The 57,671-nt window shown below is 64.0% G+C and carries 48 protein-coding genes (1 of these 48 running past the window's edge); 23 read left to right on the top strand and 25 right to left on the bottom strand.

The features are described 5' to 3' along the window. Window positions 1-1,648: the 5' portion of an AMP-binding protein gene (locus BWR02_RS18610; RefSeq protein ID WP_236102416.1), read on the bottom strand. It extends 587 nt beyond the left edge of the window; the window shows 1,648 of its 2,235 coding nt (coding positions 1-1,648); the start codon lies at window positions 1,646-1,648; its stop codon lies off the left edge, out of view. Between the two features lie 148 nt (window positions 1,649-1,796). Here BWR02_RS18610 and BWR02_RS18605 point away from each other — a divergent pair, with 148 nt between their 5' ends. The 4 genes from BWR02_RS18605 (at window position 1,797) to BWR02_RS18590 (ending at window position 6,661) form a co-directional block, all read left to right on the top strand. Next, window positions 1,797-2,252, top strand: coding sequence for a gamma-glutamylcyclotransferase family protein (locus BWR02_RS18605; RefSeq protein ID WP_162560234.1), 456 nt, complete (start codon window positions 1,797-1,799; stop codon window positions 2,250-2,252). A 165-nt stretch (window positions 2,253-2,417) separates the two neighbouring features. Then, window positions 2,418-2,753, top strand: coding sequence for an STAS domain-containing protein (locus tag BWR02_RS18600; RefSeq protein ID WP_139559413.1), 336 nt, complete (start codon window positions 2,418-2,420; stop codon window positions 2,751-2,753). A gap of 9 nt (window positions 2,754-2,762) precedes the next feature. After that, complete coding sequence (locus BWR02_RS18595) at window positions 2,763-3,188, top strand: ATP-binding protein (RefSeq protein ID WP_139559412.1); 426 nt, start codon at window positions 2,763-2,765, stop codon at window positions 3,186-3,188. A 101-nt stretch (window positions 3,189-3,289) separates the two neighbouring features. After that, window positions 3,290-6,661, top strand: a complete 3,372-nt coding sequence (locus BWR02_RS18590; protein WP_139559411.1) for an NAD-glutamate dehydrogenase domain-containing protein — start codon at window positions 3,290-3,292, stop codon at window positions 6,659-6,661. Here the strand turns inward: BWR02_RS18590 and BWR02_RS18585 are convergent. The 5 genes from BWR02_RS18585 to BWR02_RS18565 form a co-directional block, all read right to left on the bottom strand. After that, entirely contained in the window at window positions 6,655-8,910 is a 2,256-nt protein-coding gene (locus BWR02_RS18585; protein WP_139559410.1) for a SpoIIE family protein phosphatase, read from the bottom strand. The genes BWR02_RS18590 and BWR02_RS18585 overlap by 7 nt on opposite strands. 196 nt (window positions 8,911-9,106) lie before the next feature. Further along, window positions 9,107-9,505: an exosortase system-associated protein, TIGR04073 family gene (locus BWR02_RS18580; RefSeq protein WP_236102414.1), complete on the bottom strand. Its 399-nt coding sequence runs from the start codon at window positions 9,503-9,505 to the stop codon at window positions 9,107-9,109. Beyond that, window positions 9,499-10,194 carry an SDR family oxidoreductase gene (locus BWR02_RS18575; protein ID WP_139559409.1) on the bottom strand — a complete coding sequence of 232 codons (696 nt, stop codon included), beginning with the start codon at window positions 10,192-10,194 and terminating at the stop codon, window positions 9,499-9,501. Before BWR02_RS18575 ends, BWR02_RS18580 begins: the two co-directional genes overlap by 7 nt. A gap of 132 nt (window positions 10,195-10,326) precedes the next feature. Continuing rightward, a complete protein-coding gene (locus BWR02_RS18570) occupies window positions 10,327-10,911 on the bottom strand; it encodes a superoxide dismutase (RefSeq protein WP_139559408.1) in 585 nt (194 codons plus the stop codon). A gap of 202 nt (window positions 10,912-11,113) precedes the next feature. Then, the gene (locus tag BWR02_RS18565) at window positions 11,114-11,569 is read right to left on the bottom strand and encodes a YybH family protein (protein WP_139559407.1); all 456 of its coding nucleotides are present in this window, start codon (window positions 11,567-11,569) and stop codon (window positions 11,114-11,116) included. Between the two features lie 119 nt (window positions 11,570-11,688). Between BWR02_RS18565 and BWR02_RS18560 the strand changes: the two genes are divergently transcribed. From BWR02_RS18560 to BWR02_RS21125, 6 genes are all read left to right on the top strand, one after another. Further along, window positions 11,689-12,615 carry a LysR family transcriptional regulator gene (locus tag BWR02_RS18560; protein ID WP_139559406.1) on the top strand — a complete coding sequence of 309 codons (927 nt, stop codon included), beginning with the start codon at window positions 11,689-11,691 and terminating at the stop codon, window positions 12,613-12,615. 157 nt (window positions 12,616-12,772) lie between these two features. Further along, on the top strand, window positions 12,773-12,964 hold the full coding sequence (locus BWR02_RS18555; protein WP_139559405.1) for a hypothetical protein: 192 nt from the start codon (window positions 12,773-12,775) through the stop codon (window positions 12,962-12,964). A gap of 8 nt (window positions 12,965-12,972) precedes the next feature. Then, on the top strand, window positions 12,973-13,449 hold the full coding sequence (locus BWR02_RS18550) for a CYTH domain-containing protein (RefSeq protein ID WP_139559404.1): 477 nt from the start codon (window positions 12,973-12,975) through the stop codon (window positions 13,447-13,449). A gap of 64 nt (window positions 13,450-13,513) precedes the next feature. Next, the gene (locus BWR02_RS18545) at window positions 13,514-14,074 is read left to right on the top strand and encodes an SRPBCC family protein (protein ID WP_139559403.1); all 561 of its coding nucleotides are present in this window, start codon (window positions 13,514-13,516) and stop codon (window positions 14,072-14,074) included. A gap of 97 nt (window positions 14,075-14,171) precedes the next feature. Further along, window positions 14,172-14,780: a CPBP family intramembrane glutamic endopeptidase gene (locus BWR02_RS18540; RefSeq protein WP_139559402.1), complete on the top strand. Its 609-nt coding sequence runs from the start codon at window positions 14,172-14,174 to the stop codon at window positions 14,778-14,780. Between the two features lie 135 nt (window positions 14,781-14,915). Next, window positions 14,916-15,506, top strand: a complete 591-nt coding sequence (locus BWR02_RS21125; RefSeq protein ID WP_201276324.1) for a hypothetical protein — start codon at window positions 14,916-14,918, stop codon at window positions 15,504-15,506. A 545-nt stretch (window positions 15,507-16,051) separates the two neighbouring features. On the opposite strand, the gene BWR02_RS18530 is transcribed toward BWR02_RS21125, so the two are convergent. The 8 genes from BWR02_RS18530 to BWR02_RS18495 form a co-directional block, all read right to left on the bottom strand. Beyond that, the gene (locus tag BWR02_RS18530; RefSeq protein WP_139559401.1) at window positions 16,052-18,136 is read right to left on the bottom strand and encodes a cation:proton antiporter; all 2,085 of its coding nucleotides are present in this window, start codon (window positions 18,134-18,136) and stop codon (window positions 16,052-16,054) included. A gap of 253 nt (window positions 18,137-18,389) precedes the next feature. Then, the gene (locus tag BWR02_RS18525) at window positions 18,390-19,199 is read right to left on the bottom strand and encodes a phosphodiesterase (RefSeq protein ID WP_139559400.1); all 810 of its coding nucleotides are present in this window, start codon (window positions 19,197-19,199) and stop codon (window positions 18,390-18,392) included. 46 nt (window positions 19,200-19,245) lie between these two features. Next, window positions 19,246-20,586 (bottom strand): amino-acid N-acetyltransferase, encoded by a 1,341-nt coding sequence (argA, locus tag BWR02_RS18520; protein WP_201276323.1) that lies wholly within the window; start codon window positions 20,584-20,586, stop codon window positions 19,246-19,248. A 17-nt stretch (window positions 20,587-20,603) separates the two neighbouring features. Next, on the bottom strand, window positions 20,604-21,761 hold the full coding sequence (gene argE, locus BWR02_RS18515; protein WP_139559398.1) for an acetylornithine deacetylase: 1,158 nt from the start codon (window positions 21,759-21,761) through the stop codon (window positions 20,604-20,606). A gap of 5 nt (window positions 21,762-21,766) precedes the next feature. After that, window positions 21,767-23,464, bottom strand: coding sequence for a dihydroxy-acid dehydratase (gene ilvD / locus BWR02_RS18510; protein WP_139559397.1), 1,698 nt, complete (start codon window positions 23,462-23,464; stop codon window positions 21,767-21,769). A 48-nt stretch (window positions 23,465-23,512) separates the two neighbouring features. Then, window positions 23,513-24,049: a TIGR04211 family SH3 domain-containing protein gene (locus BWR02_RS18505; RefSeq protein ID WP_236102420.1), complete on the bottom strand. Its 537-nt coding sequence runs from the start codon at window positions 24,047-24,049 to the stop codon at window positions 23,513-23,515. 158 nt (window positions 24,050-24,207) lie between these two features. Then, window positions 24,208-25,107 carry an ornithine carbamoyltransferase gene (gene argF / locus BWR02_RS18500; protein ID WP_139559395.1) on the bottom strand — a complete coding sequence of 300 codons (900 nt, stop codon included), beginning with the start codon at window positions 25,105-25,107 and terminating at the stop codon, window positions 24,208-24,210. A gap of 7 nt (window positions 25,108-25,114) precedes the next feature. Continuing rightward, window positions 25,115-26,290, bottom strand: coding sequence for an aspartate aminotransferase family protein (locus BWR02_RS18495; protein WP_139559394.1), 1,176 nt, complete (start codon window positions 26,288-26,290; stop codon window positions 25,115-25,117). A gap of 240 nt (window positions 26,291-26,530) precedes the next feature. Between BWR02_RS18495 and grxD the strand changes: the two genes are divergently transcribed. After that, complete coding sequence (grxD, locus tag BWR02_RS18490) at window positions 26,531-26,842, top strand: Grx4 family monothiol glutaredoxin (protein WP_139559393.1); 312 nt, start codon at window positions 26,531-26,533, stop codon at window positions 26,840-26,842. On the opposite strand, the gene rnt is transcribed toward grxD, so the two are convergent. Further along, on the bottom strand, window positions 26,839-27,492 hold the full coding sequence (gene rnt, locus BWR02_RS18485) for a ribonuclease T (RefSeq protein ID WP_139559392.1): 654 nt from the start codon (window positions 27,490-27,492) through the stop codon (window positions 26,839-26,841). The genes grxD and rnt overlap by 4 nt on opposite strands. A 253-nt stretch (window positions 27,493-27,745) precedes the next feature. On the opposite strand from rnt, the gene BWR02_RS18480 reads away from it, so the two are divergent. Then, a complete protein-coding gene (locus tag BWR02_RS18480; RefSeq protein ID WP_139559391.1) occupies window positions 27,746-28,558 on the top strand; it encodes an MlaA family lipoprotein in 813 nt (270 codons plus the stop codon). Window positions 28,559-28,576: 18 nt separating this feature from the next. On the opposite strand, the gene pyrC is transcribed toward BWR02_RS18480, so the two are convergent. Further along, complete coding sequence (gene pyrC, locus BWR02_RS18475; protein ID WP_139559390.1) at window positions 28,577-29,638, bottom strand: dihydroorotase; 1,062 nt, start codon at window positions 29,636-29,638, stop codon at window positions 28,577-28,579. A 147-nt stretch (window positions 29,639-29,785) separates the two neighbouring features. On the opposite strand from pyrC, the gene BWR02_RS18470 reads away from it, so the two are divergent. The 3 genes from BWR02_RS18470 (at window position 29,786) to BWR02_RS18460 (ending at window position 36,354) form a co-directional block, all read left to right on the top strand. After that, window positions 29,786-30,088 (top strand): FmdB family zinc ribbon protein, encoded by a 303-nt coding sequence (locus BWR02_RS18470; RefSeq protein WP_139559389.1) that lies wholly within the window; start codon window positions 29,786-29,788, stop codon window positions 30,086-30,088. 93 nt (window positions 30,089-30,181) lie between these two features. After that, window positions 30,182-31,972 (top strand): aspartate--tRNA ligase, encoded by a 1,791-nt coding sequence (gene aspS, locus BWR02_RS18465; RefSeq protein ID WP_139559388.1) that lies wholly within the window; start codon window positions 30,182-30,184, stop codon window positions 31,970-31,972. Window positions 31,973-32,109: 137 nt separating this feature from the next. Further along, window positions 32,110-36,354, top strand: coding sequence for a DEAD/DEAH box helicase (locus tag BWR02_RS18460; protein ID WP_139559387.1), 4,245 nt, complete (start codon window positions 32,110-32,112; stop codon window positions 36,352-36,354). A gap of 22 nt (window positions 36,355-36,376) precedes the next feature. Here BWR02_RS18460 and BWR02_RS18455 read toward each other — a convergent pair whose 3' ends face one another. Continuing rightward, a complete protein-coding gene (locus BWR02_RS18455; protein WP_201276322.1) occupies window positions 36,377-37,279 on the bottom strand; it encodes a cation diffusion facilitator family transporter in 903 nt (300 codons plus the stop codon). A 142-nt stretch (window positions 37,280-37,421) separates the two neighbouring features. After that, the gene (locus BWR02_RS18450) at window positions 37,422-39,986 is read right to left on the bottom strand and encodes an EAL domain-containing protein (RefSeq protein WP_139559385.1); all 2,565 of its coding nucleotides are present in this window, start codon (window positions 39,984-39,986) and stop codon (window positions 37,422-37,424) included. Between the two features lie 379 nt (window positions 39,987-40,365). Between BWR02_RS18450 and BWR02_RS18445 the strand changes: the two genes are divergently transcribed. The 7 genes from BWR02_RS18445 to BWR02_RS18415 all read left to right on the top strand — a co-directional run bounded on the left by BWR02_RS18445 (window position 40,366) and on the right by BWR02_RS18415 (window position 49,330). Further along, window positions 40,366-41,736, top strand: coding sequence for a GH1 family beta-glucosidase (locus tag BWR02_RS18445; RefSeq protein ID WP_139559384.1), 1,371 nt, complete (start codon window positions 40,366-40,368; stop codon window positions 41,734-41,736). Window positions 41,737-42,057: 321 nt separating this feature from the next. Beyond that, window positions 42,058-42,942, top strand: coding sequence for a DMT family transporter (locus BWR02_RS18440; RefSeq protein ID WP_139559383.1), 885 nt, complete (start codon window positions 42,058-42,060; stop codon window positions 42,940-42,942). Window positions 42,943-43,177: 235 nt separating this feature from the next. Beyond that, window positions 43,178-43,879, top strand: a complete 702-nt coding sequence (locus tag BWR02_RS18435; protein WP_236102412.1) for a carbonic anhydrase — start codon at window positions 43,178-43,180, stop codon at window positions 43,877-43,879. Between the two features lie 12 nt (window positions 43,880-43,891). Next, window positions 43,892-45,619: a uracil-xanthine permease family protein gene (locus BWR02_RS18430; protein WP_139559382.1), complete on the top strand. Its 1,728-nt coding sequence runs from the start codon at window positions 43,892-43,894 to the stop codon at window positions 45,617-45,619. A gap of 39 nt (window positions 45,620-45,658) precedes the next feature. Beyond that, entirely contained in the window at window positions 45,659-45,985 is a 327-nt protein-coding gene (locus tag BWR02_RS18425) for an STAS domain-containing protein (protein WP_139559381.1), read from the top strand. A 28-nt stretch (window positions 45,986-46,013) separates the two neighbouring features. Continuing rightward, window positions 46,014-47,291 (top strand): urea ABC transporter substrate-binding protein, encoded by a 1,278-nt coding sequence (locus tag BWR02_RS18420; RefSeq protein WP_139559380.1) that lies wholly within the window; start codon window positions 46,014-46,016, stop codon window positions 47,289-47,291. A gap of 2 nt (window positions 47,292-47,293) precedes the next feature. Beyond that, the gene (locus tag BWR02_RS18415; RefSeq protein WP_139559379.1) at window positions 47,294-49,330 is read left to right on the top strand and encodes a methyl-accepting chemotaxis protein; all 2,037 of its coding nucleotides are present in this window, start codon (window positions 47,294-47,296) and stop codon (window positions 49,328-49,330) included. 47 nt (window positions 49,331-49,377) lie between these two features. Here the strand turns inward: BWR02_RS18415 and BWR02_RS18410 are convergent, their stop codons facing one another. Genes BWR02_RS18410 through BWR02_RS18385 form a run of 6 tightly spaced genes read right to left on the bottom strand, consistent with a single transcriptional unit; the run spans window position 49,378 to window position 56,208 of the window. After that, window positions 49,378-50,553, bottom strand: coding sequence for a fused response regulator/phosphatase (locus BWR02_RS18410; RefSeq protein WP_139559378.1), 1,176 nt, complete (start codon window positions 50,551-50,553; stop codon window positions 49,378-49,380). After that, complete coding sequence (gene cheB, locus BWR02_RS18405; RefSeq protein WP_139559377.1) at window positions 50,550-51,581, bottom strand: chemotaxis-specific protein-glutamate methyltransferase CheB; 1,032 nt, start codon at window positions 51,579-51,581, stop codon at window positions 50,550-50,552. Before cheB ends, BWR02_RS18410 begins: the two co-directional genes overlap by 4 nt. Further along, a complete protein-coding gene (locus BWR02_RS18400; protein WP_139559376.1) occupies window positions 51,578-53,854 on the bottom strand; it encodes a hybrid sensor histidine kinase/response regulator in 2,277 nt (758 codons plus the stop codon). The genes cheB and BWR02_RS18400 overlap by 4 nt, the downstream gene beginning before the upstream one ends. Further along, complete coding sequence (locus BWR02_RS18395; RefSeq protein ID WP_139559375.1) at window positions 53,851-54,510, bottom strand: chemotaxis protein CheW; 660 nt, start codon at window positions 54,508-54,510, stop codon at window positions 53,851-53,853. The genes BWR02_RS18400 and BWR02_RS18395 overlap by 4 nt, the downstream gene beginning before the upstream one ends. After that, window positions 54,507-55,754: a CheR family methyltransferase gene (locus BWR02_RS18390; protein ID WP_139559374.1), complete on the bottom strand. Its 1,248-nt coding sequence runs from the start codon at window positions 55,752-55,754 to the stop codon at window positions 54,507-54,509. The genes BWR02_RS18395 and BWR02_RS18390 overlap by 4 nt, the downstream gene beginning before the upstream one ends. Further along, the gene (locus BWR02_RS18385) at window positions 55,744-56,208 is read right to left on the bottom strand and encodes a chemotaxis protein CheW (protein ID WP_162560233.1); all 465 of its coding nucleotides are present in this window, start codon (window positions 56,206-56,208) and stop codon (window positions 55,744-55,746) included. The genes BWR02_RS18390 and BWR02_RS18385 overlap by 11 nt, the downstream gene beginning before the upstream one ends. 381 nt (window positions 56,209-56,589) lie before the next feature. Here BWR02_RS18385 and BWR02_RS20995 point away from each other — a divergent pair, with 381 nt between their 5' ends. After that, entirely contained in the window at window positions 56,590-56,757 is a 168-nt protein-coding gene (locus BWR02_RS20995) for a hypothetical protein (RefSeq protein WP_162560232.1), read from the top strand. 206 nt (window positions 56,758-56,963) lie between these two features. Here BWR02_RS20995 and BWR02_RS18380 read toward each other — a convergent pair whose 3' ends face one another. Then, a complete protein-coding gene (locus BWR02_RS18380) occupies window positions 56,964-57,212 on the bottom strand; it encodes a hypothetical protein (RefSeq protein ID WP_139559372.1) in 249 nt (82 codons plus the stop codon). Between the last annotated feature and the right edge of the window lie 459 nt (window positions 57,213-57,671).

Raw genomic sequence — 57,671 nt, 5'->3', positions numbered from 1 at the left:
GGCTGGTCTCGGTCGCGCCGTAGCCCTCCATGATGCGGATGCCGAATTTCTCGACCCAACTGCGCCGCGTATCGGACTGCAGCTTCTCGGCACCGGCGAACACGTAGTGGATGCTGTAAAAATCGTAGGGATGGGCATGCTTGGCGTACGCCGCGAGGAAGGTGTTGGTTCCGAACAGGATGGTCGCGTTGATGTCGTAGGCGACTTCCGGAATCACCCGGTAGTGGAGCGGTGAGGGGTAAAGGAATGTCAGCATGCCCGACATCAGTGGCAGCAACGTGCCGGCCGTGAGTCCAAACGAGTGGAACAGCGGCAGCGCATTCAGCACGATGTCCTGGGCCGTGAAATCCACTCTGGCCGCCATCTGCGCGCGATTGCTGAGCAGGTTGGCATGCGACAGGACCACGCCCTTCGGCACGCCCTCGGACCCGGACGTGAACAGAATGACGGCGGGCTGGTCGGGGTCGATGCCCTCGTCTGGCTGCCAGTAGCCTGCAGTGATCGCGGCGAGCGCCCCCCGCAGCTTGTCGAGGCGGCTGATCGTCGCCGCAAGGTCTTCGAGATAGACGAACCGGACGATTTCCTGCAGCCGCTCCACCGCTTCCTCGAGCTTCGCCGCGGTGATGAAGCGGCGCGAGGTCACAACCGTCCGGATCTCGGCCAGACTGCAGGTCGTGACCAGGCTTTCGATGCCGAGGCTGTAGTTCAGCATGGCGGGCACGAAGGCTCGATGTTGCAACCCGAGCAGTGTGGCGACCGTTCCCGCCGCGCTGGGCAGCATCACGCCGATCGTGCGGTGCTCGGTGGGCAGCGTCCGCTGCAGCGCCTGGCCCAGCACCAGCGCCCGCGTGATCAGTCCGTTGTAGGTGATCCGCTGGCGCGACATGTCTTCCAGCACTTGCCGGCGGCCGCCATGCACCCGGCGCGCATCGAGTACGGCGTGAAATAGCGTCTGTCGACGCTCGCCGGTGGCGAAAATCATCTCGCACATCAGGTCGGACAGTTCCGTGCCGGCGGTGCGGCGCCGTCTGTGGAGATTGCCCTTCGGGCAGCAGGCGGTAACCGAAAGATGCCGCGGCGGCAGGAAGTTCAGCGAGATTTTGGGAAACCAGCGCAGGCGCACGACACCCTGCAGGCGCGAGAACGGCGTGTACTGTGCGCCATCGATCCGGACCGGCAGGATGACGGCCGCCGACTTCTCGGCGATCAAGCCGGCCCCGTCGTAGATCTTCATCAGGGCGCCGGTGACGGTGATCCGACCTTCCGGGAAGATGACCGCCTTGCGGTCACCCTGCAGGTAGCGCGTCAGTGCCTTGGTGGACATCGGACTGGTCGGGTCCATCGGGAAGGTGCGGACGAAGCGCAGCGCCGGCTTGACCCACCAGTGTTCCGCGATCCGGGTGTTGATCGCGAAGGTCACGTCGTCGGGCAGGAAAGCCCACAGCAGGAGAGGGTCGAGGTAGGACGTGTGGTTGGCGATGATCAGGACCCGCTGTCCTGCCGCGCGATAATGCGCGTCTCCGGTCACTTTGACCTGGTAGAGCCAGGACAACACCGCCCGGGCGCACCGCTTGACGATACCGGCGACGAAACGGCCGGAAGGTGAGTCCTCGGCCTGAGAGTTGGCGGCGGTCATGAAAAGTCGCATCCTGTGAGTCGTTGTTCGGTCGGTTGCCTGCCGATGGGCGGGCCCGGCGCGCCCAATGATAGCAACAGCCGTCGTTCCGTTGCGTGACGCTGCGCGAAGGGAACCCGCGAGATGCCCGCCCACCGGTGCCAGCGAGAGAGAAAGTGTCATGCCGACTCATGTTTTTACCTACGGCTCCCTGCAGTTGTCCGCTGTCATGAGTGCTGTCACGGGACGGCATTTCGCCGCAGTTCCGGCGCAGTTGCCGGGTTATGCGCGCTATTCGCTCCGCCGTCGTCGCTATCCAGGTCTACGCCCGCGCCGGAATCACACCACCCCAGGTGTCTTGTATCGGGACGTGGATGCGTTGTCGCTGCAGCGGCTCGATGCCTTCGAGGATGCCTTTTATCGGCGTCGGCGCGTGACGGTTTACGTCGGTGGGGAGCATCCGGTGCTGGCCGATGTCTACGTTGTCGAGGCGGCGAGTTACCGCTTGCTGCAGCCGCGGCGCTGGGAACTGGCGGTATTTCGTCGGCGCTTCCTGAAGCCTTACCTGCGGCACTGCCGTCGCGGCTTCGCCGCCGCGCCACGGGACGAAGCCGTCGTATCAGCCTGCGGCGGGTGACACTCCGATCCCTGTGGTTGCGTGGTGTGGTCAATCGCGCTAGCGTGTCGAAGCTGGCGATGTTCGGAATTTCTCTGCTCGTGTCGGCCGCTACCGGCGATCTGCCGGGGCGCATTGGGAATCAGCCCGACCGTCCCTGGGCGGCGGGAAGGAAAGTGTAGACCGATGAATGTTGAAATCGACCAGAGTGACGCTCGCTCGGTGCTCCGACTGAATGAGGAGCGCATCGACGCTCACAACGCTGGCGAGTTGAAGAACTCGCTGCTCAATGCCTTGGAAGACGGCTGTCGACTGCTGATCGTGGATCTTGCCGCAGTGCATTTCATCGACAGCTCGGGGCTGGGCGCTTTGCTGTCCGGCTACAAGAATGCCAACCTGCGTCAGGCGCGCTTCGTGCTGACCGGTCTTCAGGCACGCGTACGTTCGATGTTCGAGCTGACGCGGCTGCACCGCGTGTTCGAAATCGCCGAGCACGTGGGCGATGTGGTGGTGAATCCGTAGGCCGGTGCCGTGCACAAAAACCGATTCACGCTGGACTTGCGCGTTCCGGGTCGTACCGAGTACCTGTCGCTGGTCGGCAGTATCGCGGAATGCGTGGCGCAGCGGCTCGACCATTACCGCGGTGATCGCGAGGCACTGGCTTTCCACCTGAATGTGGTGGTGACCGAGGCGGTCGGCAATGCGATTCGCCACGGCCTTTCGGAGCATCAGCAGAGCCGCGTGCGGCTCTGCATCGAAGTTCGCGGGGACGAGTTGATCATCGAGGTTCATGATCGCGGTCAAGGATTCGATTTGTGTAGCCTTTCCGAGGCCTGCCCCGACGATCTCGACGAGGGCGGGCGTGGCCTGTTCCTGATGCGCTCCCTGATGGACTCGGTTTCGTACCGTCGCACCAGGGCTGGCAACGTGCTGGAGATGCGCAAGCGCTTGCGCTGAGTACCGCACGGAGGGCGGGGGGCGAGGATACCGGGACGGCCTGCCGTTGCTGCCCACGGGCCGCTTGTCGACCATCTGCGAAGGCGTGAGGAGGGAGGACGGTGAGGGCAGTCGCAATACCGAATTGGGACGTCTCGTTCGCCAAGGCCCTGCGCCGCTGTGCGGCCGGGGCCGAACGGTCTGACGACGTGGCCGGGTTCCTGGCCGCGATCAGTCCGGATTATCGCCGGTGGGTCGAACCTTGCGCAGCGGTTCGGGACTACCGTGATTTTTCGGCGATGAAGAGCGAGACGGACCTGGCCGTCGCGCTGCGGATCAGCCCGGACCGCGTTTCTCTGCTGGTACGCTTCGCCCTGCCATCCGAGCGTCCGCTCGATGAATTTCTTCCCTGGCTCGCTCATCTGGGCTTGCGCGTCCACGACCACATTCAGTTCGTGCTGCGCCTGCCGTCGCACTGCGGGTTCGTGAGGTTGTTTCGCGTGGTGCCGCAACAAGCCGATATGGCGGCGCTGTTCGCGCGGCGTCGGCAGCTGATCGAGGCGCTGGAAGGCGTTGCCCGCGGTGCCTTGCCCGACGACCCCATGAACGGACTGATTGCCTCGGGCAATCTTGCGGCGGCGGATGCCGATGTGCTCCGCGCTTACCGGAACTACTATGCGCAGCTGCACGGCCCCATCCCGGGAGGACGTCTCGAACAGGCGCTGCTAGCGCACCCGCAGGTGGCGCGGATCCTGTTCGATTACTTCGCGGCCCGTTTCGACCCCGTCGACGGAATGTCCGATCTGTCGGTCCGCGAGGAGACCCGTTTGGAGCCGCTGCGCCGGACCCTGTCGGAGGCTCTGGTCGACGTGGTGGATGTCGAAGCCGATCGGCTGCTGCGGGCGTTGTTCAACATGATCGATGCCACGCTCCGGACCAACCACTATCAGCGGGGCGAACGTGCCGATGCGGCTCTGGCGCTGAAAATCGACGCGCTCGGCGTCATCGACATGCCCGCTCCGCGACCGGCGTACGAGACCTACGTGCATGCCGTGGATTTAGAGGGCATACACCTGCGAGGTGCCCGCGTCGCGCGGGGAGGGATCCGCTGGTCGGAACGGACGACGGACCTCAGGGCGGAGATTCTCGACCTGCAACAGACGCAGATGCTGAAGAACGCGCTCATCGTTCCGCAGGGTGCGAAGGGCGGGTTCGTGATTCGCAAGCCGCCGGCGGGGCTGGAGGACCGGTATGCGGCCTGCCGCCGCATCTACCGCCGTTTCATCGAAGCCCTGCTCGATGTGACCGATCAGACCCCCGGGCCGGTGACCCGGCGGGGGGCGCAGGTGCTGGCCTACGAAGGAACCGACAGTTACCTGGTCGTGGCGGCCGACAAGGGAACCTCGGGTCTTTCCGACCTGGCCAACGAAGTTGCCGCCGAAACGGGTTTCTGGCTGGGAGATGCCTTCGCGAGCGGGGGTTCACGTGGTTACAACCACAAACGTTTCGGTATCACTGCGCGCGGCGCCTGGGAGTGCCTCCGGCGGCATTTCCGCGAGTTGGGTCGTGATCTGGAGCGCGAGCCCATCACGGTCGTCGGGGTCGGCAGCATGGATGGCGATGTGTTCGGCAATGCCATGCTGTTGTCGGAAAACATTCGTCTTCTTGGTGCGTTTTCCGCCGCACACGTGTTTCTCGACCCGAACGGTGACGCGGCCAGCGCCTTTCGGGAGCGCCGGCGGCTGTTCGAGTTGCCGGGGTCGACCTGGGACCACTACGACCGCTCCGTGATCGGCAACGGCGGCGGCGTCTTTCCAAGAGGCGCGAAGTGGATTCCGCTGTCGCCCGTTTGCCGCGAGTGGCTCGGCGTCCGGGAAAGCGGGGTGGATGGCGAGGAACTGGTGCGGCTGCTGCTGACTGCCCCGGTCGATTTGCTGTGGTTCGGCGGCATCGGGACCTACGTCAAGAGCCGCGACGAAAGCGCGGAGCAGATCGGTGACCGTGCGAACGAAAGCGTGCGGGTGGACGCCGCCGCGCTGCGGGCAAAAGTGGTCGGCGAGGGCGCCAATCTGGCGTTCACGCAGCGAGGCCGGGTCGAATACGCGCTGTGCGGCGGTCGGATCAACATGGATGCGATCGATAACTCCGGCGGAGTGGATCTGTCCGATCACGAGGTCAACCTGAAAATTTTGCTCGGCCCGGCGTCGGGTATTGAGACGCCGATGCGCGGCAGCCGCGACGACTTGCTGTCTGCGGTCGCGAACGAAGTGTGTGCGGCGGTCATTGCCCACAATGCCGATCAGAGCCTGGCGTTGTCCCTGGACGAAGCGCGTTGTCGCGCCCGGCCCGAGCCGTTCTTCGAATTGGTCGCCCGGTTCGAGGAAACGGGACTGCTGGATCGCCGGCGTGCGGGAATTGCCAGCCGGACCGAGGTGCAGGCCCGGGCGCAGCGCGGCCTGACGCGGCCGGAACTGGCGCAGTTGCTGGCGCCCGCGAAACTGACGCTCAAGACGGCGTTGACGGAGGCCCTCGGATTTTTCGATTGCGACTGTTACGAAGCGGAGCTGCGGGCCTATTTTCCCGAGCGGATCCGAGCCGGATTCGGCCCCGAGTTGCGCCGACATCCGCTCGCCCGGGAGATTACCGCCAGCCAGCTGTGCAACCGGATCATCGATCGTGCCGGGGCGACCTTTCTGACCTGGACTGGCGAGCCGACACCGCGAGTCTTGAGTCGGGCGGTGATGCTGTACGTTCTTTTCGACGGCGCTCTGGGTGGCGCGGGTTTGCAGCGCGCGATTCGGGCCATGACGGCGCTGCCGGCCGAGCGTGAGATCGCATGGCTGCTGCGGGTGGAGCAGGCGCTGCAGGTGTTGTGCCGCTGGGGTTTGGCGCGCTCTACGCCGAACGCGGCTGACGCCGCGACCGTCGAGCTCTGGCGTAGAGACTGGCTGGCCTTTTGCGAAGTCGTTCACGCAGCGCGCATCGATAGTGGCAAGGCCCTGGCGGACGCGGTGACGGCTGCCGACGAGGAGGCGGATCCGGAACTGACAAAAGCCCTGGTGCCCTTGGAGTACGCGGCCGAGTTCCCCCATGTGTTGGCTATTGCCCGGTACACCGCGATTGATCTGAGCGAGGCTTGGTCGCGTTACCGTCGCGTGGCCGCCTGGCTGGGATGGCCCGAGATTCAGCGCAGCGTGTCACGCTCAGTGCTCGAGGAAGGCCAGGTGGCGGCCCTGTTCGCAGCGCAGGAGCGATTGTTCGGAGCCTTCGGCCGTCTCGCCACCGCATCGGTCGTGGCCGGCGGGACGGATCCGCAGCGCTTTCTCGAAACGCTGCGCGATCAGGGATTACTGTCTAAGGTGCCGCGCCTCAGGCAGCGGATTGCGGGTGCCGCCAGCCACCAGCTCGTGGAGTGGCTCATGATTCTGCTGAGCGAGGCCGAAGCGGCCGCGGACGATTGCAGCGGTGCGGTGGGAGCACTCGGCACTCAGTAGACCTTCAAGACCAGCAGGCTGGTGTCGTCCGCCTGATGGTCCTCTCCGCGGAATGCTCGGACATCGTCGAGCAGCGCCTGCATCAGGGTGTCGGGTGGTTCCAGTCGATGCTTCAGCAGTTGCGAGCAAAGCCGCTCGACGCCATACATCTCGCCGTTCCGGTCGATGGCCTCGATGACGCCATCGGTGTAGAGCAGCACGACGTCTCCCGCCTTCAGCAACAGGCTCTTTTCCTCGAAGCGGACTTGCGGTCGTACGCCGAGGACCAGTCCCTCGGCATCCAGGGTGACGCACCGCTGACTGTGGTTCTTGGCGACCAGGCCCGGGCAATGTCCCGCATTCGCATAGCGCAAGCGGCGGGTGATCGGGTCGAAGTCGACGAACAGCATCGTGATGAACAGGTCGGCGCCGTTCAGATCGTCGAAGAGCAGTTCGTTCAGAACGGACAGCATGCCGGCCGGTCCGAACTGACCGCCATCGGCGCCCGCAGTCCTGATCTCCGCCCGCAGCGCACTGCGCGTTTCGGACATCATCAGCGCCGCACCGACACTGTGTCCCGAGACATCCGCGATCGCGAGGCTAACGCCCTCCTTCGATGAAAAGTAATCGTAGAAGTCGCCGCCGACCGCACCGGCCGGGATGCAGATGCCGGTAGCCTCGAGCTTGTCGCTCTTCAGGCGTGCCTTCGGTAGCAGCGAGGTCTGTATATGGCGTGCCATCTCCAGTTCATGCCGTGTCTCGGCGGCGCGCTGGCGCTCGGTTACATCGGCGATGATCCAGATGAAATGGGTGACGCGGCCATCACCATCGCGCACGGGCGATACCTGGAGGTCGGCCCAGAATGACGCGCCGTCCTGGCGCTTCACGCGGGTGGTCAGCGAAACCGGCGCGGCTTCGGCGAGGCCGGCGTCGATCACGCGCCACGCTGCCGGGTCGCCGTCGGGCCCCAGCAGGACGGTTTGACTGCAACGCAGCAGACGTTCTTTCGGAACCCCGACCATGCCGCTCAGCGTGGCATTCGCATAAATGATCGGCCGGTCGTCGGTCAGTGCATCGATGATGGTGATGCCGACGCTGGCGGCCTCGATAGCGCGCTCGCGAACGCGCAGCGCATCCTCGAAGCGTTTGCGTGTCGTAATGTCATGATCGACCCCGCGCCAGGCCAGGATCTCGCCCCGTTCCCCGATTACGGGCTCCCCTGAGGATTCGGTAAAGACTTCTCGCCCGTCCTTGTGGCGGTAGCGGTTGACCAGGCGCCGAAAGGCCCGCGGAATGTTCGGCGAGGCGGGGAGGGCGCTGGTCCAGTGCCGGCGGTCGCCTTCGGTAAGGATCTCGAGATACGACTTGCCAATGATTTCCTCTGGCCGGTATCCCAGGATGGTGAACAGGGCTGCGCTCGAGTAGGTATACCGCCCCTCGCTGTCCTGTTCCCAGAGCCACTCCCCTGCCAGTTCCGTGACTTTTCGGAAGCGCTGTTCGCTGCGGGCGAGAGCGGTTTTAGTCATCTCCTGCTCGGTGACTTCCTGGCGCGCGATCAGGAAGTGGGTGATCTGGCCCGATTCGTCGGTCAGTGGGGATAGCGTCTCCAGCAGCGAGACCGTCGCTCCATCGATGACTTCCTGCAGAATTTGCTTTCCGCTTGCGGTGCCGGCTGCGCCTCCCTGTTGCAGCTTTGAGACGAAACTCTCGCTTCCCAGTTTGAGGGCCGCCTCGTCCAGGCAGCGACCACGCAGTTCGGTTTGCTCTGCGCCGGCCAGGTGACAGAAGGCCGGATTCCCGTGCACGGCCCGTCCCTCGTGGTCGACGATCAGCATCGCGAACGGGCTCTGTTCGAAGGCCCGGGTCAACAACAGCGCATCAGCTGGACACGCGTCGCGCGCATGCGACTGCTCGAGCGTCATAACCGCCCCGCCGTCCGCAGTCCGTCTGATCGTCACGTCGAGCCGCGCCGCTGAGCCGCGGGACTCCTGCGCCGGCCATCGCTGAGTGACGGCCCGTTCGACAGCGTGAGGTTCCGTCCCCAGGCGACGATACGCAGCCAGTACCGGCGCGCCGAGGATTGCAGTGAGAGCGTCCAGCTTCGCTCCGGTCAGCTCCGAGGCCTGGGTTCCCAACGAGGCGGCGGCCCGGTGATTCGCGAAAGCGACGCGCCCCGATCCATCAATCGCAAGGATTGCGATCGGAAGGGCCTCCAGTATCGGGGGCAGCGGCGCTGTGACCGCCGCCTCGGGCAACGGAGACGCCTTCACGTTGGGGTCTGGCCTGCTGCGGGTGTCCGACGGGGTTGGCCTTCGGTCGTGTTCAGCCACGGCCGTGCCGGCCTTTCGGCTGATTGAGCCGGTGGGTGTGAGACAGGCGCCGCGACCTCATGTGTCAGTCTGCTGACCCGTATTCCGCAGGGTTGTAGGGCCCCCCGCCCGTCCGGCCGTCACCGGAAGGGCCGGTTCAGGGACGTTGAAAGACGGGCCCGTATTGGGTCTCCGTCTGGAAGTCCTGCCATACCAGCGGTGGCCGGGTAATTGGCTGGGTCGGCACCGGGAACGTCACGATGTCGACGATTCCGGAGAGCGTGCGGCCCAGTGTATGCAGCAGTCCCTTGATCGCGCCACCCGTCACGCCGAACAGCGCATTGGTCTGGTTGGTCGTGATAATCATGTTCTTGGGGATCTCGGCGATGCCGAGCGCCATGTTGCTGAATCCGGAAGCCAGCTTGCGACCGACGAGTTGTCCGTAATCGGCGGGTGGTGGCGCCGGTTCCGCGGCGCTTACGCCGTGCCAGAGCAGTTGCCCCATCAGCACCATGACCGCGAGGAGCGATGCCGCACGTGACGACCGGGTTACCATGGCAGTTCTCTCCCGCGAAAATCCAGGAACCGGCCGGACTGTGCCGGAGTATAACCGTCGATGATGCGGCGCATTCCGGCGACGCTCTCGGCCGGCAGGGTGGGGGCTTCTCTTCCGCCCATATCGGTCCTGACCCATCCCGGGTGGAGTATCAATACGCCGATGCCGGGCACTTTCAGGTCGATTGAGAGGCTTTTCATTGCAGCGTTCAGGGCGGACTTGCTGGACCGGTAAAGGGGAGATCCGCCGCTGCCATTGTCGGCGATGCTGCCCATCAGACTGCTGACCGCAATCACCAGCTTGCGCTGCCCGGCTTTCAGGTTGGGAAGCAAGGCTTCTGCGAGCTTGACCGGGGCCAGGGTGTTGATGCGGAGCACTTCGGCCCAACGGGCGTAATCGAGACGCCCGAACGGCCGGTCGCGCGTGTCACCGTAGACGCCGGCGTTGTTGAGCAGTATGTCGATTGCCGTGCCCCTGAGGCTGGCGGCTAGTGCGTCGACCGCGTTGAAGTCGCTGACGTCGAGCGCATGGATCGATAACTGGCCCTGCGCAGGGTCAAGTTCTTGCAAGTCGATCGCTGCCGTGGGAGAACGGCAGCAGGCCAGCACGTTCCAGCCGGACTCGAGGTATTGACGACAGAATTCAAGACCCAGCCCGCGATTGGCTCCAGTGATGAGAACGGTCGGCATGTTCGAACGGACTCCGCTAGATCGGCACCTGACAAAGCAGCGCGAGGAACCGCGTCTCTCGGTTTGCGGTCACTCGCGCCGCATGATAGCCGATGCCGCGCCGATGCGGTAATCAGGCGCGTCGGGAGTCGCTCAGGCCGCGAAATTCTTTGCGGCGAACTCCCAGTTGACGAGACTCCAGAAGGCTTCGACATACTTGGGACGGACGTTTCGGTAGTCGATGTAATATGCGTGCTCCCAGACGTCGCAGGTCAGCAGCGGAGTCTGTCCGGCCGTCAGAGGGCATCCGGCATTGCTGGTGCTGACGATCGCGAGACTGCCATCCGCGTTCTTTACCAGCCAGGCCCATCCGGAGCCGAATGTGGTCACGGCGCACTTGGTGAATTCCTCTTTGAATTTCTCGAAGGAGCCGAAGGCGCTGTCAATGGCGCTGGCCAGCGCGCCGGTCGGGGCGCCGCCACCATTTGGGGCAAGGCTGTGCCAGTAGAACGTGTGGTTCCAGATCTGCGCCGCATTGTTAAAGATGCCACCCGCTGGCGCCTTCTTAATGATTTCCTCGAGCGACAGACCGGCGTACTCGGTGCCCGGAACGAGATTGTTCAGGTTGGTCACGTAGGTCTGGTGATGTTTGCCGTGGTGGAACTCCAGTGTCTCGGCAGAGATATGCGGCGCCAGAGCATCCTTGGAATAGGGCAGATCGGGCAGGGTATAGGTCATAAGGCATTCCTCCAGGTAGAAAATCAGGTTTCACAGGCTTAGGACGCCGCAGAAGGCGGTAACTTCATGCGACAATCATGCCATGATTTTACCATCGCTCGCGCGACGCGGAGAAGTCGTCCGCTGTGAGCGGGTGTGTTGCCCGATGTGCCCAGGCGAAGGGGTGTGTGGCGTCGTGGTGGGCCCGCAGTAGCGGGGACGGTCAGCTTTTCGTTGGGCCGGACCAGCGCTGGATTCTGGCTTTCCAACTGCCGTCGGGTTGTCGCTGGAGAACGTTGTAAAGCACGCCGTCGTACTGGTAGCGGATACCTGGGGTCGAGGTACCGATGCGCTTGATTTCCGAAAAGGTCGTGGTCACTACGATGGTGTCCTCCTTCTCACTGTGCGCGCCGACCACGTCGACAGCGAACTCCCCGGACTGCATGAGACTCTGCCAGAACGCCCGGATCTGCGCGGGGTTGCGTGAGACCTCGCCGTCCGGCCGCAACAGCATCGCGTCACCCGTATAAAGCGCGAGAATCTCGTCGAGTTGGCGGTGGGCAAGGGCGGTGTTCCAGCGTGCAGCGCTCATTTCGGCAACGCTGTGGGCGGTTTCGGCGTGGACGGAGCCGGCGGCCGCCATGGCCGCGAGCAGGGAGGAAATCCGTAATCGCTTCATCTTGATACTCGTCAATTGAGACTGAATTACTATAGACTATAGCTCGGGTATTTTGGTTGACAATGTTGAATAAAATTTTCTGATTGTTTCCATAAACGGACAGATGAACAAGGTCGCGAATGGATAAACTGACTAGCATGATCGTGTTTACGAGGGTCGCCAAGGCGGGCTCGTTTGCGGCAGCTGCCAAGGAGATTGGTCTCTCGCGGGCGATGGCGACGAAACACGTCATGCAACTCGAGAACAGCCTCGGTGTTCGCCTGCTGAACCGCACGACACGACACCTCAGCTTGACCGAGGTGGGCGTGGTCTACCTGGAACGGTGCCTGCAGATTCTGGATGACATTGAAGAGACCGAGCTAGCGGTTACACGGCTGCAGACCGAGCCGCGCGGGGTGCTGAAGGTCACGGCGACGCCGTTCTTCGGCGCCTATCATCTGGGCCCGGCCATCGCCGCCTATCTCGAACAGTATCCCGACGTGGGTGTCGAGCTGATTCTTCAAGCCGGCTATGTGGATTTGGTCGAGGAAGGCTTCGACCTCGCCATTCACCTCGACGAACTGCGGGATTCCAGTCTGATTGCCCGCAAGCTGGGGATTTCTCAGCGCATCGTTTGCGGTTCGCCGGACTACTTTCGACGGCGGGGTACACCAAAAACCCCGGAGGACCTCAAAAAGCACAACTGCCTGGTCAATTCGACGCTGGCGCCGCGGGACCAATGGCAATTCATCGAGCCGACCGGCGGCAAGCCGACGGTCGTCAAGGTTTCGGGCTCGATGGAGAGCAATGCGGCCGATGCCTTGCGAATGGCAGCCATTCAAGGACTCGGTCTGGTTTTGCTGCCGACTTATATGGTCGGCCAGGATATACGCAAGGGGCGCCTGACGGCCGTGCTGACCCATCATGTTCCGGCGCCCCTCGAGATCCATGCCGTGTATCCGCACCGCAAGCACCTGTCGGCGAAGGTTCGGACCTTCGTGGACTTTCTCCACACCCGCTTCCAGCCCACGCCGTACTGGGAAGACTGGGGTGAAGCGCACGACTGAGGAACCTTCCGCCTGCCCCGAGTGGTCTTACTAATCTGGTTTGCCTCAAGCCGAGGCGACCGGCGGCGCGGCGCACAAAGTGCGTGGCGTTTGCGGTGCGGTCAGTGCGGCCCACCCTACAAGTGCTGACAACCCTTTATCGGAGGCTCGGTTAACAATGCAGCGGCAGGATGAATTCATCACCATCATGAAGGACATGATGCTCCTCTTCTCGGTCTTGGCGAGCGTCGGTTCCTTCTACCATGCCAAGATCGTGGCCGGGCTGTGCTACCTCGCGGTCGCCGCGGTGTTGTATCACGAGGCGGCCGTGCGCCATTGGCTGCGTCGGCACTTCTCGTCAGGCGTTTAGGCAACAGCATGCCGGTCGAGATCGAGCGGAAGTTCCTGGTCGTCGGAGGGGAATGGCGGCAGCAGGCCGCGCGTTCGTTGCGGCTTCGCCAGGGTTATCTGAATCGCGCACAGGACTGCTCCATCCGTGTGCGCTGCGACGGCGAGCGTGGGTGGCTGAATATCAAGGGCGTAACGATCGGCGCACAGCGGCGGGAATACGAGTACGAGATCCCGCTGGCGGAAGCCGAGGAGTTGCTCAACGATTTCACACAAGGCCCGCTCGTAGAGAAAACCCGGTTCTTCATCGAAGCCGGGGACCATGTGTGGGAAGTCGATGAATTCGAGGGTGACAATGCCGGTTTGGTCGTCGCCGAGATCGAACTGGAGGATCCCGACGAAGTCTTCGAGCGCCCCGTCTGGCTCGGCGCGGAGGTGACCGACGACGTCCGCTATTACAATACCCAACTGGCGCACCATCCGTATCGCGATTGGGCTCGTCCCTGAGGCTCGACCGAGTCGTCGGGGGCGTGCCGGAACCGCCGGGATGGTCTGAACTTGAGCGAAGTGAATGACGATGTTCTGGGTCTCGTTTCTGGCAATTGGATTGAGCGTCGTCGGAGTGGTTGGGTGGATCGGCTCCCGCTTGCCGAAGACCCACATCGCCGCCAGTCGCATACGGCTGGCTGTGCCGCCGGAGGAGGTGTGGCGCGTGATCACGGATTTCAGTGCCCATCCCGACTGGCGCCCCGGTCTCGAGCGCGTGGACTTGGGCCCGGATATCGATGGCCTTCCGAGTTGGTATGAGGTCTGCGCACGGGCGCGCGTGCATTTTCGCGTGGTCGAGAGCGCGCCGCCCCGGCGCCTGGTCACTCGACTGGTGGGCGAAGGTCTGCCCTTGAGCGGGACCTGGGTGTATGAACTGGTGCCGGCCGGGGAGGGCGAAACCGAATTGGTCATTACCGAGCAGGATCGGATCTACAGTCCCTTCTTTCGCTTTGCGACACGTTTCATCCTGGCATATCACGGTGTCATGGACGTATTCCTGATCGCGCTGGCGCGTGCATTCGGTCAGGATGCGCAGCCGGAACATCTGAGTCTGCGTCAGGAGAGCGGAGCGGGCGAAGCATGAGGCGCGCGGCAACTGACTCATCGCGGGGATGTGTCGTGCCCGAGAGGGCAGCCCCGTCAGGCACGAACGCCCTCAGCCGGACATGGGGTGGTCAGCAATGCTGAGTCCCGGCGGGCAGGCGTCACGGGATAACTTTTTGTTGCTGGCCACGGTTTTCGAGGGCGGTCTATTCGGAATTGCTTTTCTGCTGGGCTGGATTCTCTCGATCGATCCGATCGCTCACTGGTCGCTGAACACGACCGCCGTGGCGTGGGGCTTGATCGGCACGCTGCCGTTATACGCGCTGTTCGTCTTCAGCTATCGCGCGCCGGGCGGCGGACTGAAGCAGATCCGTCAACTGCTCCTCGAGCGGTTGGGCCCATTTTTAAACGCTTGCAGCGCGCCTGATCTGATTTACCTCGGATTGCTGGCGGGCGTGACCGAGGAAGTGCTCTTCCGCGGCCTTTTGCAACCCTGGTTCGAAGGCAACTGGGGCTGGTTGGGCGGTCTGGTATTCAGCAATCTCGTGTTTGCTCTGGCGCATTGGGTGACCCCCCTGTACGGGTTGCTGGCGGGGCTGACCGGCGCCTACCTCGGCTGGTCACTGGACGTTTCCGGTGAGCGGAACCTGGTGGTTCCGGTCTTGATCCATGGTGTCTACGATGTGCTGGCCTTCATGGCCGTGGCCCGCAGCTACCGGGCCTATGCCGCGGGGCGCGGCCTTTAGGCTCGCGCCGGGCAGGGGCGAGCCGGCGCCCTCGGGTGCGCTTCGGTGTTGGCGTCGTCGCCGGCTCCGTGTCCCCGGCCGCATGAACCGCCTGTGCTGGTGCCACCAACGATAAATTTGGCATACGGATTTCCAATGCTTCGCATTCATTCACTGGAGTGGTCGACGCGCCGTGCTTTGCGGCGCCTTCAAAAACTGGGCCTCATCGCGGTTGCTGCGGGACTGGTCGCGTGCGCGCACGTCGAACGCGAGGCGTCTCAGGGTATGGAAACGGAACTCGGTCTGGCCGGGTTCAAGGTCATGGCCGCCGACAGTGCCGAGAAGCAGAATATGTTGCATTCTTTGCCGCCACAGACGGTGACGCGGATAGTCCGACCCGATCAGACCTATTACATATACGCCGACCCCAATCTCTGTGCCTGTCTTTACGTCGGGCGTCAGGCCGAATACGACGCCCTGACGCGCCTGGGCGTCGAGCGGCGCCTGTCCGACCAACAACTTGCGGTCAACGAAATGGAGCAGGGACAAGCCGCCGGCTGGACCCCGTCCGGACCCTGGGGCAACTGGGGATGGGGCGGTGGTTACGGCGGCTACGGTGGAATGGGGTACGGCGGCGTTGGGCCGGGGGGGACGGGGTACGGCGGCGGCATGGGACCGGGCGCCACCGGCTACGGTGTAGATGGTTGGGGCGGAGCCTACATGCGCCCCGCCTGGGATCCGTGGTAGATCCGCGGCGCAGGGAGGGGGGGCGGTTCATCTCTGGACCCGGAGTACAGCCCACGCCAGGAATACAGGATTAAAGATCCCGATCCCGGCGACGGCTTCGCTTCATCGACTCTGGAGATACGCCATGAAAGCTTGCCAACTGTACTAGGCGGCAATCGTCATCGCGGCACAAGGCGACGTGATTTACGTCGATTTGGCGAACGACCAGGCCATCTATGGTTATCCTGGTCATGCCCGTATCGGGGGGATCAGTGTCGGCCGCTAGGGCTGGTCGACCCAGCACTTGCAAGGGTAGGCCTGACGTCAGGCATGCACTGACGGAGCCGCCCGGAACGATCGCCGGCTCCGTCCCGCACGCCGACGGCCCCCTGTCTTGGCTGACGGTTTCGCATGACCTTTGGTTCGCACCCGTTCGGTGACGCCCTTGGAGAGCCGGTCGGACGAAAGCGCTACTTTGTCGACCGATGGCCACGCCCGGCGCCTGTCGCCCAAAGGTGGTGGACTGATCTCGCAGGTTTCGAAAGCCGGATCGATGGGGTTTTGTTTCAGCCCGTCTCATCCAGTTCGTTACTGAGCAGGATGAACAGCTTGCTGGTGATGATCTCGTTCTTGTGCAGGTTGTTGAGCGTTTCGATCTGCACCGAGTTCAACGCGGCCTCGGCGCTCGCTTCGTTCAGGTGATTCAGCAGGAAGGCATGCTTTTTCGTCAGCGTGTCCATCCGACTCCGGGTGTTCTCCTGGAAGGATTGGTAGAGCGCGACCAGTTTGTCGAGGGCGGTCTTGTCATCGAACACCTCGCCGAAGCTGCTGTCGCTGAGTGAGGCCAGTTGGTCCAGCGCATGGGCGTTGATCTTGGTCAGGGCCCACAGGTACAGGTACATCTCTTCCGGTTTGATGAAGTAGCTCCGAGAGAAGAACAGCCGCCGAAAAAATGCGATGAGCTGTTCGAAGCCATCGGTCGGGAAGCTTTCCTGTGCTGAGCTGACCTGTGCCTTGCCGTTTTCGATACGGTCCGTCTGGATGCTCAGCATGTTGAGGATCTTCTTGTAGATCTTCTCGGTTATCTCGCCCCTCTGAAATAGCTCCTTCAGCTTTCCCTTCTCGACGCCCAGGGCGTAGATGCGCAGTATGTTTTCGAGCAGTTCGCCGGACTCGCGCAGATGGCTCTTGCAGTTGAAACAGGCCTTTTGGTACAGCGCCAGGTACTGCTGATCGAGAATCTGGTACTGGGGCTCGGTGATTTTGTTGTTCTCGACCAGTTCCTTGAGCTTGGCGCGCATTTCGTCATACATTGCCGCCTTGCTCTTGTGATATCCGACCCACTCTTCCTCGGTCAGCGCGTCGATACCGAGCCAGTTCATGACCCTCCCTATCGTCGTGGCCTTGATCAGCAGCGTGAAGTAGATACTGCCGATCGTGATGGCGGCGACGAACTGCTTGACGCTGAAATCGTAGGTCCAGCCCGGTATGGTCACATCGTCGGGGATCAGCAGCACCATGATGACGGCCAGCGACCCGCGCAGGCTGCCCCAGGACAACAGGTGCATCCAGTTGGCCGGAATCGGCTCGCCCCGGCCGATCAGGTTCAGTATCCATAGCAACGGATAGATCGAGATCGCCCGTCCCACGACGACGACGGCGATGGCCAGAGCGATGGGCAAGATGGCGACGTTCAGCGAGATCGACAGGCTGGCGAACAGCAGGCCCATCAGGATGAAGACCAGGGAGTTCGTGACGAAGGCGAAATAACCCCAGAACTTCTCCATGTACTCTTCGACGCCGGGCGACATCTTGTAGCGTCCGAAATTGCCGATGACCAGCGATGCGACGGTCGTGGCGATGATGGACGACAGATGGATGGAGTGGCCGAGGATCACCAGATGCTCGGAAATGACCTCGGCCAGGATGAAAGTGAAATGCGCAACCAGCAGCGTCAGCGTGATTTCGAGATGTTCGTTGCCTCGGACCCATTCGATGATTTTGGCGAAACCGAAGCCCATCAGCAGGCCGAACAGGATGCCGCCGATCAGCATCGTGAAGAACGAAAAGAGCGCCGACGTGATCGAGGCGTAGCCACTGTAGCCGTGCACCAGCAATTCGAGCACGACAAGAAAGGCGGCAAAACCGGTGGCGTCGTTCAGGAGGCTTTCGCCCTCGAAGATCAGGGTCAGCCGCTTCGGTGCGCCGTACTCCTTGAAGAGCGCGAGCACGGCGACCGGGTCGGTCGACGAAATGATCGCGCCGAACAGCAGCAAGGCCAGCAGCGGCACCTCGAAGCCGGCCAGCCGGAACACATAGAATCCGACGACGCCGATGAAGACGGTGGAAACGATCAGGCCGACGACGGCCAGCAGCGCGATCGAATGGATGTTCTCGGTCAGGCTCCGGATGTTCATGTTGTAGGCCGATTCGAAGATCAGGATCGGCAGGAACACGAAGAAGAGGAGCTCCGGTGTCAGATGAAAGCTGGTGATGAACGAGAAGAACTCGATCTTCGAGATCGGGACCAGCAGTGAGCCGGCGATCACCAGCAACACCGTGTAGGGGACCTTCAGCTTGCGCGCGAGCAGAAATACCGCGAGCGAAAGCAGCATCAGGCTGAACAGGGACAGGAATACGTCGAGGTGCATGCTGGATTCCTTTTCGAAAGCCTCAAGATTCTTCAGAGTGGTTTGACCGCAGTGCGGTGCTGGCCCGAGCACGAACTCGTGACATCGTCAGCCTCCTGCCGCGCTCGGGTTACCCGTTCGCGCCCTTTGCGGCTCGAGCCAAGCTGACCGGTGGCTTCCCAGGGCTCCGGTGCCGGCTTCGCGGGGCGGCGGTCGCGTTAAGGTTTCCATTTAAGCACAGCACTTTAGATTCTGCGCCGGCGTCTCGTTGCCTTCAGTGTTGCCGCGGAACATCGCGGAGCACGTGGCTCTCGCCGAGATAGGTGACGCCGGTATCGAAACCGCCGTCCGGGTGGAGTTCCAGCCAGCGGTAACCCGGCGGCAAGACCGAGCGCCGGAAGCTCGTCGACCGCGGCTCGAACTGGCAACTGGTCGCCGGGGCCCCGAGCACCCGAACGCGGCCTACCGTCGCATCGAACGCCTGGTGGATATGACCAAAAATCACGATGCGGGTGCCGTTGCCCCGGCTCTGCAGCAAGTCCATCAAGGCGTCGCCATTGCGCAGCATCATGGCATCCATCCATGGGCTCCCGCAGGGCACCGGATGATGGTGGACTGCGACCAGCAGGTGTTGGTCCGGGGCGTCGTCTATGGTTGAGGCCACCCGTTCGAGTTGATCCTCGCACAGGAAGCCGTCCGAGCGGCCTGGGACCGAACTGTCCAGCATCAGGATCCGCCAGTCGCCGTATGTGCGCTCGGACTCGACCCCGGCGTTGCCGCCGATCAGACACTCGTGCAGCAAGTCAGGGTGATCGTGATTGCCCGGCAGGCACAGACAGGGTACTGGCACGCGGCGCAGTTGCTGGCGGAGCAGGGCATACGCTGTCGGCGTTGGCTGCTCGACCAGATCCCCGGTCAGCAGGACCACATCATAGGCTCGCGGCTCGGACAGCGCGTGATCCAGCACCGCTCGCAGCGAGGTTTCCGTATCCAGCCCCTGCACTCGCCCACCCGTTGCATCGGGCAGGTGGCTATCCGTCAGGTGGAGGATCCGGAGCGGCTGCATGAGGTGGTCGACGATCATCGTCTTGGCGGTTTTGGCGCCAGTCCGGTGTGCAACGAGGCGGCGCTCAGGGGCCGCCGGTTTCCGACGAAGCCCGCAGGGTCTTGGCCAGCACCATCGAGTTGCGTCCGGGGCTGTAGGTCTGCTGGCGCTCGAGCGGCATGGCGTCTATGGCCAGGGGCACATAACCCCGCTCCCGGAACCAGTGGCTGGTCCGCGTGGTCAGTGCGAAAAGTTGCCTGATGCCCTGCTGACGCGCGCGCTCCTCGATGTGCTGCAATAGCCGCTCGCCGCGCTTGGCGCCGCGATAGCCGGCCTGGACGGCGAGGCAGGCCAGTTCGCCCATGCCTGCCTCAGGGTAGGCATGCAAGGCCGCACAGGCCACGATCAGTCCGTCTCGCTCGGTCACGAAATAATCGTCGATATCGGTTTCCAGGCGTTCCCGCGAGCGCGGGACCAGGATCCCGCTGTCTTCGAGCGGGCGGATAAGTTCCAGTATGCCGGCGACATCGTGGCTGGTGGCGGTTCGTGTCGCCTCGTACGGCGTCTGGCTGACCAGCGTACCGACCCCGTCGCGCGTGAACAACTCCTGCAGCAATGAGCCGTCAATGTGCCGGTCCAGCAAGTGAGCCCGCTCGACGCCCGCTTCGCAGGCCAGACAGGCTGCGCGCAGGTGTGGCCGCACCGCGTCCGGTACCGGGGAGTCCGGAGCCGTCATCAAGGCCTCGGCTTCCCCCGTCGTGATTTGCTGTACGAGGGATGCACCGTCGGCGCCATAGAGTGCCTGTTCCATCAACAGGATCAGCTTGTGGGCGCCGAGCGCTACGGCTGCAGAGGTGGCGATTTCTTCGGCACTCAGATTGAAGACCTCGCCGGTGGGCGAATAGCCGATCGGCGACAACAGCACGACATTGCCGCTGTCCAGTTGGCTCCTGATGCCCTCGGTGTCGATACGGCGGACCTCGCCGGTGTGTTCGAAGTCGATGCCGTCCTGCACGCCGAGCGGCTTGGCGACGACGAAATTACCCGAGGCGACCCGAATCCGCGCGCCTGCCATCGGCGAGTTGGCCAGGCCCATCGACAGCAAGGCCTCGATCTCGACCCGCACGGCACCGGCAGCCTCTTTGACGCAGGCCAGAGCGGCCGCATCGGTGACCCGCAGGCCGCGGTGGTAGCGTAGCGTCGCGCCCTGCTCGGTCAGGCGGCGTTCCACCTGTGGCCGGATCCCGTGCACCAGCACCAGCCGGACGCCAAGGCTGTGCAACAGGGCGAAGTCATGGGCGAGGTTCGCGAAAAGACCGTCTGCGACCGTCTCACCGCCGAAGGAAATGACGAAAATCTTGCCGCGGTGGGCATTGATATACGGCGAGGTATCACGCAGCCAGCGGACGAACGGGGCGTTGCTCAACGGATTCGTTTCCCCCGTCAGTGCAAGCAGAACTCGTCGATCAGCTGCTCGAGGATTGCGATGCAGGGATCGATATGCGCCAACGGCAGGAACTCATCCGGCTGATGGGCCTGCGCGATGTGCCCGGGGCCCATAACGAGTGTCTGCAGTCCGGTTTGCGTCAGCAGCGGCGCTTCGGTGCCGAAGGCCACGGCTGCGGCATCGGCTCCGGTGATGGCTTCGCAGCGGCGCACCAGGAGCGCATCGGCTGGCGTCTCGAACGGCGGAACCCCGGCAAACAACGATTCGACCGATCCGCGCAGACGTGGGTGGCGGGTCAGTGCGGCGGCCACACGCCGCTGCAGATCTTCACGCAGCGCGCTCATCTGCATGCCGGGCAGCGGTCGCAGATCGATGTTCAGCCGGCAGTGGCCACAAATCCGGTTCGGGTTGTCGCCCCCGGCGATCGAGCCGAGATTGAGGGTCGGGAATGGCACGTGAAACGCCGCATTGTGATGTTTGGCCTTGATCTCTTCGCGCCATTCGATCAATTCGCACAGGATGGCGTGCATGCCGTCGATCGCATTGGCGCCGAGATCCGGATCGCTCGAATGTCCGGACTGCCCTTCGACATCGATCGCTTCCATCATGACGCCCTTGTGCATCCGGATCGGCTTCAGGCCGGTCGGTTCCCCGATGATGCAGTAGCGGCCCAGCCGTCGCTGCTGTGCGGCCAGCAGACGGGCCCCCGACATCGAGCTTTCCTCGTCCGCGGTGGCCAGGATGACCAGCGGCCGTTTCAGCTTCCGGGCGTCGAGCCGGCTGGCCGCAAGCACGGCGAGCGCCAGAAACGACTTCATGTCGGCGCTGCCGAGGCCATACAGCACGTCGTCCCGAATCTCGCCGGCGAACGGGTCGGTGGACCAGCGACCCTCGTCGAACGGGACGGTATCGGTATGGCCGGACAACACCAGGCCATCCATGGCTTCCGTACTGCCCAGCGTCGCGATCAGATTGGCCTTGCGGTCGTTGATCTGTTGGATCTCGATGGCAAAGCCCAGGGTTTCCAGCCAGTCGGCAAGCAGCGCAATCACACCGGCGTTGCTCTGGTCGAGTGCCGGGTCGGCGCTGCTGACCGAGGGGCTCGCGATCAGCGCCCGCATCATGTCCAGTACCGAGGGCGGCCGGACGATCATCGGGGTCAGCGCAGCGGCAGGTCGCGGTCGGTGACGGCGCCTTCCGAGGCAGTGCCGACCAATACCGCATATTTGGCCAGTACACCGCGCCGGTAGCGTGGCGCCGGGGCCTTCCACGCAGCCAGGCGTGCAGTCAGAACCTGAGGGTCCACATGCAGCCGCAGCTCGCGGGTTTCGGCATCGATCGTGATCGTATCGCCGTTCTCGACCAGGGCCAATGGTCCGCCGGCGCAGGCCTCGGGCGTGATATGCCCGACGACGAAGCCATGCGTACCACCGGAGAAGCGTCCGTCGGTGATCAGCGCGACTTCCTTGCCGAGCCCACGCCCCATGACGGCGGAGGTCGGTGACAGCATTTCGCGCATGCCGGGTCCGCCCTTGGGGCCCTCGTAGCGAATCACGATGACATCGCCGGACTGCACGGTGCCATCCAGGATCGCTGTCAGGGCCAGTTCCTCGCAGTCGAATACACGGGCGGAACCCGTGAACTGCAGCCCTTCCTTGCCGCTGATCTTGGCCACGGCACCTTCCGGCGCGAGGTTGCCGCGCAGCACGACCAGATGGCTGTCCTTCTTGATGGGCTGCGTCAGAGGGCGGATGATCTCCTGTCCTTCGGGATAGGGCGCGACATCGGCCAGGTTCTCGGCGACGGTCTTGCCGGTCACGGTCATGCAGTCGCCATTTAGCAGCCCCCGATCCAGCAGCATCTTCATCAGCGGCAGGATCCCGCCAATCTCGATCAACTCCGCCATCGAATAGCGCCCGCTCGGCTTCAGGTCGCCGAGCACCGGCACGCGCTGGCCGATGCGCGTGAAGTCGTCGAGTTCCAGCGGCACGTCGACCGCGTGGGCCATCGCCAGCAAGTGCAGCACCGCGTTGGTCGACCCGCCCAACGCGATGACAACCGTGATCGCGTTCTCGAAAGCCTGGCGGGTCATGATGTCGCGCGGCTTCAGTCCCAGTTCCAGCAGTTTCAAGACTTGGGCGCCGGCGCGCTCGCAGTCCAGCGTCTTCTCCGGTGACACGGCAGCCTGTGCCGAGCTTCCCGGCAGGCTCATGCCCAGCGCTTCGATCGCCGAGGCCATCGTATTGGCCGTGTACATTCCGCCGCAGGACCCGGGACCTGGAATCGCCTTGGCTTCGATAGCCTTCAGCTCCGGATCGTCGATCTTGTTGTTCGCTCGGGCCCCGACGGCCTCGAAGACGGACACGATGTCCAGCTTGCGTTCGCCGTGGCAGCCCGGGAGGATCGTACCGCCATAGACGAAGATCGATGGACGGTTCAGGCGCGCCATCGCGATCACGCAACCCGGCATGTTCTTGTCGCAGCCGCCGATCGTGACGAGGCCGTCGAAGCCCTGGCAACCGACTACGGTTTCGATGGAGTCGGCGATGACCTCGCGGGAAACGAGCGAGTACTTCATCCCTTCGGTGCCCATCGAGATGCCGTCGGAAATCGTGATGGTGTTGAACACGACGGCCTTGCCGCCGGCGCTATCGGCGCCGCGGGCGGCATCGTCGGCGAGGCGATTGATGTGCATGTTGCATGGTGTGACCATGCTCCAGGTCGACGCGATGCCCACCTGAGGCTTGGCGAAGTCGGCGTCGGTGAAGCCCACCGCATGCAGCATGGCGCGGCTCGGCGCGCGCTGCATGCCGTCCACGACCTCGGCGGAGAATTCACGGCGTTTGTCGTTGCTCAAGTCGGTCTCCCGGGAAATGCCATAGAGGTGACTGCCGGTGCTGTCCGGCTAAAAAGTATCCCAGCTGCTGCGCTTGCGCCAGCTTAGGTGGGGCAAAATCAGGCCGAGCACGATGCCGCCCAGCATCACGCCGGCCCCGACCAGAAACCAGCTTTGCCGCGAGTCGGCTTCCAGGGAAACCTTGGCGCGTTTCACCGTTTCGAGTTCCCTCTCCAGCCTGACCACGCTTTCGTGCAGATGATCGCGTTCCGCCTGGATCTGGAGCGCGTTGGCGGCGCTTTGTCGAATCGTCATCAACTCGTTCCGGAGTTCCTGGAGCCTGGCTTCGAGCTCCGGGATCGATTCTCCCGAACTGCCGCGGTTCACGGACAGCGCGGAGATCTGCGTCTTCAGCGAACGATTCTCTTCGGTCAGCTCGTTGATCCGCTGTTGGCGCGGGTCAACCTTCGGTCGGGCGGTTGTCTTTCCGGCCGGTTTGTGCGAATCAGCCGCAGCAAGCTGAATGAACGGAGCAGGCTCCCATGGGGTAGGGGCGGTTCCGGGGCCCGACTGGGCTGCTCTCCCGGCGTCGCACCACAGGGACATGAAGCCGAGGAGCACGCAACAGATTGACGAAAGATTGGGGCGCAATCGACCCGCGAGCGGCGGTCCCGCGTGGCTGAGGGTCGAAGCTGACATATTGCGGATCAACTGCTTTCGAAGTGGAGCCTTTGCTCGTTTCAGAGGCGAAGGAGCGGAATCGATCAGCCTGTCAACAGCAGCTCGAGCAGCGCCTTCTGGGCATGCAGGCGGTTCTCCGCCTCGTCCCAGACGATGCTCTGCCGGCCTTCGAGCACCTCGGCAGTGACTTCCTCGCCCCGGTGTGCCGGGAGACAATGCATGAAGACGGCGTCTGGTCTGGCCAGCGCCATCAGCGCCCCGTCCACGCAATAGGCCTGAAAGGCTGCGGCCCGCGCACCTTGCTCCTCTTCCTGGCCCATGCTGGCCCAAACGTCGGTGACGACGAGATCCGCGTTGCGGACGGCTTCCCGCGCGTCGCGCAGTAGCGTGACGCGATCGCCGGCGGCGGTGAGCAGTTCGTGCTCCGGCTCGTAGCCATGTGGGCAGGCGATGCGCAACTCGAAGTCAAGCAACTCCGCTGCGTGGATGTAGGTCTGGCAGACGTTGTTGCCGTCGCCGATCCAGGCCACCGTGCGCCCGGCGATGTCGCCGCGGTGTTCGACGAACGTCTGCATGTCGGCCAGCAACTGGCACGGATGAAAGCGGTCGGTCAGCCCGTTGATTACCGGCACCCGTGAGTGTTGGGCGAAGGTCTCGACAGTCGCATGCACATGGGTTCGGAGCATCACGACATCGACCATGCGCGACAGCACCCGCGCCGAATCCTCGATCGGTTCGCCACGCCCGAGTTGCGTGTCACGGGGCGACAGAAAAATTGCGGCGCCTCCGAACTGGACCATACCGGCCTCGAACGATACGCGCGTGCGGGTCGACGACTTCTCGAAGATCATCCCGAGCACCTTGTTCTTGAAGGGCTCGTAGGTTTCCCTCGCCGCCTTGAGTTGCATAGCGCGGTCGATCAGTCGACGGAATTCGGCGCCGCTGATGTCCAGCAGCGTGATGAAATGACGTGGCTCCGCCATCGGCGTCCTATGCGGTAAGTTTGAGATAGCCGACGATCAGTTTGCTGAGCTCGTCCGCGAGCAGACGGGCCTGTTCCTCGGTAAAAACCAGGGGCGGCAGCAGTCGGACCACCCTGTCGGCCGTGACGTTGATCAACAAGCCCCGTTCCAGGGCCAGGCTCACGAGTTCACCGCAGGGCTGGTCGAGCTCGATACCGATCATCATGCCTTTGCCGCGCACGTCCACTACGTGGGCATGCTGGCCGAGAGCCGTGCGCAGTGTCTCGCGGATCTGGTCACCCAGGCGCGCCGCCCGCTCGATCAGCTGGTCACGGCTCAGCGCCTTCAGCACGGCAAGCGCGGCGCTGCAGGCCAGGGCATTTCCGCCGAAGGTCGAGCCGTGCTTGCCGGCCGTCAACATCTCGCTGGCGACGCCGGAAGCGAGGCACGCGCCGATCGGTACGCCATTGCCCAGGGCCTTGGCCACCGAGATGACGTCCGGGCGCACGAAGGTATGTTGATAGGCCAGGAACTTGCCTGTCCGGCCGATTCCGGTCTGAATCTCGTCCAGCATCAGCAACCATTCGCGCTGGTCGCAGATGCGCCGTAGCTGGAGCAGGAAATCATCCGCCGGGACACGAATGCCGCCTTCTCCCTGGATGGGCTCGACCAGAATGGCGACGACATTGGGGTCGGCAACCGCTTCCACTGCCGCTATGTCGTCATAGGGCACGCGCACGAAGCCGCTCATCAACGGCGCAAAGCCTTCCTGGACCTTGCGATTGCCGGTGGCGCTGAGGGTTGCCAGCGTGCGTCCGTGAAAGGCGCCCTCCATGACGATGACGGCCGGCTCGTCGATGCCGCGAAAGTGACCGTAGCGGCGCGCAATCTTCAGCGCGGCCTCGTTGGCTTCCGCCCCCGAGTTACAGAAGAAGACGTTTTCCATCCCGCTGACGCGGCAGAGTTCCTGCGCCAGTTCTTCCTGTTTCTCGATACGGTAGAGATTCGACGTGTGGACGAGCTTGCCGGCCTGTTCGCAAACGGCCGCGAAGACGGCGGGATGCGCATGACCGAGATTGCACACGGCAATTCCGGAAATGGCGTCGAGATAGCGCCGGTCCTGCTTGTCCCACAGCCACGCGCCTTCCCCGCGTTCGAACATCACCGGCAGCCGGGCGTAGGTCGGCATCACCTGACTGGGCATTAATGCGTAACCTCATGAAAAGCAAAAGGCAGTCTTTAGACTGCCTGTAGGTCAGCCCAATACTATATGCGACCCGGGGACGGTCCGACAAGCGTAGCGTAACGGCAGCGAAGGACAGGCCGATGCGCTCGGTGGCACGGACGCGCATCGCGCCCGCGGGGAAAACAAACCGGCTGAGCTTGACGGCACGGCTGCCATTTTTCTATAAACACGCTAGGTTTTTGCTTCAGGAAGGTACCCATGAACATTACTGAGCGTCTCAAAAAGCAGGTCGAAGAAACTCCCGTCATCCTTTACATGAAGGGGACGCCGGACTTCCCCCAATGCGGATTTTCCGCCCGGGCCGTGCAAATTTTGGAGCAGTGCGGGGCGCGGTACGAATTCGTCAATGTCTTCGAAGAACCCGAAGTGCGTGAAAACCTGAAGCTGGTATCGGGTTGGCCAACCTTTCCGCAACTCTTCATCCGGGGCGAACTGGTCGGTGGCAGCGACATCATGATGGAGCTATTCCAGAGCGGCGAACTGCAGAAGATGCTGCCCGAGGCAGACTAGCCCACGGGTACCCTCGCCGAGGAGTGCTCGAGCGCAGTCAGATCCGACCAACGGTTGACCATCCAGAAGAACAACCGGGCGGTGCGTTCCGCGTCGTAGGCCGCACTGTGGGCGGACGCGGAGTCCCAATCGAAGCCAGCCGCCCGCAGCGCCTTCGGCAAAGCGGTCTGGCCCAGCATCAAGCCGCTCAACGTCGCTGTGTCGAAGCTGGTGAACGTATGAAAGGGATTTTTCCCGATACCCGTCCGTGTCACTGCGGCATTGAGAAAGGCGAGATCAAAGGCCGCGTTGTGCGCGACCAGCACGGCCTTGAGACAATCCGAACGGGCCAGCGCGGCGCGGATCGGGACGAAGATGGCTTCCAGCGCCGAGGCTTCGGGTACCGCTAGACGGAAGGGGTGGAACGGGTCGATCCTGTTGAAGGCCAGCGCCGAGGCCTCGAGTTCGGCTCCTTCGAAGGGCTCGACGTGTACCGAGTGAATCTCGCCGATCTGCCAGCGTCCGGCCTCGTCGGCTGACGGGATTACCGCGGCGATTTCGAGAATCGCGTGGCGGTGAGCGGTCAGTCCCGATGTCTCGATATCGACGACGATCGGCAGGAAGCGGCGAAATCGCCGTGAAAATGGTATCTTTTCGCTGGGCGCGGGCATGGGCTCCTGAATCCTCTCGACGGCAATGCTGTGCACCATTATATTTTCAGCGGTCCACGCTGCAGACTGGTGGGCAAAGCAGGCTGCGGTCAACGACGAGCAGCCTCTTCGGGCAGCTTCGAACAACAGAGCGGTGTTTCGGCCGGTGTGGCTGTGAGCCTGGGTCCGCTCGGCCGGGGGGACTATGGCAATCACAGCGCTGGTGGCTGTCTGGATACCCCCCCGTTGACGTGAATAATAAGGAACAACTGCAATGAGCAACTTCCCTATTGGGAGCCTACTGCGCGGCGTGGCAGTCACTAGCCTTGTCGCCCTGGTCGTTTCGGGCTGCGCGTCGACTGCACGGCACGATCCCCGGGATCCTCTCGAAGGCTGGAATCGCGGGGTCCAGTCGTTCAACGACCGTTTGGACGATTATTTCATGAAGCCGGTTTCGCGCGGCTACCAGTGGATCACGCCGACCTTCGTCGACAAGGGCGTGACCAACTTCTTCAACAACATCGACGATATCGCGGTCGTTGCGAACGACTTGCTGCAGGCCAAGTTCCTGCAGTCGGGGAGAGACACCGGTCGTTTCCTGATCAACACCACCGCCGGTTTGGGTGGCCTCTTCGACGTCGCGTCGAAGGTAAATCTGACGAAAAGCAACGAGGACCTGGACCAGACGCTCGGCTATTGGGGGCTTCCGACCGGTCCCTATCTGGTGCTGCCGCTGCTGGGTCCGAGTTCGCCGCGCGGCGTCGTCGGCGTCGGCGGCAACACGGTGGCCAATCCGATCAACTGGATCTCGCCCTGGTACGTGCCCTTCAGCGTTGGCGTGCTGAACACCCTGGATACCCGCGCGGACCTGCTGAGCGCCACGAAGATCGCCGACGAAGCCTCGGTTGATCGGTACGAGTTCATTCGGAACGCCTATTTCCAGCAGCGCGAATATCTGGTGCATGACGGAAATCCGCCGCTTGACGAGGATCTGGAAAAGCAGATCGATCTCGAACTGGAAGGCCTGGACGAGCAGTTGAATCGAGAGGCAAACCAGCCGGGGCCGGACGCGATCGACGCGAAATAATCGCGGGGTAGTTCGCCGTTACCGCGAGGGTCGGTCGTCACCGCTCGAGCCGTACAGTCGCCACGCGACTGTTTCGCCCGCGGTGAGGGGGATCAACCGATCGGCGCCGAACGGGAAGGAATCGGGCGTCGGCACCTGTTCTCGTCGCAAGGTGATGGTCCGGTCATTGACCGGCAACCCATAGAAGCGCGCCCCGCTGATGCTGGCGAACTGCTCCAGGCGGTGGAGCGCTCCGGCTCGGTCGAATGCCGTCGCATACAGTTCGATCGCGGCGTACGCCGTGTAACAGCCGGCACAACCGCATGATGCTTCCTTTCGCCCGTGTGGGTGCGGTGCGCTGTCGGTACCCAGGAAGAACTTCGCGTCGCCGCTGCAGGCAGCCTCCACGAGCGCCTCGCGGTGCCGTTCGCGCTTCAGGACCGGCAGACAATAGAAATGCGGCCGGATGCCGCCGACAAGCAGGGCATTACGGTTGTACAACAAGTGATGAGCCGTGATGGTGGCCGCGACTCTTGGGCCGCATGCACGGACGAAGGCGACGGCCTCGCGCGTCGTGATGTGTTCGAAGGTAATCCTGAGCTCCGGAAAACGCTCCGTGATGGGCGCGAGGTGGTCATCGATGAAGGCCTTTTCCCGATCGAAGATGTCGACCTCGGCCTGCGTCACCTCGCCGTGCACCATCAGCGCGACGCCGCACTGTTCCATCGCCTCCAGAATCGGGTAGATTCCTTCCAGTTTCGCAACGCCCGCTTCGGAGTGCGTGGTCGCGCCAGCCGGGTAGAGCTTGAAACCCAGTATCTGAGGGTCCTGTGCCGCGGCAAGTACGTCCGCAGCCGTGGTCCGCGGCGTCAGGTACAGGCTCATATAGGGGTTGAAGTCGGGGAAATCGGGTACCGCTGCCATGATCCGCGCCCGGTAGGACCGCGCCTCGGCTACGGCCGTCACCGGTGGCACGAGATTGGGCATCACCAGGGCGCGGCCAAAGCGCTGCGCGGTGTGCCGCACGACGGTCGCCAACGGCTCGCCATCCCGGAAGTGCACGTGCCAGTCGTCTGGCTGGATGAGGGTCAGGGAGTCCATCGCATCAGGTAGCAAAGTGGTGCAGACGTTGGGTCACGGCCATCATTTTTCCGGAGCGCAGGGCTTCTGGCAAATCGGCGACTTGAAAATGACCTGCCAGACTTCATCTTCTCTGCTGGTGTTTCCCAAATACGGAGTGAGTAACCGATGCCCATCTATGAGTACCAATGCCGCGCCTGCGGACACGAATTCGAGGCGATGCAGAAGGTTAGCGAGTCGCCCCTCGTCGATTGCCCGGCCTGTGGCCAGCCGCAGTTGACCAAGCTGGTTTCGGCGGCCGGGTTCCGGCTCAAGGGCGGCGGCTGGTATGAGACGGACTTCAAGAGCGGCAGCGAAAAGAAGCGCAACCTCGTCGGTGACGGCGGCGACAGCAAGAGTTCATCCGGCGCCAAGGAGTCCAAGCCGGCCGCCAGCGCGACCGAGAAGAAGTCGTCTGGAACCAGTGGCTGAGGTCAAGCTGTCGGCCGCGCAGCCGCAGCCGGTTTATTGCCTAGGCGCGCGCCAGATCGTACCATCACGCGTTTTGTTGTAGGCCAAGTCACCATGCGCAGCCACTACTGTGGACAACTCAATGACGCCCACCTCGGGCAGACTGTAACCCTCTGTGGCTGGGTCCACCGCCGCCGTGACCATGGCGGCGTGATCTTCATCGACCTTCGTGATCGCGAGGGCATCGTCCAGATCGTGTTCGATCCCGATCGCCCGGAAGCATTCGGCATCGCTGAAACCGCGCGCAGCGAATACGTGCTCGCCGTGGAGGGCGTCGTCCGCTCGCGCCCGGATGGCACGATCAATACCACGCTGCCGACCGGTACGGTCGAAGTGCTGGCGAAGCGTCTCGAGATCCTCAACAAGGCCGAGACTCCGCCATTTCCGGTCGAGAGCGAGACCGAAGTCAACGAGGAAACACGGCTGCGCTACCGTTACATCGATCTGCGGCGTCCGCTGATGCAGCAGCGCATGCGGATGCGGCGCGATATCGTCCGGATCTTGCGCAATTTCCTGGACCATCATGGCTTCTACGAGATCGAGACGCCCTTCCTGACGAAGGCCACGCCCGAGGGCGCCCGCGACTATCTGGTGCCGAGTCGCACCCACCCGAATTCCTTCTTTGCCTTGCCCCAGTCGCCGCAGCTCTACAAACAGTTGCTGATGGTGGCGGGTATGGACCGCTATTATCAGGTCGTCCGTTGTTTCCGCGACGAGGATCTGCGCGCCGACCGTCAGCCGGAATTCACCCAGCTCGACATCGAGACCTCGTTCATGGACGAGGAACAGATCACGCTGCTGCTGGAAGGCATGATTCGCGAACTGTTCCGCGACGTGCTCGGGTTCGAGATGCCCGACCCCTTCCCCCGGATGACCTACCGGGAAGCGATGGCGCGCTTCGGTTCCGACAAACCGGATCTGCGCATCCCGCTGGAACTGGTCGACATCGGTGACCTGATGCAGTCGGTCGAATTCAAGGTCTTCGCCGGTCCGGCGCAGGATCCCAAGGGCCGCGTCGCCGCCCTGAGGTTGCCCGGTGGGGTCGACCTGTCGCGCAAGGAGATCGACGATCTGACCCAGTTCGTCGGGATCTACGGGGCCAAGGGTCTCGCCTACATCAAGGTCAACGATCGCCACTCGGGGATGTCCGGCCTGCAGTCGCCGATTCTGAAGTTCCTGCCGGAGTCCGTGGTCTGCGATATTCTCGATCGCACCGAGGCGGCGACGGGGGACGTGATCTTTTTCGGGGCCGATAAGGCCAGTGTCGTCAACGAAGCACTCGGTGCTCTGCGCGTCAAGCTGGGTCAGGACCGCGGGTTGGTCGAGCCCGGCTGGCGTCCGCTGTGGGTGACCGATTTTCCGATGTTCGAATGGGACGAGAAGGCGGGGCGCTGGAGCGCCTTGCATCATCCGTTCACGGCGCCCAAGTGCTCGCTCGAGGAACTCGAGGCCGATCCGGGGCGCGCCCTGTCCCGAGCCTATGACATGGTCTTGAACGGTATGGAGATCGGCGGCGGATCGGTCCGTATCCACCGGATGGAAATGCAGAATACGGTGTTCCGGTTGCTCGGCATCGGGGCCGAAGAGGCCAACGAAAAGTTCGGTTTCCTGTTGCAGGCGCTCCGCTATGGGGCGCCGCCGCACGGCGGGCTGGCCTTCGGTCTGGACCGGCTCGTGATGCTGATGACGGGCGCGTCCTCGATCCGCGAAGTCATGGCCTTCCCGAAGACCCAGTCGGCCTGGTGCCCCATGATCGATGCGCCGGCCGTCGTCACCGACGCACAGTTGCGCGAACTGGGGATCCGCCTGCGCAAGCCGCCCGAAGCGCCTGCCACCCCGACTTGACGGCGGGCGCAGTGGGTGCGGCGTTCCGGGTCGGTCCCGGCTCGCCGCGCTCGGCGGACGCCGCGGATAGCCGAGGTTCGGCGGTGGCGGTCTCGGGTCCGCTGTGTCCGGCGGCGTGACGGCGTTCAGGAATTCCCATGCTTCCCGCCCGCTTCCATCCCGCCGTCGACGCCTGGTTCGGCAAGGCCTTCGCGTCACCGACTGCCTGTCAGCGCCGCGCCTGGGATGCGATCGGGCGCCATCGGCATGTGCTGATCGCGGCACCCACGGGCTCCGGCAAAACCCTCGCAGCCTTTCTCGCCATCATCGATGAACTGGTGCGCGAGGGTGACGCCTTCGGGTTGCCCGACCAGACGCGCGTGGTCTACGTCTCGCCACTGAAGGCGCTCAGCAACGATATCCAGAAGAATCTCGCGCAGCCGCTGGACGGTATCAACCGCGAACTGTTCGAGCGGGGCGGCGCTAATTTTGCGCTGCGTTCCCAGGTGCGGACCGGCGACACGCCCGCGGCGATTCGGGCTGCGATGCTCCGCCATCCGCCGCACATCCTCGTCACGACACCCGAATCGCTCTACCTGCTGTTGACCGGTACCGGCGGCCGGCGGCTGCTAGGCAACGTCCGCACCGTGATCGTGGACGAGATTCACGCGCTCGCGGGGTCGAAGCGCGGTGCTCATCTGGCACTGTCGCTGGAACGCCTGGCGCGGCTAGCGGGCCAGCCACTGACACGCATCGGTCTCTCGGCGACGCAGAATCCCATCGAGGATGTGGGCCGCTTCCTCACCGGCGGCGCGGGTGACTGCGTCATCATCGACGAAGGCCGGCGCCGGGACCTGGATCTGGCGATCGAGCTCCCGGAGGTTCCGCTCGAAGCGGTGCTGTCGCAGCAGGCGGCCGGGGAGATCCATGACCGGATGGCGGCGCTGATACGCGAGCACCAGACGACTTTGGTCTTCGTCAACACGCGACGTCTGGCCGAGCGCGTCGCGCGTGCCCTGTCCGAGCGCTTGGGTGAGGATCGCGTGAGCGCGCACCACGGCAGCCTGTCGCGCGAGCAGCGGCTCGGTGCCGAGGAGCGCCTGAAGCGCGGCCAACTGAGCGCGCTGGTCGCAACCGGTTCGCTGGAACTGGGCATCGACGTCGGTCAGATCGATCTGGTGTGTCAGCTCGGCTCCACCGGGTCGATCGCGACCCTGATACAGCGGGTCGGGCGTTCCGGTCACTGGTCCGGCGGGTTGCCAAAAGGGCGGCTGTTCCCGACCACCCGCGACGACCTGCTCGAATGCATTGCCTTGATGCAGGCGGCCCGCCGCGGCGAGCTGGATCGGATGACGATCCAGGCCCAGCCACTCGACGTGCTCGCACAGCAGATCGTCGCGATGACCGCGGCCGAGGAATGGTCCCTGGATGAGCTTTACCACTGCATCCTCGGGGCCTATCCGTATCGCAGTCTCGCGCGTGCCGAGTTCGATGCGGTCGTGCAGATGCTGGTGGAGGGCTATAGCACCCGGCGCGGTGCCCGCGGTGCCCATCTTCATCGCGACGGCGTGCGTCACCGGCTCCTGCCGCGGCGCTCGGCGCGGCTGACGGCGGTGACCTGCGGCGGGGCGATCCCTGACGCCGCGGAGTATCGCGTGATCCTGGAGCCCGGCGGTTCCTTGCTCGGGGCCGTGGACGAGCACTTTGCGATCGAGACTGTCCGCGGGGATGTCTTCCAACTGGGCAATACGAGTTGGCGCGTGCTCGGAGTCGAAGGGGATGTACTGCGGGTTACCGACGCCGAGGGTCAGCCTCCGACCATTCCATTCTGGTTCGGCGAAGCTCCAGGACGCACCGATGCGCTTTCGGCCGCGGTATCCCGCTTGCGCGAAGCGGTCGAGGAGCGTCTGACGACGGCGGGACTGCCAGGGGCGGTTGAATGGCTGGCTCAGGAGAGCGGCGTCTCCGGCGGCGCCGCGGAACAGTTGGGCCATTACCTGGCGGCGGCGCGCGTTGTGCTGGGCAGCGTGCTGCCGACCGCGCGCCGTATCGTCGTGGAACGCTTTTTCGATACCTCCGGGGGCATGCAGCTGATCGTGCACGCGCCCTTCGGCAGCCGTGTGAACCGCGCCTGGGGACTGGCGTTGCGGAAGCGCTTCTGCCGCACCTTCAACTTCGAACTGCAGGCCGCCGCCAACGAAAATGCGCTGATCCTGTCGCTGGGGACTTCGCAGAGCTTTCCGCTGGAGGATGTGCGGCATTTCCTGAAGCCGGGCATGGTGCGGGACATCCTCGTGCAGGCTTTGCTCGATGCGCCGATGTTTACGGTTCGTTGGCGCTGGAACGCCGTCATCTCACTCGCTATCCGACGTTTTCATGCCGGACGCAAGACGCCGCCGCATCTGTTGCGGATGCAGGCCGAAGACCTGGTGACCGGCGTCTTTCCCGACCAGTTGGCCTGTCTGGAAAACATTGTTGGTGACCGCCAGGTGCCGGATCACCCGTTGGTCCAACAGACGATACACGATTGCCTGACCGAGGCGATGGACATCGAGCGGCTGGTCCAGGTGCTGTCCGACATCGAGACGGGAGCGATTGCGTTCGAATGCCGCGATGTCAGTGAGCCCTCGGCGCTGGCTGCCGAGATCGTCAATGCGCGGGTGTACAGCTTCCTGGACGGCGCGCCGCTCGAGGAACGCCGCACCCGCGCCGTGGCCATGCGGCGCTGGCTGGAGCCGGTGACGGCTGAGGATCATGGAATTCTGGGTACGGCAGTGGTGGAGCAGGTGCGGCGGGAAGTCTGGCCGGCTGCGCGCAGCCCGGAGGAACTGCATGACGTGCTCCATTCCTCGGGGTTTCTGCTCGATTCGCAGGATATTGCGTCGACGTGGCGGGCCTTGCTTGATGAGCTGGCGCATCAGGGCCGCGTGCGTCGGCTAATCCTTCCGTCCGGAGACAGCCTCTGGTTCGCGGCGGAGCGGGCCCCGCAGTTCGCGGCGATCTACGCAGCGAAGGAGGCCGCAGAGGGCGGCGCCGGTGATCCGGAGGAGGCGCTGACCTTAGTCTTGCAAGCCCGGCTCGGCATCCTCGGTCCCGTCACCGAGTATGAGCTGGCGGAGGCGCTGGCGCTGCCGTCTGCGCGCGTTGCCGCTGCGCTGGCTCGGCTACAGCACCAGGGCGCCGTGTTTTGCGGCCGTTTCACATCCGGTGCGGTCGGCTTCGAATGGTGCGATCGGATCAATCTCGGGCGGATGCACCGGCGCAGCCTGACGGCCGCGCGGCGCTCCGTCGAACCGGTATCGCCCGCCGACTACTGGCGTTTCCTGACGCGCTGGCAGCACGTGCATCCGGATGCGAAGCTGCGCGGCCCTGAAGCTCTGGCTGGACTCGTCGGAAAGCTCGAAGGCTGGGAGGCGCCGGCAGCGGCCTGGGAGGCCGATCTGCTGCCCGTCAGGATGGAGTCCTATGAGCCGCATTGGCTGGATCAGCTCTGTCAGTCGGGGCGGTGCCGATGGTTGCGCTTGCGGCCCGGGCAGGGCAACGCCGGCTTGCCGATCCGGTCCACGCCCATCGCACTGACGAGCCGCCGACACGCCCCTTATTGGCGCCGGGGAGCGGCCGGGGCAAGGGTGGCCTTGTCCGGCGAAGCCACAGTGCTGACCGATGTGCTCGAGGTGCACGGTGCCCTGTTCTACGACGAACTGGTCGAACGGTCCGGTCTGGCCGGCGCTTCCACTGAAACCGCGCTGGGCGAACTGGTGGCTGCCGGGCTGGTCAGTTCCGACGGCTTTTCCGGCCTGCGCGGCCTGCTGGTTCCCGCCGCCCAGAAGCAACGCTTCCAGGGCCTCAGTTGGGGGCTGGAAAACGCTGGACGCTGGTCCCTCCTCGGTGAACTGCCAGCGGGGCAGGCGGGTGATGTCGGCCACGATGAAGGGTTGACCTACCTCGCGCACAAATTGCTGCAGCGTTACGGTGTCGTCTTCCGGGATCTGTGCGCGCGAGAAACCGCGTTGCCGGCATGGTCCGATCTGTTGCCGGTTCTCCGCCGGCTGGAAGCTCGGGGTGAGGTGCGTGGAGGGCGGTTCGTAAGTTCCCGCCACGGTGAGCAGTTTGCGTTGCCGGAGGCGGTTGAAGGTCTGCAGGTCGTGCGTCGCCAACGCGATGACTGCGAAATCGTCATCAGCGCAGCGGACCCGCTGAATCTGGTCGGTATCCTGTTTCCCGGTTCGCGGATACCCAGCGGTCTTGGCCGGTGGATCGTCTTCCGGCGCGGTGTGCCGGTCGCCATGGGCGATCGGGAAGGGGAGATGCGATTGCTCGGCGATGGTGCTGGGTCCGATGAGATGGGCGTCCGGCCGTCCGAACGTGTGCCGGGTTGGCGCGAGGATGAGTCGAAGCGTTGAGCGGAAGCCGGATCGGCCGGATTCAGTCGGCGTTGTCCGGCTCGAAGAATATCCACCGCAGTTGGGGAAATGCGCCGCGCAGGTCACGCTCGCAGCGGTTGATGGCAGCGATCAACTCCGAAGCCGAGTCGTGCGACACCATGCGGGCCTTGACTGCCAGCATGACCTCGTCGCCAAGCTGGAGGGTGATCAGATTGAAGACCGCGTCGATCTCCGGATGGGATCGCACGAAATCCTCCATGGCTTGCCGGGACTTGGGGTCGACACTCTGCCCGATCAATAGGCCTACGACCTCGAGGCCGACACCGATGGCGACGGCCACGAGCAGCACGCCGATGGCGATACTGCCGAGTGCATCATAGATCGGGTCGCCGGTCGCGATTGTTGCCATGACGGCCACTGCGGCGAACGCCAGGCCGAACAGGGCGGCGAGATCTTCTCCGAGGACGACGATCAGCTCGCTCTGCCGCGAATCGCGGAACCAGCGCCACAGGGTGCGGCCCTGACGGGCTTTGCGGACCTCCGCCAGACAGGCCCTCAGTGAATAAATCTCCATGACGATACTGAAGCCCAGCACTGCCAGCGCGACCCAGGGCGACTGCAAGCCCTGAGTCGCGTGGAGTTTGTGCCAGCCTTCGTAGATCGAAAACAGGCCGCCCATGCTGAACAGGATCAGCGCGACGACGAACGACCAGAAGAAAACCGCTTTGCCATGGCCGAGCGGATAGTCGGGGGAGGGCGGGCGCTTGGCACGATGACTGCCGACCAGCAGTAGAACCTGGTTGCCGCAGTCCGCGAAGCTGTGTACCGCTTCGGCCAGCATCGCGTTGGAGCCCGTGAACAGCGCCGCGGCCAGTTTGGCGGCACCGATGGCTGCATTGGCGCCGAGGGCATAGAGTATGGTGCGTGTTGTGTTCGCTTGCACGGAGTGTCGTGAACGGGCGACCGCCATGGCCGTCGCAGTCGAGAAAAACGGGCCGGAGTCCCACTCCTTCCCCTCCAAAGCCCAAGATTATGCGACTTCCCGCGTCAGGTTGACAGGCATGAGGAGGGGGGCGGCCGTGAGATCAGCCGCCGGAGACCAGCGCCATCGGGGGTTTCGCGTCGCGCGACGGGGTCGGACAGAAGTTCCAGTAGAACCGACCGCCGATCTGTCGGCACGAGGTCCTGAGCCACTTGGTGAAATCGTCCGCCGAGAGCGCCTTGCTGGCAAGGAAGCCCTGCATCAGGTTGCAGCCCTGCCGTTGCAGGAACTCCCATTGCTCCGGGGTCTCGACCCCCTCGGCAACGACCACCAGGCCGAGGCTGCGGGACAGATTGATGATAGCCGAGCTGATGGCGACGTCGTCCTGGTCGGACGGAATGTCCTGTATGAAAGACCGATCGATCTTGAGTGCGTCCGCGGAGAGTTGTTTGAGGTAGCTCAGGGAGCAATAGCCGGTACCGAAATCGTCGATGGTCAGGTGAATGCCCATCGCCAGCAGTTCGCGCGCGGTGGCGTTGATCGCTTCCGGGTCCAGCAGCACGCTTTCCGTGACCTCGATCTCGATATTCCGCGCTGCGACGCCGGTTTCCCGGAGCACCGCGTCGATCACGGCGAGCAAATTCGTCTGCGATAGCTGGCGTGCCGAGAGGTTGAGCGCCATACGAAAGTCCGGGAAACCCAAGTCGCGCCAGGCACGAACCTGGCGGCAGGCTGTCAGAAAGGCCCAGGGCGTCAGTTCCTCGATCATTCCCGATTGTTCCAGCGCGGGGACAAACTTTGCGGGCGGCACCAGGCCGACTTCCGTCCGCCAGCGCACCAGAGCCTCGACGCCCAGCACTTCGCCGGTCTCCAGGGAGAGTTGCGGCTGGTAATGCAGCTCGAATTCACGGTTTTTGACGGCGGCGCGCAGCTGGTTCTCCAGCGCCAGGCGATCTTGGGCTTCGCGATTCATCTCCGGAGTGAAGAAGCGGTAGAGGCCCCGTCCCTCCGACTTGGACCGGTACATCGCGATATCGGCGTTCTTGAGCAGATCTGTCATTTCCGTGCCGTCGTCCGGGTACATCGTGATGCCGACGCTGCAGGACGTGCCGAGGTCGCGGTCTCCCACGACGAAGGCATGCGAGAACGTGTCGGCAATCCGCTCGGCGATCAGCGCGACATCGCGGTGATCGCCGATGTTCTCGAGAATGACGGTGAACTCGTCCCCGCCGAGCCGCGCGACCGTGTCGCTTTCCCTGATGGTTTGCCGCAAGCGGTTCGCCGCGATTTTCAGCACTTCGTCCCCGACCGCATGGCCGAGCGCGTCATTGATCCCCTTGAACGAATCGAGATCGAGGAACAGCAAGGCGAAACGGGTATCGCGGACCTCGGCGTTGGCGATCGCATCCTGCAGGCGCCGTTGGAAACGGTTGCGGTTCGGCAGTCCGGTGAGTGCATCGTAATTGGCCATGTAATTCAACGTTTCTTCGGCGGCCTTGCGCTCGGTCACGTCCTGCAGCGTGCCGGTCCAGCACGGACGCTTGTTGGTGGCATCGTGCAGCGCCTTACCCTGCAGCCGCAGCGTGCGCAGCGTGCCGTCCAGGCGCCTGAACACGAAGTCCACAGCCATGGGGTGTAACCCTGCCCGCCGGAAGACTTCCGTCAACTGACGGCGGTCGGAAGGGACGACCCGGCGGAGCAGATCGCGCAGATCCGGTTTGCCTCTTGCCGAACGATAGCCGAGGATGCGCAGGGCCTGTCGCGACCAGCTCAGCTCCCGGGTCTCGGCATCCCACTCCCAGCTGCCCAGGTTTGCGATCTCCTGGGCACTCGTGAGCAGTCCACCGGTCTTTCTGAGGTCTGCTGCCATGATGTTCAGGGACTGTGCCAGCTGACCCAGTTCGTCGTCCGAACGGACGGCAAGCTGTGTTTCCAGATTGCCCATCGCATACTCACGGGCGGCCTGGATCATTTCGTGCAGCGGCTTGACGAGCGAACGGGACAGGAAGAACACCAGAATCACGGCGAGGCAAAGGACGAGAGCCAAAGCGATCGCGCCGATGCCGATCAGAAACGCGGCGTAGGAATTCCACAATTGAGACAGTCGGAGGTCGAGGGCCTCCAATGAGGATGAGGTGTTCAAGCCTTCCAGCGTGAGCTTGGCGTACCCCAGCGTGTTGCCCGGTTCGCCGACCGCAAAGGCGAGTTCACGGCCGTCGTGGCCCACGGTCGAAACCGTGCGCTTCTGACGCAGGTTGTCCGGCAGGGCTTCTTTCTGGAGCCGCTTCGGGTTCTGGGAAGTGCCATCGGTCAGGATCCGGCCCTGTGGGTCCATGATCAGGAAAGAGGAGATCGGCAGCCAGGTGGCAACCTCCTCGATCTGTGCGTTCAGTTTGCGCATATCCTGTTGCGCCAGGGGCTCGCGCAAACGATGACTCAGATAGGATCCGGTCCGGCGTAGCTCGCGCTCCTCGTTCAGTGCCTGCGCCTTCGCCACGGCATCCTGCACCTGGTAGCGTATGGCTTCGAACTGGCTGAACGTGATCAGGCCGGCCGATACCAGAATGACCGTGACGGTGACGTTGACCAGCAGTGCGAAGACCAGTGAATACTTGGTGCTGATGCTGCGGCTGGCGGCTTTTCGGATGCGGTTGATGATGGCGGGCATGGCGTTCACACGGCTTGGAAGTAACAACCTGAACCGGTATTGGTCACGAGGGCCGGGCGCTGTTTCGGGGCGTTGCGACGAGGAAGGAAGATTCGACTTGCCTCGTGTGAGTAACCTCGACTCGCTGGCTCGATCAGAAGCTTAGTAATTTCGCGCCGGCTTGCGGCAGGCCAGGGCACCGGCCGCGGGAAGCGTTGGCAGTTCTGCAAACGGCGCAACGTTTGCCGGCGGCTCCCGCCGCGAGGTAAGTTATGCGCCGCTCGATTTGTCCGGTGGGCGCGGTACGAGAAACCGAAGCGTTCGGATGCCCGGGCGCGTTGGTCGGACGAACCCGTTCGCGGCCATTTTCAGATGATCTCGACCCGATGGGAGCAGCAGCGTGAACGACGAATCCAACGGTAGTGCCGCGGGTTTCCCCGAGACCTTTCTATGGGGCGCGGCGACGTCCGCCTATCAGATCGAAGGCTCACCGCTCGCGGATGGGGCAGGTCCCAGCATCTGGGACGAATTCTGCCGGCAGCCGGGCCGCATCGCCGGTGGCGATACCGGTGATGTGGCCTGCGACCATTACCGCCGCTTTCGCGACGACATCGAGCTGATGGCGCAGATCGGTCTGCGTTCCTATCGCTTCAGCATCGCCTGGAGCCGGGTCATGCCGGAGGGGCGGGGGCGCCTCAACGAGCCGGGGCTGGCGTTCTACCGCGAACTGGCCGAGCGACTGCTGGAACGGGGCATCCAGCCCTTCGCCACCCTGTACCACTGGGATCTGCCGGCGGCCTTGCAGGCTCGCGGAGGGTGGACAAATCCTGATTGCGCTTATTGGTTCGCCGACTACGCAGCCCAGATGTTTCGGCAACTCGGCGAGCACATCACATTCTGGTCGACCCTGAACGAACCGTGGGTGGTCGTGGACGGCGCCTACATGACGGGAGCGCACGCACCAGGGCAGGCGGTACCGCACGCCGTGCCGCGGGTGGCACACACGCTGCTGCGCGGGCACGCACTCGCGGTCCAGGCTTTCCGCGCCGAGGGGCGGCCGGGGCAGATCGGACTGGTCGTCAATTTGGAGCCGAAGCATGCCGCCAGCAGTGACACCGCGGACATCGCCGCGATGGAGCGAGCCCACGCCTACATGAACCGTCAGTTCCTCGACCCCGTGTTTCTCGGCAGCTATCCGGAAGAACTGGCCGCAGCCTTCGGCAACGCCTGGCCGCTGTTCCCGGCCGAGGAGATGCGGCTGATCCAGGAGCCCATCGATTTTCTCGGCATCAACTATTACAGCCGGAGTGTCGTTTGCGATGACCCGGCAGGCGATTTCTTCGGCGTTTCGCGGGTGCGTCAGGACGGTTCCGAACACACGGAGATGGACTGGGAGGTCTATCCCGAAGGACTGGGTTCGGTGCTGCGCTGGGTCAAGCGCCGCTATGGCGACCTTCCGCTGTACGTCACCGAGAACGGTGCCGCCTTCAACGATCCCCCGGTGGCCGGCGGCCGCATCGTCGACGACCGGCGCATCGCCTATCTGCGCGATCACCTCAAGGCGGCCCAAGGCGCGCTGCGCGATGGCGTCGATTTGCGCGGCTACTTCGTCTGGTCGCTCTTCGACAACTTCGAATGGTCGTACGGCTATGCGAAGCGCTTCGGAATCATCGGTGTGGACTTTGCGACCCAGCAGCGTGTGTTGAAGGACAGCGCCCGGTTCTACGCCGAGGTCATCGCGTCCCGGGGACGAAGTCTGCCGGATTTGTAGATTGGGAATTTCCCAGCAGACGCCGGGCCGCTCTGGCGAATTCTCCCACCCGGTATCCTCAGTCTCGGAAGGCAGGGCGAGGGATTGCCGCAAGTCATTTGGCGCCCTGAGCTGGCCCGTAGATGGGCGCTGCGTCGAACCCGCGCTGCTGCCGCGGTTTATCTCAAGAGAGAGGGTCGTCTGACGTCATCTCGCTTGAAATTGTGTCTTAAGTTGCCTGGTTGGTGATTTTTGTTTGGTGGGGGGTGTTCCATGCCGGACGCGGCCAGCGACGGTCAGGGGTTAACTTCGCCCCGTCGCTTCTCGGGTGTTAGGTACGCGATGAGAATACCGGCTGCCTATCTGGCAGTGATCTTGGTGTGGGCAACGACGCCGCTGGCCATCAAGTGGAGTGGTGAAGGGCCCGGGTTCGTGTTCGGCGTCACCAGTCGCATGGCCATCGGCACGCTGTGCGTGCTGGCGCTATTGGCCCTGCGACGGCAAGCCCTGCCGCTGCACCGTCGTGCGTTATTGACCTACGTCGCAGGTGCAGTGCAGATCTACGGTGCCATGTTCGCCGTCTACTGGGCATCGCAGTTTATTCCGTCGGGCTGGATCTCGGTCGTGTTCGGTGTCACGCCCTTGCTGACGGGCGTGCTCGCGGCCGTATTTCTCGGCGAGCACAGTCTCGGCATCCTGCCAATCATTGCCTACCTGCTGGGAATCGCCGGGCTGCACCAGGTTTTCGGGTCGGCGATGAATTTCGGCCACGACGCGGTCCTGGGCATAGCCGGGGTGCTGCTATCCTCCCTGTTGCAGTCATTGAGTGCCGTGTGGATCAAGCGCATCGATGCCGGGGTATCGGCGCTGGGCGTGGTTGCGGGATCCTTGATGCTGGCGCTGCCGGCGTACCTCATGACCTGGCTCGTGCTGGACGGCCGCTGGCCGGAAGTCTTGCCGCAGAACAGTCTGCTGTCGATCCTGTATCTCGGCATGGTCGCGACCACGCTGGGTTTCGCGCTCTACTTCTACGTGCTGCAGCATCTGGGTGCGACGCGGGTTGCGCTGATCTCGCTGGTTTCTCCGGTGTTGGCGCTGATCGTCGGACATGTCGCCAACAATGAGCCGCTGACGCCGCGTATCCTGATCGGCAGCTCACTGATCCTCGGCGCACTGCTGGTGCATGCCCTGGGTAGCCGGAAGCCGGTGCCAGCGCCCGCCCGTTAGCGCGCCGAGTGTTCTTCGCGAGTTGCGACCGGGCAGGCTCTGTTCCCGCCCGCGTCGCGAGGGATGACGATTCCCGGATTCTCTTCCGAACACCCCGCGCGAGAACGGCAAAAACTAGCTAAACTCCTGCCGGTGACCACGCGACCGCGTGACGAGCGGCAAATCTCGGCCCATCGCCGCCTGATGCCCATACCCTGGCGATGCACTACCAATCCGGAACGGTGAGTAAATCCCTTTGAGCTCTGACACGATCACGGCCCACGGCGAAGATGGCCAGCTGGCGCGCTTCCGCGCCGCGATCCGGAGCTTCAAGACCCGGTTCTACGAAGAGCAGCCGGAAACCATGCGCACGCTGCTCGAGGAAGGGCAGCACCCGACGGCGTTGCTGATCGGGTGCAGCGACTCGCGCGTCGATCCGGCGCTGCTGATGGGAGCCGGGCCTGGCGATTTGTTCGTCGTCCGCAATGTCGCGAATCTCGTCCCGCCCTATCGTCCGGGCGCGGTGCTCGATGGTGTCGGTGCCGCCATCGAATATGCCGTTCGGGACTTAGGGGTCCAGCACGTCATCGTGCTGGGGCATGCCCAGTGCGGCGGCATCAAGGCGTTGCTGAACACTGTCTCGGGTGAGCGTCCCGAACGCGAGTTCATCGCGGACTGGGTGTCGATGGCCACCGAGGCCTGTTGTCATTATGTGCCGGACCCGGCGCGTGGGGGAGGGGTCCGGGCGGTTTCGCTCGACAGCCTCAAGGGGCATCCCTACCTGGTGGAACGCGCGGCGATCCAGGGTTCGTTGCGCAACCTGTTGTCCTATCCCTGGCTGAAAGTGGCCGTCGACGACGGTCGATTGAACTTGCATGGCTGGTGGTTCGACCTCGAATCCGGCGACCTGTGGGCGACCGACATCGAGAACCGCGTGTTTCTTCCTTCCGGCGACTGAGGACTGCTGCGGATGCGCCGACCCGAGACCATACAGTACGGTCTGGATGACTTCCCCCCACGCCACATTTCCCTGTTCATCGCCGTCCAGCAAATCTCATTCCTCGGGGTCTATCTGGTCATTTCGCCGTTGTTCGGCCGGACGTTGCACCTGGAGTCCGGGGCATTTCACCATCTGATGGCCGCGACGCTGCTGGTGTCCGGGGTCGGGGTGGTCATCCAGGCGGCGGGTCGGCTAGGGGTCGGCTCCGGTTATTTTTGCCCGCTGCAGGTCACGTCGTCGACGTTCCCGGCCATCGGCATGGCGTCTGCCGCCGGCGGGCTGGAACTGGCCTTCGGCATGGTCAGCGTTCTGGGGCTGGCGCAACTCCTTTTCGGCGAGCTCTTCCGCCGCGCGCGCGGCATTTTCTCGGTGGAAGTGGCCGGCGTCGCCGTGACGCTGATCGGCATCGGGCTCGGCTTCAGCGGGCTGAAGCTGGCGGTCGGCATCGACACGCCGTCAGTCGCGATGGCTCACGACGGGCTCGTCGCCGTCCTGAGCCTCGGCACCATGATCGCCTGCAACGTCTGGTCTGCGGGCCGCTTGCGGATGTTCTCGGCGATGGTGGGACTGGTCGTCGGCTTTCTGTCCAACTGGGCCATCGCGGGTTTGGTTCCTGCCGATCTCCAACAATTGGCGGATGCGGCGCTGTTCATGCGGCCTCATCTGCCGGCGTTCGGCTGGAAGTTCGATCCGGAACTCGTGCCGGCATTCGTGGTGGTCGGACTGGCGCTGTCGCTGCACGGCTTTGGCGCGCTGGCGGCGGCTCAGCGCTTCAACGACGCCGACTGGAAGCGGCCGGACATGCACCAGGTCTGTCGCGGCATTCGCGCGGAGGGCGTCGCGAACCTGTTCGCGGCCCTGTGCAACTCGCTGCCGCTGACCTCAAGTGGCGGGGCGGTCGGCCTGGCGGCCGCGACCGGCTGTACCAGCCGCATCCCGGCCTACTGGCTGGGGGCCACGATGATCCTTTTTGCGTTCAGTCCAAAGGTCATCTTCCTGTGGTTGCTGGTGCCGGTGCCCGTCATCGGCGCGGCGGCAATTTTCCTGTCGGCTTTCACGATCATGGCCGGCATGCAGATGATCGCGTCGCGCATGCTCGATAATCGAAAGATCCTGGTCGTGGGCCTGGCGTTGACCTTCGGCCTCAGTCACGAGCCCTTGCGCCATTTTTATGACCGGGAGGTTCCCGCGTCGCTGCATCCGATCTCGATGTCCAGCGTCGCCCTGGGTGTGACGGTGGCAACCTTGCTGTCGGCGCTGTTCCGTATCGGTGCCCGCACGCGTCGCCGCGAGACCTTCGACGCGCACCACTCCTCGATGGACGAGGTCATCGAATTTCTGGAACGACAGGGACGGAGTTGGGGCGCTCGGCCCGGCGTGGTCCGGCGCGCCGAATACGCGACCTGGCAGGCGTTCGAGATCCTCGCCGACAACGATCTGGCGGGTCGGGACGAGTCCGACACGACGCCGATCGAGCTGGAAACGGTATTCGACGAGTTCACGTTTACCGTGATCGCCCGCTATCGGGGGCGCGCCGTTCCGGTCGAGTCCCATCGGCCGACTCAGGAAGAGATGATCGCCGACGAGACGGCGGTGCTCCGGATGGCGGGTTATCTGTTGCGCCGGCTGGCCGATAGCGTACAGACCTGGGATGATGAGGACGGCCGGGCCGAGCTGACGCTGACATTTACCGATTGACGAAGGGCGTCGCTAGAGTCGCCCGAGGATACGAAGGATATGCTTGAAATCTCATCGAACACACAAGGCGATCTGCTCATCGCTACCTTGAGCGGCCGTATCGACGCGGTCGCATCGAAAACGCTGGAGGAGCGAGCGTCCGCCTGGATCGCCGCTGGCCACCACCATCTGATCCTCGACTGCACGCCGCTGATCTATATCAGCAGCGCCGGACTGCGGGTGTTCCTGCTGATGGCGAAACAAATCACCGCCGTCGGCGGCTCGCTGAAGCTCTGCGGCATTACCGGGGCTGTGCATGAGGTGTTCGAGATCAGCGGCTTCAGCCAGCTGTTCACGATTCTGCCGACCCTCGACGAGGCAATCTAGGTCCGCGAGAGAACGACGAGGGACTCCGTTGAAAAGGAAAATTCTGACCATCGCCGTCGTCGTCCTCCTGGCGCTGGGCGTGCTGGCCGTCCTTAACCGCGACCGGCTGTTTCACCCGCCGAAGCCGATCCGCCTGGGTGTCCTGCACTCGCTGACCGGCCCGATGGCCATCAGCGAAAAGCCGCTGGTCGATGCCGAGCTGCTCGCGATAGAGCAGATCAATGCGGCCGGTGGCCTCCTTGGGCGACCGCTGGAAGCCGTGGTCGCCGACGGGGCCTCCGACTGGCCGACCTTTGCCCGCGAGGCGGAACGGCTGATCAACACGGAGGATGTCAGCGCCATCATCGGGTGCTGGACTTCCGCCTGCCGCAAGCATGTGAAGACCGTGGTCGAGCAGACCGGGCACCTGTTGATCTATCCGATGGCCTACGAAGGGCTCGAGGTCTCTCCGAACATCGTCTACACCGGCGCCGCACCCAATCAGCAGATCTTTCCCGCACTGAAATGGAGCCTGGACAACCTCGGTCGCCGCGTCTTCCTGGTGGGTTCGGATTACGTCTGGCCGCACAGTGTGAACGAGATCATCCGTGACCAGATTGCGGCCTTGCGTGGCGAGATCGTGGGCGAGGAATACGTGTTCTTCGGCAGTCAGGACGTCGACGATACCGTTGCGCGCATCCGTGCCACCAAGCCGGACGTGGTCATCAGCACGGTCGTCGGCGATTCGAATTTCGCGTTCTATCGGGGGCTGCGCCAGGCCGGTCTGGATGCCCGCGAGACGCCGGTGGTGTCGCTGTCGATCGGCGAATCGGAGCTGCGCGCGCTGAATGCGCTCGATGTGGCCGGGCACTACTCGGCATGGAGCTACTTTCAGTCGCTACGCCGCCCCGAGAACCAGGCCTTCGTGCAGCGTTTCCGGGCGCGCTATGGCAGTGAACGGGTCACCAGCGATGTCGTAGAAACAGCGTACTTCAGCGTGTTGCTGTGGGCCAAGGCCGTCGAACAGGCGGGTGTCCCCGATGTGCAGCAAGTCAGTGAGCTGATTCTTGGCGAGAGCATCGATGCGCCGGAAGGTGTCGTGACCGTCGATGCGGCGACGCGTCACACCTGGCGCTCGTTCCACGTAGGACAGATCCGCCCGGATGGACAGATCGACATCGTCTGGTCGGCGGAGCACCCGATCCGGCCCGTTCCCTATCCGCGCACCCGGAGCCGTATGGACTGGGACAGCTTCCTGTTGCAACTCTACAAGGGCTGGGGCAATAGCTGGGCCAACCCGGTGCCGCCGGTCAGGACGCCGAGGTGAGCATGGACTGGAAATCCTTCGGGTTGAAGTTGCCGCACCGTGGCATCGCCGCGAAGATCCTGTTCTGGTTCGTGGTGATGGCCTTCGTGCCGACGCTGTTGCTGATGCTGGCGACCGACAAGCTGTCGGGCGATACCCTGCGCGAGAAGGTACGCACCGAGTTGCTTCACCTTGCGGTCGACAAGGCTGAGCAAGCCGAGACCTATGCCTACGAGCGGGTCCGCGCGGCCAATGTGCTGGGTCGCATCCAGCGTCTGTCCGTGGCCGTCGTCGACATGCAGCGCTACCGCAAGGAGCCGGTCCGCTATGCCCGGGAGATCGCCGAGACCGAGGGTCGCATCCGCCCGCTGATCAATGCCTTCACCGAGAACCTGGGCTTTGCGAACCTGATGGTGTTCGCCCCTGATGGCGACATGCTGTTCGAGACGCGGCCGTTGCTGAGTCTGGGCGGTAACCTGTTTCAGGGGCCACTGCGGGCTTCCGCGCTGGCGAAGGTGGTCAGTCGGTCCGCCACCTTGCTCGATGCCGACATTTCCGATTTTGCGCTGTATCCCGGAACCGACAAGCCGCTGGGCTTCCTGGCTGCGCCGCTGTTCGATCCCCAGGGCGTGATGGTGGCGATGCTGGCCCTGCAGTTGAATACCCAGGACATTTTCGGAATGCTGCTGGACAACACCAGCCTGGGTGACTCCGGTCAGACCATCATCGGCTATCTGGACCAGGACAAGGTTCGCGTGATCGTGCCCTTGCGCAACAACCCCGATGCCGCCTTCAAGACTGCCGTGCCGATGAACGGACCGACCGGCAATGGCATCCAGCGTGCGGTGCTCGGTGATCGGGGCTTCGGGGAAATCACGGGCATCGGGGGACAGCAGGTCGCCGCAGCCTGGACTTACCTGCCGTCGTTTCGCTGGGGGTTGTCCGTGGACGTAGACCTCGAGGAGGTCATGGAACTCGTCTATGACCAGCGCCGCATCACGCTGGCCCTGATGGGCTTGGTGCTGTTGCCGACGCTGTGGGCCGCCTATGTCGTCGCGCGCTCCATTTCGCGACCCATCGCCAAGGCGGTCCAGACGGCGGAAACGATCGCCAGCGGTGATCTGACGCTGCCCCCGGATTTCCATGCCGATGCGGGACGTGGCGAGACGGGCAAGATGCTCAGGGCGCTGGGTCGCATGACCGCCTACCTGAACTCGCTGGTCGGGCAGGTGCAGAAATCCACCATCGATCTCGTCTCGACCTCGAATTCACTGGCGGTGATGACAAAGGCCCAGGGCGAGGAGGTGTCGAACCTTGGCGCCACCACGAACGAGATCGCGGCCGCGTCGAAGGAAATCTCCGCAACGGCCGAGGAATTGCTTCGCACCATGGACGATGTGACTCAGGTAGCCAACGAAACGGCGGAGTTTGCGAACTCCGGCCGCAGCGAATTGACCGATATGGAACAGGTCATGCGCACCCTGGTCGATGCGACCGGATCGATCGCCGACAAGCTCGGTGCGATCAGCGACCGCGCTGGCGATATCGGTGGGGTCACCACCACGATCACGCGGATCGCGGACCAGACGAACCTGCTGTCGCTGAATGCGTCGATCGAGGCCGAGAAAGCCGGTGAGTACGGTAGAGGCTTTGCGGTCGTCGCGCGCGAGATCCGGCGTCTGGCCGATCAGACCGCCGTCGCGACGCTGGACATCGAGCAGATGGTCAAGGAAATGCAGTCGGCCGTCGCCGGCGGCGTCATGGAGATGGACAAGTTCAACGAGCATGTCCGACAGGGTGTCGAGGAGACCCGGCGGCTCAGCTTCCAGTTCGCGCGCATCATCGAGCAGGTGGAAACCCTGAAGCCGCGCTTCGACAGCGTGCACGAGGGCATGCAGTCGCAGTCGGCGGGGGCGAGGCAGATCCGCGACGCGATGGTCGCGCTGACCGAAAGCGCGCGTTCGTCGGTCGATGCGCTGGAAGAAACCAATCGCGCGACGCGTCAGCTCGAGTCCGCGATCGCCGAGTTGCGCCGCGAGATCGCGATCTTCAAGATCTGAGGGACGCGTTCCCGGTCAATGCCGCACGGGGGCGCCGGTGCGGCGTGTCATTCGAAATGCAGCTCCAGCAGCGAGACGTCGTCGTCGAAGTCGTCGTGGCCCTGGAGTCTGCGCATCAATGCGACGGTCTCGCGCGGCTTGTGGCCGGGGGATGCCGCCGGCGTCGCGAGATGACCCACGAATTCGCTGAAGGTATAGGCTTCGCCGCCAGGGCGTGTGACCTCGTAGACGCCGTCGCTGAACAGGTACAGCCGCGCGCCATCGGGTATCGCCGTCTCGGCCGTGGCATACGGGAAGTCGGCAGCCACGCCGACCGGTACCGAGGGAAGTCTCAATTCCGTCGTGTTGCCGTCCGGCGTCACGAGTATCGCGGGCGGATGCCCGGCAACGCAGTAAGTCATCCGACGGGATGGACGGTGCCACACCCCATACCACAGCGTGAAATACAGATTGTTGTGCCGCTCCATCGCATATAGGTCGTTCAGCGCCCCAAGCACGGCCGCGGGGTCGCGGTAGTCGACGGCCGGCAGCGTCTGCCGGACCAGCGCGTTCATGACCGACAGCGACAACAGCGCCGTGCCCACGCCATGTCCGCACACGTCGAGCAGAAACACGGCGAAGTGCTCGGGATCGATATCGAAATGGCCGAAGGTATCGCCGCCCAGTGCCGTGCAGGGAATGAATTCCCAGGCGCTACGGATCGGCCCGTCGAGCGGCTGCGGCAGCTGCGAACGCACATAGTCGGCGGCTTCGGCCAGTTCCGCGGTCAGTGTCCGGAACGCCGCGTCGCGCTCCAGATGGGCGACATAGGCACTGGAGTGATAGCGGATGCGGGCGATCAGCTCGATGCGGTCGGGTAGCTTGACGAGGTAATCGTTGGCGCCGAGGGCGAAGGCCTCGGCCTTCCGCTTCGGGTCCTCGGTGCTCGACAACACGATCAAGGGGACTCGCTGTGTGGCCGGATGCCGGCGGAAGGCCGCGACCAGTTCGAGCCCGTCCACGTCGGGCATGACCAGATCCTGAAGGATCAGCGTCGGGCTGAGTCTCTCGGCTTCCGCGATGGCGTTGGCAGGCTCGTTACAGAAGTGGAACTCGATGTCGGCTTCATCGCGGAGCAGACGGCGCACCGCCTCGCCGATGATCTTCTGGTCGTCGATCAGCAGCACTACGATGCGGTGCTGACCGACGCCTGGAAGTAGCTGTTGTGCGTTCACCGCGCTCATCGGCCTGTCCTTCCGGTTTCTGCTGTCGGTCGCAAGTTACGAATGTGGGTGTCAATCGCGGTCGCAAGCTCGTCGAGCGGCAGGATCCGATCCGCCGCCCCGAGAGCGACTGCCGCGCCGGGTATGCCCCAGATGACGCTGCTGGCCTCGTTCTGGGCCAAGGTCAGAAAGCCGGCGCGCTGCAGTGCCAGCAAACCGTCGGCGCCGTCACGGCCCATGCCGGTCAGCAGCACACCGCACCCCGCGACCGAACTGCGCGCTGCAATGCTGCGGAACAGGACGTCGATCGAAGGACGGTGAGGCGCGTCGGCCGGATCGTCGACATAGGTCAGCAGGCCGTCTCCATCCAGGATCAGGTGGGCCTCGCGAGCCGCGACATAGACCCGTCCGGGTTGCGGTGCCGTCTCGTCGCCGACTGCCTCGACGCGAAGGGCCGTGTGTTGGGACAGCGACGTCACCAGCCCTTCGGTGAAGCGGGCATCCAGGTGCTGTATGACGAGGATGGCTGCCGGCAAATCGGGCGGCAGACCCCGCAATAGCGTGGACAGGGCGCTGGGACCGCCGGTCGACGCGCCTATCGCGACGATCGGCGGCGAGTGACCGGGTTTTCGTGTAACCCCGCGTGGGGGAATAGTCCTTGTCAGCGAGCCGATCATCGCAATCTTGCGCAACAGGGCATCGCGACCGAGGACCCTGCCATTGGTATCGCGGGTCGGCGTTTCCACCGCGTCGAGTGCCCCAGCCGAAATGGCTTCGTACACGCGGGAGAATCCACCCTGGATGTCTCCGGTCACCACGAGAATCGGGCAGGGTACCTCGGTCATGATGCGCCGCGTCGTTTCGATGCCATCCAGCCCCGGTGTCAGCAAATCCATCAGGATCAGGTCGGGCCGGTCTTCGCGGCAGCGGTCCAGCGCTTCCCGACCGTCGAGGGCAGTCCAGCAGAGCTGGAGATCGGATGCGTCCCCGATCGCCATCGCGAGGGTCTCGATGACCGCGGGTCGATCGTTGACGATCGCAACTCTCATCTTTCCGTTCGCCCGATCAGATCCCTTACTGCCTCGATCAGCGCGTCGTCGCGAAACCCGCTCTTCGCGAAATAGCGGTCGGCGCCTGCGTCGAGTCCGCGCAGCCGATCTTCCTCGCGATCCTTGTAGGACAGAATCATGACCGGCAGTTGGTTCAGGCGGGGGTCCTCGCGTATGCGCTTGATGAGATCGATGCCGTTCATGCGGGGCATGTCGACGTCACTGATCACCAGATCATAGCCCCCGAGCCGGAGTGCGTTCCACCCTTCGATGCCGTCGACTGCAACATCGACGTCGTAGCCGTGGTTCTGCAACAGGTGACGCTCCAACTCACGGACCGTAATCGAATCGTCAACGATCAGCACGCGCGGGGCACGCGTTGCAGAGGGTGTCGACGAGTTCCGGCTGCCGACGCGGCGACCGCCGGAAACGAGTGCGTGGATTGAGCGGACCAGGTCCTCCGTGTCCAGCACGAGTACCGGCACCCCATCCTCCGTCGTCGAGGTCGAGCTGACATGGGGCACTTTGCCGAGCCGTGGATCGAGCGGCCGCACGGCCAGTTCCCGCTCGCCCAGAAATTCGTCCACTTCGACCGCATAGTGGCCACCGGATTCGCCGATCACGACGGCGTGGAGGGTCTCGCCGCTCGGGGCTTGGTCGTCCAGTTCGAGGATCTCGGCCGCCCGGACCAAAGCCATGCGGCGCTCGTCCCGGGTCACGTAACTGCGCCCCTCCACGGTACTGATCTCTGTCTCCGCGAGCTTGAGTACCTGTTCGATGCCTGTCAGCGGAAAGGCATACGGTTCGCCTTCGATCGAGACCAGCAGCGCGCGGATGACCGAGCGGGTCACGGGTAGCCGCAGTACGAAGCACGCTCCACGGCCGGCGTTGGACGACACCGACAGGGCGCCGCCTTCGGTCTGCACCATCGACTGTACTGCATCCAGTCCGACGCCGCGCCCGGAGACGGCGTCGACGCTGGCACGCGTCGTGACGCCGGGCAGGAACAGGAAGTCGAACAATTCCGCGTCGTTGAGGCGCGCGGCCGTCTCGGCGCTGGTCAGCGACCGCTCGACGATCCGGGCCCGCAAGCTGTCGCGGTCGATGCCGCGTCCATCATCGCTGACTGTGATGATCAGTGCGCCGCCCCGGTGACGCGCCTCGAGCCGCAGCAGCCCGGCCTCGGGTTTGCCGCTCACCCGCCGTTCCTCCGTCCCTTCGAGGCCATGGTCGACCGCATTCTGCAGCAGGTGCCGGAGCGGGGCTTCGAGCTTGTCCAGTATTTCCCGGTCGACACGGGTTTCCTGGCCGGAGATCTCGAAGCGCACACGCTTGCCGAGGTCTCGCGCAAGATCGCGTACCAGGCGAGGAAACATTGCGGTGCCGTCGGCGAATGGCCGCTGTCGGCTGGCCACTGACCATTGGAACAGTTCCTCGGCAATCAGCGCGGAGCGTCGCGAGACGTTGTCGAAGTCCTCCAGGCTCCGAGCCAGCGCGTCCTGGGCCCATTCGAGCAGTGCCTCGCTGCTGTCCGTGAGATCGATCAGTTCGGGGCCGCTGGCACCGTCGGCGAGGCGCGCGCGCAGCCGCTTCAGTCCGGCGCCCAATCGCACGTGGTGCGCCCTGATCCCCTGCAGTGCCTTGCCGAGTGCTTCAATGCGATGTGCCTCGATGACCGATTCGGAGGTCAAGCCGAGCAGCCGGTCGACGACATCCGCGCTGATCTTGACGGCCCGATCGGTGTCGTCATTCGCAATGGGTTGTGGGGTGGGGGTTGCCGGTGCCGGTGACTCGATTGCGGCACCGGCTTGCGCCGTCCCAGCCGCGGCATCCACCGCTGTTGCCGCCGATGGTGCGGAATCCGGCGCGGTTTCCCCGAGGCGCTCGAGGTGAGTTAGCGTGTCGATCAGTGCCTCGGTCTCCGCCGCCTGGGCGACCAGCCATACCGGAAGGCTGTCTTCGGGCACGGCGGCGAGGCTCGTGATCCAGTCGACTCCGCGGAGCAGGGCGTCGATACGCGGTGGGCTGAGCGTCAGTTCGTGTCGCTGGGCAGCGACCAGCGCGTCCTCCATGGCGTGGGCAACCCGCACGGCCGTGTCCAGTTCGACCACACGCGCCGCGCCCTTGAGTGAATGCGCGGCCCGCATCAGCGGCTCCAGCGGCCGAGTGTCCTCCGGAGCGGACGATTCGGCGACGAGAAGACCCTGGGTCAGGGTGGTCACGTGTTCAGCGACTTCCTCCCGAAACAGGGCGAGCAGGGAGATTTCGGTCATTGCAGGATGCGCTCGATCCGTCGGGCGAGGCGGGTCGCATCCAGCAGGGCGACTGTGCCTATGGACAGTTCGATCAGGCTGGTCGTCAGTGTCTGGTCAGACCGGCTCACGGTTGCGGGTGGTGTCTGCAGTTCCGCAGTGGCCACCCGCCACAGCCCGGCCGTTTCATCGACCGGGAAGGCGAAACGGTCGCGCCCCTCGCCACAGACCAGAGTTGCCGGACGCGAGAGCTTTGTTGCTTCGATGGCCGCGGGCGCAGAACCGACCGACAGGATCGATCGCAGCGAGAAGCACAGCACGGGTTCTCCACGGACCGTGATCAAGCCGAGGAATTCCGACGAACTGCGGTGCGGTATCCGGCGCGGTGCCGGGCTTTCGAGTGTCTCGCTGAGCATGCCGGTAGGAAGCGCAAACCACTCGGCGCCCAGCCGGAAGGGGCACAGGGAAAGAAATTCGCCATCTTCCGCGACCGGTTCCGTGGCGATCCAGCGCGCCCAGTCGTCGCGATATTCGTCTGGCGCCGGGCGATCCAGAAGACTCTGCGCCGCGGCGGCGAAGACCTCGCAGTTCACGCAGAGCTGGTGCTGCGCGAGTTTCGGACAGGATCGGTCGCCGGTCGATCCGATCTCGCGCCAGCAACAGCGTTCCGTGTTCATGCGGGTGTATCGGACCCGGGGTCGGTCGTGGGGCGATTTCGGCCCGACGTCGATTCGGGTGACCGCGGCGCCTGCAACAGCGACAACAACGCGCGACCCTCGGGATGCGAGGGATCGAGATAGACGGCCCGGCGGAGGTGGCCGATTGCCTCGTCGCGGCGTCCCGTCGCCATCGCAATTAGCCCGAGCAAGGCCAGCGCGTCCGGATCGAGCGGTCGTCGCTGCAGGATTCGCTGGCACGCCTGTTCGGCATCGTCATAGTGTCCGCCGTCCGCCAGACGCCGGATTTCGGACAAGCCATCCGGTACGGAACCCTTTGCGGGTTCATCCGTGTCCGGGAGCTGAGCGGTCCGAGTGGAACTCTTCGGCGGCAGCGGCTTGCCGGTCTTGGACTGCCTGGTCGGTTCGGTCGCGCGCCGCGGGCTGGGAAGCCGAGCGTCTGAGCCGCGAACCCAAGCAAATGCGCCCGCCGTCGGATGTCGCCGAAAGCCGGCCTCTGCCGCCGCTGGCGCATCGGCGTGACCGACGAAGAACAGGCCGCCCGGCGCGAGCCCGGAACGCGCGCGTTCCACGGTGCGCTGACGGGCCGAGGTGGTCATATAGATCATGACATTGCGACAGAAAATAGCGTCGTAGGTCTGCTCCGGTGCGGGATCGAGCAGGTTGCCCGTCGCGATCGTGGCGCAAGCGCGCAAGGCAGCGGTGACTTCCCGCCTTCCTTCCCCGAGATCCTGGAAGAACCGCTCCCGATTCCCGAGTTGGGATCCGCGGAACGAATGCGGGCCATAGATTGCCGACTGCGCCGCAGCGACAGCGCTCCGGCTCAGGTCCAGACCGTCGATCCGGATTTGTGACGGCAACAGTCCCGCCTCGTGCAGGACGATGGCGATTGACCAGATCTCCTCCCCCGTCGAACAGGCCAGGCTCAGCACCCTAAACGGGGCATCCCCGCGATTCCCGCGCCGGTGTTCGACAGCGGACTGCTGCAGCAGATCGAACGCGGCGGCATCGCGAAAGAACCAGGTTTCGGGCACGAGCAGCCCTTCGAGCAGTTCCTGCTGTTCACCGGCATCCCGGGCGAGCAGTCGCCGATAGCTGCCGGCGTCGCATTCCGTCGCGTGCATCCGCGCGCGCACTGCCGAACGCACGGTCGCCGGACCGATCACCGCGAGGTCGATACCGTGGCCTGCCGCGAATCCGGCCAGTTCTTCGGGCATCGCAGGCATCGCCGGGTCATCCATCATCGCCGGGGTCCGTCTGGTAAAGGGCCCGCACTTCCGGCGTTGTCAAAGACTCCCAGGCGATCAGTTGCACCAGTTGACCGTCGATCTGGGCCCACGACCCCGTATAGGCCGGCCCGATCGGCCCGCCGACCGTTCGCGGGACAGCCACGGTGTCCCCACGTACGGCCTGTGTGACAGCCTCGGCGAGCAAGCCCAGCGCCGGCAGGTGAGTGTCAGTTCCACGGTTGCCGACGAGCAGCAGGCGGGAACTCAGAAGCTCGGGGCAGGCCTGGCCGCAGGCGATCTGACACAGGTCGACCACCGGCATCACCGCTCCCTGGAAGACGAACACGCCGCGGAGCCAGTCCGCCGCGCCCGGTACCGATCGGAGCCTGGGCAGCGGCAGCACCTGATGTACGTCGGTCACATCGACGGCGTAAGCGACAGCTCCGAGCCGGAAGGGAATCAGCAGCACCGCAGGGACCTTATCACGTCGTCGGCGCCGGTTGGGCTCCAGAGCGGTGACGGTGGTGCCTCAGTGATGCAGTCACTCGGCCGCGTGCGGAATGTCCTCGGTGCAGTGGCAGGGGTATCGTCATCGGTCCGGCGGTCCATGGCGGAGACATCTGTACAAAGCGCCTCGATTATCGCGCCAAATCTGTTGCCAGGTCTCGGTGTTCACGCCGTATGGGCCATCCCCGGCGCTCGCCGCATGATCCTGTTCGTGTCCGCATGTCCGCTGCTGCCGAAGCATGTTCGGGTCCGATCAGGGCAAATGCTGTGTAAGATACACGGGGCGCGAAAAATCGCGTTCTATTCATAACTAAAATTAACTGTATCAATCGGAGGAGAGGCAATGGCAGAAGAGCAGAAAGATCTTGCGGAGCGGGCGGGCGGTTACATCGACTGTGCCGCGAACTGGCTGAGGATCGTCGATGACTGGTCGATCGGCAGCTTCAAGAACACGTTTCCCAGACTTTATTACGTTGTCGCGGGTCTGGTGATCCTCTTCATTCTGCTGTGACGTCCGGCCCGTCATCACGGCACGGACCTGGCTCCGTGCCGTGATGGCAGACCGACCCACAAGTCTGCCCGAATGGAACGGGCTGCGGACGACACCCGCTCACAATCGGCGCCGGTTACCACCGGGGCGTTTGCGCCCGGAACCCGGTCCGTAGCTCCGCCAACAGCCGGGGTGTTTGGCTGTTTCTTGATGCCACACCCAGGCGTTTATCCTCTGAACTTCCCGAAGTTGTGGCTGTTCTCGGCCGTAGCGAGAATGCCGGCGCTGTCTTCGCTCCAGAACCGACCACCCACCGCGGTGAGACCTGCCGCACTGCCCGGGAGTGCGCTGACCGCGCCGACCAGGTTGCGGAGTGCCTGGCCGCCAGGACCGACGAGGCCATCGCTTCTGACATTCGAAGTCTTCCACGACTGACACCGGTAAACCGGGGACTGGCTCGCGTTACCCGGTTGCACGACTAACTGGCAGTTTGCCGAGGATTAGGAGCGCATGCCTTGACGGCAGGCGCTGCCCGGGCAGGGATGCGGTAACGGGAACTTGAACAGGGACAGCAGGCCGCGGCTGCCGAACACCGGCCCGCGCGCCGCGGGGCAGGGTTGGCGACGCGTCGGGCCAGCGGCCTGCTTGCGCGCGCGAGATGCGCGTGGTTCAGGCCAGGACTGCGGCAGGCAAGCAGAGCTTATCCGGCGGGCATGCCTGGGTTCGACCTGAAGACGCCGGTCCCAGGCATGCCCATACGCATTCCCGGCACGGCGCTAGACAGCCGTACGCCTCCAGGGGGCGGGTCAGTGTTCATCCGCTCCGATGTCGGGCGTCGTGTCACGCGGGGTGCCGAAGTAATCGTCCAGCACGTCGCTGAGCAGGTCGGCGCGGCCGATGGCGGGTGAGGTCGGCGTGAGCGTGAAGTAGTCGCC

Source organism: Methylotetracoccus oryzae (assembly GCF_006175985.1).
GTDB lineage: Bacteria > Pseudomonadota > Gammaproteobacteria > Methylococcales > Methylococcaceae > Methylotetracoccus > Methylotetracoccus oryzae.
The sequence above is the reverse complement of the archived record's forward strand: the minus strand, read 5'-3'. Positions and strand labels throughout refer to the sequence as shown.

What these genes read in the sequence shown, in the direction of transcription:
- BWR02_RS18390 (WP_139559374.1), bottom strand. Translation starts at nt 55,754, where the DNA reads ATGATGGATGACCCGGCGATGCCTGCGATGCCCGAAGAACTGGCCGGA.
- cheB (WP_139559377.1), bottom strand. Translation starts at nt 51,581, where the DNA reads ATGAGAGTTGCGATCGTCAACGATCGACCCGCGGTCATCGAGACCCTC.
- BWR02_RS18555 (WP_139559405.1), top strand. Translation starts at nt 12,773, where the DNA reads ATGCAGCGGCAGGATGAATTCATCACCATCATGAAGGACATGATGCTC.
- BWR02_RS21125 (WP_201276324.1), top strand. Translation starts at nt 14,916, where the DNA reads ATGCTTCGCATTCATTCACTGGAGTGGTCGACGCGCCGTGCTTTGCGG.
- BWR02_RS18600 (WP_139559413.1), top strand. Translation starts at nt 2,418, where the DNA reads ATGAATGTTGAAATCGACCAGAGTGACGCTCGCTCGGTGCTCCGACTG.
- BWR02_RS18400 (WP_139559376.1), bottom strand. Translation starts at nt 53,854, where the DNA reads ATGACCGAAATCTCCCTGCTCGCCCTGTTTCGGGAGGAAGTCGCTGAA.
- BWR02_RS18395 (WP_139559375.1), bottom strand. Translation starts at nt 54,510, where the DNA reads ATGAACACGGAACGCTGTTGCTGGCGCGAGATCGGATCGACCGGCGAC.
- BWR02_RS18440 (WP_139559383.1), top strand. Translation starts at nt 42,058, where the DNA reads ATGAGAATACCGGCTGCCTATCTGGCAGTGATCTTGGTGTGGGCAACG.
- BWR02_RS18565 (WP_139559407.1), bottom strand. Translation starts at nt 11,569, where the DNA reads ATGAAGCGATTACGGATTTCCTCCCTGCTCGCGGCCATGGCGGCCGCC.
- BWR02_RS18505 (WP_236102420.1), bottom strand. Translation starts at nt 24,049, where the DNA reads ATGTCCCTGTGGTGCGACGCCGGGAGAGCAGCCCAGTCGGGCCCCGGA.
- BWR02_RS18570 (WP_139559408.1), bottom strand. Translation starts at nt 10,911, where the DNA reads ATGACCTATACCCTGCCCGATCTGCCCTATTCCAAGGATGCTCTGGCG.
- BWR02_RS18560 (WP_139559406.1), top strand. Translation starts at nt 11,689, where the DNA reads ATGGATAAACTGACTAGCATGATCGTGTTTACGAGGGTCGCCAAGGCG.
- BWR02_RS18460 (WP_139559387.1), top strand. Translation starts at nt 32,110, where the DNA reads ATGCTTCCCGCCCGCTTCCATCCCGCCGTCGACGCCTGGTTCGGCAAG.
- BWR02_RS18415 (WP_139559379.1), top strand. Translation starts at nt 47,294, where the DNA reads ATGGACTGGAAATCCTTCGGGTTGAAGTTGCCGCACCGTGGCATCGCC.
- BWR02_RS18540 (WP_139559402.1), top strand. Translation starts at nt 14,172, where the DNA reads ATGCTGAGTCCCGGCGGGCAGGCGTCACGGGATAACTTTTTGTTGCTG.
- BWR02_RS18430 (WP_139559382.1), top strand. Translation starts at nt 43,892, where the DNA reads ATGCGCCGACCCGAGACCATACAGTACGGTCTGGATGACTTCCCCCCA.
- BWR02_RS18470 (WP_139559389.1), top strand. Translation starts at nt 29,786, where the DNA reads ATGCCCATCTATGAGTACCAATGCCGCGCCTGCGGACACGAATTCGAG.
- rnt (WP_139559392.1), bottom strand. Translation starts at nt 27,492, where the DNA reads ATGCCCGCGCCCAGCGAAAAGATACCATTTTCACGGCGATTTCGCCGC.
- pyrC (WP_139559390.1), bottom strand. Translation starts at nt 29,638, where the DNA reads ATGGACTCCCTGACCCTCATCCAGCCAGACGACTGGCACGTGCACTTC.
- BWR02_RS18495 (WP_139559394.1), bottom strand. Translation starts at nt 26,290, where the DNA reads ATGCCCAGTCAGGTGATGCCGACCTACGCCCGGCTGCCGGTGATGTTC.
- argF (WP_139559395.1), bottom strand. Translation starts at nt 25,107, where the DNA reads ATGGCGGAGCCACGTCATTTCATCACGCTGCTGGACATCAGCGGCGCC.
- BWR02_RS18410 (WP_139559378.1), bottom strand. Translation starts at nt 50,553, where the DNA reads ATGAGCGCGGTGAACGCACAACAGCTACTTCCAGGCGTCGGTCAGCAC.
- grxD (WP_139559393.1), top strand. Translation starts at nt 26,531, where the DNA reads ATGAACATTACTGAGCGTCTCAAAAAGCAGGTCGAAGAAACTCCCGTC.
- BWR02_RS18580 (WP_236102414.1), bottom strand. Translation starts at nt 9,505, where the DNA reads ATGGTAACCCGGTCGTCACGTGCGGCATCGCTCCTCGCGGTCATGGTG.
- BWR02_RS18530 (WP_139559401.1), bottom strand. Translation starts at nt 18,136, where the DNA reads ATGCACCTCGACGTATTCCTGTCCCTGTTCAGCCTGATGCTGCTTTCG.
- BWR02_RS18480 (WP_139559391.1), top strand. Translation starts at nt 27,746, where the DNA reads ATGAGCAACTTCCCTATTGGGAGCCTACTGCGCGGCGTGGCAGTCACT.
- BWR02_RS18545 (WP_139559403.1), top strand. Translation starts at nt 13,514, where the DNA reads ATGACGATGTTCTGGGTCTCGTTTCTGGCAATTGGATTGAGCGTCGTC.
- BWR02_RS18450 (WP_139559385.1), bottom strand. Translation starts at nt 39,986, where the DNA reads ATGCCCGCCATCATCAACCGCATCCGAAAAGCCGCCAGCCGCAGCATC.
- BWR02_RS18525 (WP_139559400.1), bottom strand. Translation starts at nt 19,199, where the DNA reads ATGATCGTCGACCACCTCATGCAGCCGCTCCGGATCCTCCACCTGACG.
- BWR02_RS20995 (WP_162560232.1), top strand. Translation starts at nt 56,590, where the DNA reads ATGGCAGAAGAGCAGAAAGATCTTGCGGAGCGGGCGGGCGGTTACATC.
- BWR02_RS18550 (WP_139559404.1), top strand. Translation starts at nt 12,973, where the DNA reads ATGCCGGTCGAGATCGAGCGGAAGTTCCTGGTCGTCGGAGGGGAATGG.
- aspS (WP_139559388.1), top strand. Translation starts at nt 30,182, where the DNA reads ATGCGCAGCCACTACTGTGGACAACTCAATGACGCCCACCTCGGGCAG.
- BWR02_RS18605 (WP_162560234.1), top strand. Translation starts at nt 1,797, where the DNA reads ATGCCGACTCATGTTTTTACCTACGGCTCCCTGCAGTTGTCCGCTGTC.
- argE (WP_139559398.1), bottom strand. Translation starts at nt 21,761, where the DNA reads ATGATCGTCCGGCCGCCCTCGGTACTGGACATGATGCGGGCGCTGATC.
- BWR02_RS18575 (WP_139559409.1), bottom strand. Translation starts at nt 10,194, where the DNA reads ATGCCGACCGTTCTCATCACTGGAGCCAATCGCGGGCTGGGTCTTGAA.
- BWR02_RS18425 (WP_139559381.1), top strand. Translation starts at nt 45,659, where the DNA reads ATGCTTGAAATCTCATCGAACACACAAGGCGATCTGCTCATCGCTACC.